Here is a 57,671-nt window from a genome sequence, read left to right on the forward strand (position 1 = left end):
TCGCTGGTGTTTCGTAACCAGATCGTTATGAACGAAAGTTACTTTATTGTGTCCTTTCGTATGTTTCAACCAATATTGCGGGAATATAACGACAAGTGAACGCTGTGGCTGGTGTGATTAACGGGTGCATGGCGGGAGAGCGGGGTGAAAGTGCAGCTCAGAGCTTCTTTTCTGCAGGTTAATGTGGGGTGTTTCGTCCCCGTGTCTGCGTGATACACCCAAAAGGGGTGGGTAAAGTCACATTCCGCCCGTCCGCGTTTCCATGCCTTCGCCCCCTCGCCAGCTTCGACCAGCGCAGCAGCCATGCGAGGCTCGCCCCGTCTTCGCCCGGAAACGCCGGAAGGTGCAGTGAATGTCACAGTGCGGTCAGGGGCAGGCACAATAGACACTGTGAGTAGACAAGCCGACAACCCCCGTTCCAGACCGCGCCGCAGTGCCGCCCGCCAGGCGGGACGCCGCCCGGCCGGCCCCCACCGGCGCCCACCGGCACGCCCGTCGTCTATTCAGGCCACCCCGGCCGGGCGCTCCCCGGCAGGTCATAGCTCCCAGGACCGCTTCCACCGCTCGGAACGCGGCGAGCGTACCGTCCCGCGCACTGGCCAGCGGCAGCAGCCGGGCAGGGGAGCGGGGCTGAAGCACCGTTGGGAGTTGTGGCGGCCCCACATCAAACGCTTCCTGCCCACCCTGCTGGCTAACCACGGGGTCACGATCGCGATCGCCCTGACCTTCGCGGTGATCGTGGGCATCGGCGCGAAATTCTCGATGGTGCCCAGCGTCCTCGCCAGCGTCTGGATGGTGGCCAACGCCGCCCCGCTGAAAATGCAGGGCGTGGAGCTGGGCTTCGTCCCACTGCTTCCCGCGATCGCCGTGATCCTCGGGCATTCCCGCCGCATCACGAAGGCGCTGGGGGACAAGGTCAGCGTCCGGGGTTTAAGGGTCTTCGCCACCCTCGGCATCGGCCTGCCTATGGTACTGACCTTCATCGCTTGGCTCATGCTCCTGGACGCCGGTCGCGTCTTCGACGTCCAGGCGCCCCACCTGGGGCGGGCCCTGCTAAACACCTTCCTTGTTAACGGTCTTGCCGTGGCCATCGGCATGCGGGGGCGCATCTGGCGGGCCCTGCTGCTGCGCCGCCATTGGCCGACCTGGCCCGTGGAATCCGTCCGCCTGGGTCGGAACTTCCTGGGCTGGATGTGCGTCGCCGGCCTGCTGGGCGTGGTGATCGCCCTGATCGGCAACTGGTCCGCCTTCCGCGCGGCCTACGAGATCGCGCCGGGCTTCTGGCCTGGCGTGGGCCTGACCCTCCTGGCCCTGCTCTACCTGCCGAATGTTGTGATCGGCGCGGCAGCCGTCCTGCTGGGTGGGGAGTACAACCTCGGCTTTGGCCTGTTCAGCCTCTTCAACATCACCAACGTCGAGCTGCCTCCGCTGCCGATCCTGGCGGCTGCGCCGAACGCGCCCATCCCGGGCGGGCCATTCCTGCTGGCGATTCCCGCGATCGTCGCCGTGGCCACCGTCTACCGCTTCGTGCGCCAGCGAAGCTACGTGGAGTCCCCGGTCTTCACGGGCCTGGGAGCAGGGGTCGCTGCCCTGGTGCTCGCCTTCATTGGCGCGTGGCTGGCGCGCGGCGTGCTGGGCACCGTCGGGACTACCGGGCCGCTGCCGTGGTTGGCCGCTGTCGAGGCGGGTGCCTGGTTGCTGCTGCCCGCCACCGTGTTGATGTGGTTCTTCGCCCGCGCCGGTGCCGCGGTGACCGAGGCGGTTCCGGCCGACGAGGTCGCTCCTGCCGAGGACAGTGAGCACGAAGACACCGAGCACGAGGAAGACGTTGCGGACTACGACGGCGAGGACGAGGACATCAACGATGACGGGGATGCTGTCGAAGACGACGTCGCCGAAGGCGAAGATGTAGAGGGCGACGACGGGGACGAGACCCTCGGCGAAGACGACGCCGCCGACGCCGCAGCAGAAGACGAAGAAGGTGAAGAGGCCGAGAACGCGGACGCCGACGTCGATGGCGAGACCGCCGCCGAAGAAGACGAAGAAAACGACGAGCCCGACAACGCAGACCTCGATGACGAGGGCGAGGCCGACGGTGAAGTCGAGGAGAACGAGGAGAACTAATGAGCCAGAACTTCCACACCACACTGCCCGCGCCCCAGGGCCGGCCGCTGCGCATCGTCGCGCTGGCCTCCGGCTCCGGCACACTCGTCCAGGCCCTCATCGACAACCTGGACCCGGCAAAAGTCGAGCTGCTCGCCATTGGCGCGGACCGCGACTGCACCGCACTCGAGCGCGCCGAGAAGGCAGGCCTGCCGAGCTTCAAGGTGGAGTACGTCCCCAAGGTCACCGACCGGGAGCAGTGGAACCGCGACCTCATCGCCGCACTCGAAAGCTGGGACGCCGACCTCATCGTCTCCGCCGGGTTTATGCGCATCATCGGCGCCGACGTCGTGAATCGCTTCCCGGGCCGCATCATCAACACCCACCCCGCGCTGCTGCCCTCCTTCCCGGGCGCGCAGGCGGTCGTGGATGCCATCGAATACGGCGTGAAAGTCACCGGCTCGACCGTGCACGTGGTGGACGCCGGGGTTGATTCCGGCCCGATCGTGGCACAGGAAGCGGTAAACGTGCACCCAAGCGATAAAGTGGAGACGTTGCACGAAAAAATTAAGCACGTGGAGCGGCGTTTGATCGTGCAGGTCCTGCACGAGATCGCAGGAAACGGACTCACCATCGAGGGACGAAAGGCCCAGATCAGCAGCAATGACTGAACTTTCGAATTCTAAGAACCCAGCGCAGGCAACCGGCGAGCGCAAGCCCATCCGCCGCGCCCTGGTCAGCGTGTACGACAAGACCGGCCTGGAGGAGCTCGCGCAGGGCTTGCACGCCGCCGGGGTGGAGATCGTCTCCACCGGCTCGACTGCCAAGAAGATCGCTGATGCCGGCGTGCCCGTCATCGAGGTCGAGCAGCTCACCGGCTTCCCCGAGGTCCTCGAGGGCCGCGTGAAGACCCTGCACCCGCGCGTGCACTCCGGCATCCTCGCCGACACCCGCAAGCAGGACCACCTTGACCAGCTCAAGGAGTTGGAGATCGAGCCCTTCGAGCTGGTGGTCGTGAACCTCTACCCGTTCACCCAGACCGTCGCCTCCGGGGCCTCCTACGACGAGGTCATCGAGCAGATCGACATTGGTGGTCCGTCGATGGTGCGCGCCGCCGCGAAGAACCACGCCTCCGTCGGCGTGGTCGTGGACCCGAACAGCTACGACCAGGTCGTCGCTGCCGCGAAGGAGGGTGGCTTCACCCTCGCGCAGCGCACCGAGCTGGCCATGAAGGCCTTCCAGCACACCGCCTCCTACGACGTCGCGGTGGCCAGCTGGCTGACCGCCCAGGTCGGCAAGGATGACGAGCAGTTCCCGGCGTGGTCCGGCGCCTCCTACGAGAAGGCCCACGACCTGCGCTACGGCGAGAACCCGCACCAGAAGGCCGCGGTCTACACCGCGCCGGGCGAGGAGCCGGGCCTGGCACAGGCCGAGCAGTTCCACGGCAAGGAGATGTCCTACAACAACTACACGGACGCCGACGCCGCGTGGCGCGCCGCCTGGGACCACGAGCGCCCGGCCGTGGCGATCATCAAGCACGCCAACCCGTGTGGCATCGCCGTGTCCGAGGAGTCCATCGCCGCCGCCCACCGCGCCGCGCACGCCTGTGACCCGATGTCAGCCTTCGGCGGCGTCATCGCCGTCAACCGCCCAGTCAGCGTTGAGATGGCCAAGCAGGTCGCGGAGATCTTCACCGAGGTCATCGTCGCCCCGGACTACGAGGACGGCGCGATCGAGATCCTGAGCCAGAAGAAGAACATCCGCATCCTCAAGGCCGCCGCCCCGACCCGCGCCGCCATCGAGTCCCGCCCGATCTCCGGTGGGCTTCTGCTGCAGGAGCGCGACGTCATCGACGCCAACGGCGACGCCCCAGCCAACTGGACCCTGGCTGCCGGCGAGCCGGCCGACGAGGCCACCCTCGCCGAGCTGGAATTCGCATGGCGCTCCGTGCGCGCGGTGAAGTCCAACGCCATCCTGCTCGCCGCCGACGGTGCGACCGTGGGCGTGGGCATGGGCCAGGTCAACCGCGTGGACGCTGCGAAGCTTGCCGTCGAGCGAGCAAACACCCTGTCCGACGGTGCCGAGCGCGCTAAGGGCGCGGTCGCCGCGTCCGACGCCTTCTTCCCATTCGCTGATGGCTTCGAGGTGCTCGCCAACGCTGGCGTGCGCGCTGTCGTCCAGCCGGGTGGTTCCGTCCGCGACGCCGAGGTCATCGAGGCCGCCACGAAGGCCGGCGTGACGATGTACCTCACCGGGGAGCGCCACTTCTCGCACTAACAGCAAGAGTGTGAACGCTTAGTGAGGGGCCGAGCAGCAGAAACGCTGCCCGGCCTTTTTCTATCTCTCAGGACCCAGACGCGGTGGGGCCAACTATGAGATGATGATCACATCATAAATAGCTCGCCCAGCCGACAACGGGAGGTTTTCACCCCATGCCACTGAACCCGCAGCCACAGGACGTCGTCATCGTCGGCGCCGCCCGCACCCCGCAAGGCCGCCTGCTTGGCGCGCTGTCCCGCAAGACCGCCGTCGACCTCGGCGCCGCCACTATCTCCGCAGTACTCGAGAGGTCCGGCGTCGGTACCGAGCCGGTGGACTACGTCCTCATGGGCCAGGTCGTGCAGGCCGCCGCCGGGCAGAACCCCGCCAAACAGGCAGCCGTCGCCGCGGGCCTGGGGATGCACGTCCCGGCCATGACCATTAACAAGGTCTGCCTTTCCGGCCTGGACGCCGTCATCAGCGGCGCACGCATGATCAAGGCCGGGGACGCCACCGTCGTCGTCGCCGGTGGTCAGGAGTCCATGTCCAACGCCCCGCACCTCGCCGCAGGTGTGCGCGCCGGCAAGGGCTTCGGGGGTCTGAAGCTGGACGATGCCCTCGAGCGCGACGGCCTGACCGACCCAGTCCAGGGCACCGCCATGGGCGTGGAGACCGACGCGAACGCCGAGGCCGCCGGCCTGAACCGCGAGGAGCAGGACCACATCGCCGCGCTGTCCCACCAGCGTGCCGAGCGCGCGATCGCCGAGGGCACCTTCGACGATGAGATCGTCCCCATCGAGGTCACCACCCGCAAGGAGATCATCACCGTCTCCCAGGACGAGGGGGTGCGCCCGGGCACCACCGAGGAGGGCCTGGCCAAGCTGCGCCCGGCGTTCCGCAAGGAGGGCACCATCACCGCCGGTTCCTCCTCCCAGATCTCCGACGGCGCGGCAGCCGTGGTGCTAACCACCCGCGAGAATGCCGATGCCAAGGGGTGGAACATCCTCGCTACCGTCGGCGCTGCCGGGCAGACCGCAGGGCCGGATACCTCGCTGCTTTCTCAGCCCTCCCAGGCAGTGACGGCCGCCCTGGCCAAGGCCGGTTGGAAGACCGGGGACCTGGACTTCCTGGAGATCAACGAGGCCTTCGGTGCGGTCGTCGCCCAGTCCCTCAAGGACCTGGACTACCCGCTGGAGCAGACCAACGTCCACGGTGGCGGCATCTCCCTGGGCCACCCGATCGGCTGCTCCGGGGCTCGTGTCCTCGTCACCGCGGCCCACGAGCTCAACCGCCGCGGCAGCGGCAAGGCAGCCGTCTCCCTGTGCGGTGGTGGCGGCCAGGGCGATGCGCTGCTGATCTGGAAGTAACGCCTTAGGGGGCTGGGCCGGCTTCGGCCAGCCCAGGGGAGGGGCTAGCCCAGGAAAAGCACGATTCCTGCCATGATGGGCAGGGACATAGCCGTGGACACCACGCCCGTGTCCCGGGCCAGCACCTGCTGAGTCTGGAAGCGCTGCGCATAGGTGAACACGTTCTGCCCCGTCGGCAGCGCCCCCATCAGCACCATCGCCAGCAGCAGCTCCCCGCTCGCACCGAAGACCAGCGTGCCGACCAAGAAGGCGAGCGTGGGGTGCAGCACCGTCTTCAACAGGGAGGCCACCAGCACCGACTTTCGCGGGCTGATCCCCGGCTGCAGCACCTTAACCTCGGCCATGGACATGCCGAAGACCACCAGCGCCACGGCAACCATGGACTGGGCGATCAGGTCGATTGGGTCGGCGATCAGCGCCGGCAGTTCGAAACCGAAGCGGGTATTCATCCAGGCCAGGATCATGCCGGCAAAAGCCGAGATCAGCAGGGGAGACTTGAACAACGCCGAGGCCACCGCCGGCGCCAGCCGGGCACGCGATGCGTCCGACTGCGCACCCGAGCCGCGTTCCTCGGCGATATCCAGCAACAGCACCGCGGTGGGGGCGTAGAGACCCACCTGGAAGAGGATCACCGGCAGCGTGAGCGTCGGGTCGTCTAGCAGATAGGTGGCCAGCGGGATGCCCAGGTTGGAGCCATTGCAGTAGCTGGCTGCGAGCATCCCGATGAGGGATTCCTTGGCGGTGCGGCGGGCGATCCAGTAAAAGAGCGCGAAGCTGGTGAACCCGGTCAGCAGACTGCTGATCGCCACCACCGCGAGGTTGGGGCCGAAGATCTGCCCGAGATCCGCATGGCTCATGAAACGCAGCAAGGTGGCGGGCAGTGCGATCCAGAACACGTACATGTTCAGCGGATAGAGAGCCTTGGGGCCCAGGAGCTGCTTGCGGCCAATGACGTAGCCGAGCCCGATGATGAGGACGACGACGCCGAAGCCGGTGAGCACATTGAGCATGGCTCCTATTGAACCACCCGCCTGCCTCGGGTCGGCCTCGAGGGGTGTGATCAACCAAGGGGAGCTGGGTGAGCGGGCGGTGAGTGGGCACAAGAAATCCCGCCGGGCTGCGGCCACGGCGGGGAGTTCGGAGGGGAGTGGGGCTTAGAGGGCCTTCACCACGTAGGCCTTGGCCCACTTATCCGTGTGGGACTGGTTGTACGGGTCACGGGAGATTCCCACGGCGTAGACAATCAGGTAGATGATCGAGAGCAAGAAACCAAGGATGGGGATGATGTTCAGTGCACCCTGGATAGCGTAGAAGCTATTGCGCTTCAGGGACTGGCCGAAAGTAAGCTGCCCTCCCTCGAAGTTCACCACTCGCTGGCCGGTGATTAGTTTGCCGAGGGATCCCTTCATGCCGCTGGACTCCATTGCCGCGCGATAAACGAACCACAACACGAAGGTCAACAGCGAGGCGATCCCAATGCCCATCGGCATGTCGGCATCGATGCCATTAGCGGTATTAAGGAACCAGTCGATGACCTCATTGGCGGGAGTAAAGCCGAAGTACAGCGGGGTACTAGCGATGCTCACCACGATTCCGTCAATGATGAGGCTCAGCAGCCGGATCCACGGCCCCGGACGAGACGGTGCCAGGGGAGCGGCACCCGCAGCGGTCTCGTAGTTCGGCATGTTGGGAAAACCGCCAGCAGTCGCGGAGCGCTCATCGCCCATCGGCACGCCGTAGCTATCGGCCCCATAGCCCTGGCTGGCAGGGGAGTCGTTAAACGCGTCCCCCGCGTCGGGCTGGGTGTACCCGCTACCATAAGACCCGTCACCAGAAGCAGCCCCGTTGTATCCACTATTCGGCGTCGATCCGCCGTAGCCACCGTTGTCCGGGGTTCCTCCGTCATAGGGATTGTTGTCATAGGGGTTCGTCATCACAGGGCCTTTCGCTCATCGTTTAGCCCCCGCGTCGGTGTGTGCGTGAAGGGCATTGTCCACGAATATAGTTACCCACTATCCGGGCTGCACGGCTGCACCCCTCGGAAGTGCACGGGGGAGCCCCTAAGGAAACGCGAGAAGTTTACGCCCGCGTTCGCCCGGGTCTAGAGTGAAAAGGCGTAAAACAGCCACGCAACGGTGCTCCGCGGGCCGGTGCGCCCAGCGCTGCTAAGGCTTTGAAAGGAACAAGCTACGCCCATGACCCACCGAATCGGTTTCGACCGCGAGAAGTACATCCAGCTCCAGTCCGAGCACATCAACGAGCGGCGCGAGCAGATCGGTGGGAAGCTCTACCTCGAAATGGGCGGCAAGCTCTTCGACGATTATCACGCCTCCCGCGTCTTGCCCGGCTTCACGCCAGATAACAAGATCGCGATGCTGGAGAACATCAAGGAAGACGTCGAGATCGTCGTCTGCCTCAACGCCCGCGATCTGGAGCGTGGCAAGGTCCGCGCCGACCTCTCCATCCCCTACGAGGAGGACGCCCTCCGCCTCGTTGACGTCTTCCGCGACCGCGGTTTCCTGGTCAACAACGTGGTGCTGACCCAGCTGGAAGACAGCAACCACATGGCCGTCGCCTTCGCCGAGCGCCTGGAACGCCTCGGCCTGAACGTCGCCCGCCACCGGGTAATCCCCGGCTACCCGACGAACACGGAGCTCGTGGTCTCCGACGGCGGCTTCGGCCTTAACGACTACGTGGAAACCTCCCGCGACCTCGTCGTCGTCACCGCACCCGGGCCAGGGTCCGGCAAGCTTGCCACCTGCCTCTCGCAGGTCTACCACGAGTTCCGCCGCGGGGTCCCCGCCGGCTACGCGAAGTTCGAGACCTTCCCGATCTGGAACCTCCCGCTGGAGCACCCGGTCAACCTCGCCTACGAGGCCGCGACCGCGGACCTGGACGACATCAACGTCATCGACCCCTTCCACCTGCAGGCCTATGGCACGCAGGCGACCAGCTACAACCGCGACGTCGAGGTCTTCCCACTGCTGAAAACCTTGCTGGAGAAGCTCTACGGGCACTCGCCGTACCAGTCGCCGACGGACATGGGCGTGAACATGGTGGGCAAGTGCATCTCTGACGACGAGCTGTGCCGCGAGGCCGCGAAGCAGGAGATCGTTCGCCGCTACTACAAGGCGCTCGTTGAGGAGCGCCGGGAGGATACGGACGATACCGTCTCCTCGCGCGTGGCGATCGTCATGAGCAAGGTCGGTGCGAGCATCAAAGACCGCCGCGTCGTGGCCGCCGCCAATGAGGTGGAGGAGCGCACCGGGCAGCCGGGCAGCGCCCTGGAGCTAGCGGATGGCACGATTATCACCGGAAAGACCAGCGAGCTGCTGGGCTGCTCCGCGGCGATGCTGCTCAATGCGCTGAAGCACCTCGCGAGCCTGGACGACGAGATCCACCTGCTCTCGCCGAAGTCCATCGAGCCGATCCAGACACTCAAGGTCGACCACCTGGGCTCCCAGAACCCGCGCCTGCACACCGACGAGGTGCTCATCGCCCTCTCCGTGTCCGCCGCCGAATCCGAGGACGCCCGGGCCGCGCTGAAGCAGCTGAAGAACCTCGCGGGCTGCGACGTCCACACCACCACGATCCTGGGCTCGGTGGACGAGGGCATCTTCCGCAACCTCGGAGTGCTGGTGACCTCCGAGCCGAAGTACTGGCGCAAGGCCCTCTACCGCAAGCGCTAAGCACTAGCTGATGTTGATGCCGGAAGTGCCCTCCGGGCCCTTCCTTTGCGTTCCTGACCCAATAGCATAGTCAGCGAAAAGAAGACCCGCCCTGGCATAAAGCCTGGGCGGGTCTTCTTTGTCTACGTAACGTCTACCTGCCGGTTCTTAACGGCTGTTGAAAGGCAGGAGAGCCATCTCGCGGGCATTCTTGATCGCGGTAGCAACCTCACGCTGCTGCTGCGGGGTCAGGCCCGTGACGCGGCGAGAGCGGATCTTGCCACGGTCGGAGATGAACTTACGCAGGAGAGCGTAGTTCTTGTAGTCAACCTGCTCGATGCCTTCGGCCTTGAGCGGGTTCTTCTTGGGGCGGCGGGACTGCTCCATCCGCGCCCGCTTCATGTTGTTGCGCTTCATTTAAAGAGCCTCCCTAATTACCAGCTGGACTTACGAACGCCCGGCAGCTCACCGCGGTGAGCCATCTCGCGGACGCGGACACGGGACAGGCCGAACTTGCGGAGGTAGCCACGTGGACGACCGTCGGCGGCGTCACGGTTGCGGACGCGAACAGGGGAGGCGTCGCGCGGCTGACGGTTCAGCTCGAACTGCGCCTCAATGCGATCCTCGTCGCTGGTGTTCGGGTTCTTGATGATCTTCTTGAGCTCAGCGCGACGCTCCGCATAGCGGGCGACGATTTCCTTGCGCTGCTCGTTCTTCGCGATCATGGACTTCTTAGCCATAAATTATCGCTCCTCGCGGAATTCGACGTGCTTGCGGGCAACCGGGTCGTACTTCTTCAGAGTGATGCGATCCGGGTTGTTGCGCTTGTTCTTACGGGTGACATAGGTGTAACCGGTGCCAGCCGTGGACTTGAGCTTGATGATTGGACGAATATCGTTACGAGCCATTTTTAGATCTTCTCCCCACGAGCGCGAATCTTGGCAACGACGGACTCGATGCCATCACGGTCAATGGTCTTCAGGCCCTTCGGAGAGACCGTCAACGTGATCGTGCGGCCCTCAGAAGGCAGGTAGAACTTGCGACGCTGAACATTCGGGTTCCAGCGGCGGCTCGTGTGTCGGTGAGAGTGGGAAACCTGCTTGCCGAAACCCGGCTTGCGGCCCGTCACCTGGCAATATGCCGACATGGGTTTTCTCCTTCCACCATGCACAACACAACGAAAAATGCAGGCTCCCCGGTGGGTAGACAGTCCGCTAGGAAGCGCGAAATACGCTGTATGCACGGTGATGACGTTTACATAGACAACAGCAGAGGACGATTATACAGCTCAGGTGGAAAAGCGCCTAATCTTGTCCAGTCGGGACTGGTGCTTGTGTGGCGCCCGGTCAATTATGTCCACCGGTCGAAATGCGATAGACTTTTGCGGTCGTACGTGCTGCCATCGTGGCATCTCGAACGTGAAGACAATGTTTCGCCCCGACTCGGGCACGACCCGCGCTGTCATGTGTGGGACCGACCCGATGTGATCAACCTAAGGGAAGAAGTATGAAGAAGGATATCCACCCGGATTACCACCCAGTGGTATTCAAGGATTCTGCTACCGGTAAGCAGTTCCTGACCCGCTCCACCGCCACCTCTGACCGCACGGTCGAGTGGGAGGATGGCAACGAGTACCCGCTGATCGTCGTCGACATCACCAGCGAGTCCCACCCGTTCTGGACCGGCGCACAGCGCGTCATGGACACCGCAGGTCGCGTCGAGAAGTTCCAGCGCCGCTACGGTGGCATGGCTCGCCGCAAGAAGAAGACCCAGTAAGGCTCGAGGAGGGTAGAAGAAAATGGCAGTACCAAAGTTTAAGAAGTCCCGCGCCAACACCCGCGCCCGCCGTTCCCAGTGGAAGGCGGATAACGTCGATCTTCAGACTCAGAAGATCAACGGCCAGGAGGTGCAGATCCCTCGCCGCCTGGTGAAGGCTGCTCAGCTCGGCCTGATCGACCTGGACTAGTTCCGGTCAGCCGGTTTTACCGGCCCAACGCCCGCACCTGGATCGCAGGTCGCGGGCATTTTTTCTGCCGGCGCACAACCGGGGAAGTACCTAAAACTTGCGTTCGAGATGTAGAAGAATCCTAACCAGCGGGTGCAAGCAACCTAAACAGGTGCTGAGCTTTAACACAAAGCCGCGCCGAGAGGGCACAATAGCTATATGAAGATTCTCGTTGTGGACGATGACCCGGCTGTACGCGAGTCGCTGCGCCGTTCCCTGATTTTCAATGGGTACGCCGTCGTGCTCGCCGCGGACGGGGAGGAAGCGCTGGATAAAGTTCAGTCCGAGCGTCCCGACATGGCGATCCTCGACGTCATGATGCCGAAGCTCGACGGGCTCGAAGTGTGCCGCGAGCTGCGTTCCCAGGGCGATGACATCCCAATCCTCCTGCTCACCGCCCGCGACTCCGTCTCGGAGCGCGTCGCCGGGCTGGATGCTGGCGCGGACGACTACCTCACCAAGCCCTTTGCGCTCGAGGAGCTTCTGGCTCGCACCCGCTCCCTCGTCCGTCGCGCCGCACGCCCGGCGGCGGTGGACACCCAGCAGACCGAGATCCTGAAGTTCGAGGACCTCGAACTTGATCCCGCGACCCGCGACGTCACGCGCGGCAGCCGCCAGATCAGCCTGACCCGCACCGAGTTCGCGCTGCTGGAGCTGCTGCTGCGAAACCCCCGCAAGGTGCTCTCTCGCACGACGATCCTCGAGGACGTGTGGGGCTATGACTTCCCGACCTCCGGCAATGCCCTGGAGGTCTACATCGGCTACCTGCGTCGCAAGACCGAGGCCGACGGCGAGCCACGCCTGATCCAGACGGTTCGCGGCGTGGGCTACGTCCTGCGCGAGACTGCCCCATGAGTTTGAGGCGGCTCTCCCCGGAACCCCGGGGTCGTGCCTCCCGCTCGGCGACGGGGGAGCGCACCGCGGGCGAGAATGTCGACCACGGCATGCTCCTCGAACCGGAACGTGCCGCCGAGCTGACCAAACGCCCCCGGTGGCGCCGCTTTTTGGACGGCACGCTGGGCAGCATCAAACAGCGGTTGACCATCCTGGCCTCCCTGGTCATCATCTTCTCGATCGCCACCGTTACCTTCGCGGCCTACGCCACGGTGTCCCAGATTTTGTGGCGCACCAGCGATAGCCTGCTGCGCTCCCAGGCGCAGAGCATCATCGAGATGCCACCCGAGAAGACCCCAGGTGGTGTTCAGGAGGAGAATTACGAGCCGGCCTTCGAGCGCATCTCGAACACCCTAAGTTTTATCGTCGTGCCCGAGACCTATACCGGAATCGCCGCGCCCGTCGCGAAGTTCGAACCCGTCCTGGAGGACGCCGAGATCTCGGTCATCCGGGGCGAGCACCCACATTCTTACCGCTCCGATGGCGACGACCGTTACTTTGCAGTCGCCGCACCCGACGGCCGCGTCGTCGTCCTCGTTTCTGACGCCTCGTCGACGCAGCGGGCCTTGGATTCGCTGGCGCTCATCCTGACCATGATCGGTATCTGCGGGGCGCTCGGCGCGATCGTGCTGGTCACCGCCGTGGTGAGCACGGGACTGCGACCCATCGACCGCCTCCGGCGGGCCACGGACCGAGTGACGGAGACGGATGAGCTTCGTCAGCTCGTTGTTTTCTCCAATGACGAGGTCGGCACCCTCACCCAGTCCTTCAACAACATGATGCTGGCCCTGCAGACCTCCCGAGAAAAGCAGAAGGAGCTCGTGGCAGATGCCTCCCACGAGTTGAAGACGCCGCTGACCTCCCTGCGGACCAATATCGAGCTGTTGCTGCTCGCGACGCGCGAGGACTCCCCGGGTATTTCGGAGGCGGACCGCCGGGAGATCGAACGTGATGTGCTCAGCCAGTTGGACGAGATGAGTGCCCTGATTAAGGACCTGGTGGACCTCGCCCGTGAGGATGGTCCCGTCCTCAGCGACCAGGAGGTTGACCTCAACGACTGCATTCGCGTTGGTGTGGCGAAGGTGCAGCGGCGCCGCCCGGACGTCATTTTTGAGATCCACGCCGAACCCTGGGTCGCCCAGGGTGATCCGCTCAGCCTGAAACGCGCGCTGCTAAACCTGCTGGACAACGCAGCTAAGTGGTCTCCGCAGGGCGGCACCGTGCGAGTGTGGATGCAACCCATCCCGCCGGCGGCCTCGGGTCTTCCTGCCGGGGCGCAGGGCGGTGAGGGATACGAGGAGGCTGTGGAAATTCGAGTCGCGGACTCGGGGCCGGGTATCCCAACCAATGACCGGGCAAAGGTCTTCGATCGCTTCTACCGCTCGATCAGTTCTCGCTCGATGCAGGGCTCTGGCCTGGGGCTCTCCATCGTGAAGCAGGCCGTTGTGAATCACGGCGGGGCGATCATCGCCGATGAATCTGACGACGGTGGCGCGCTGATGCGGGTTGTGTTGCCCGCCCGCCGTGGAACTCCCAGCGAAAAATAGGGCTGCGTCCCAGTATTTTTTAGAAGGGAAGTGGAGGATGGTTCCTATGGATAAAAATGGTGAGAATCTGAATGGCGGTAACGGTGTCGGCGGCAATGGCGCCAGCGGTGGCGGGGGAGAGCACTACCCACTGGCGTCGGACTTTGGGCCATTCGGGCACAACGGCCACACCCGCCGCGGCGAGGCCGGGGCGCAGTACGGCCCCGGGGGCTGGGCGGGCGAGGCACAGGACAGTCAGCGTGCCCAGTGGGGCCAGTCGCACACCGGCTATACCCAGACCCACCAGACCCAGCCGCACCAGGCCCAGGTCCACCAGGGCGCGCAGGTTCCACAGCACCCGCAGGCGCTGCCGCACGAACCGGGCTACCCGCCCCAGGCAGGGCCAGGCGAGCCGGGCGAGGGCCCGCTGAACGCGCCGCCGAAGGAGAAGAAGCGCTGGTCCACCGGTGCGGTCGCGGCCCTCATGGTGGGTGCGGTGGTTCTCGCCTCCGGCACGACCTTCGCCCTGACCTCCATGCAGGGAACCAACAGCACCCGCTCCGTGAACACCCTCGACTCTGCGCCTACCGGCAACGAAGACACCAGCAGTAGCCGACTGGAGGAGTCCGGGACCATCGCCCAGGTCGCGGATAAGGTCACCCGCTCGGTGGTGCAGATCCAAGTGCAGACCGCCCGTGGCGGGGAGGAGGGGTCCGGATCCATCTTCACCAACGACGGGATGATCCTCACCAATAACCACGTCGTCGGTGCCGCCGCCAAGGGTGGTGCGAAGATGCAGGTGATCACCGCCGATGGTCGCGTGCTGCCAGCTAAGTTCATCGCCGCTGACCCGCAGACCGATATCGCCGTCATCAAGGCGGAAGGCGCCGATAACCTGCAGCCCATGGCGATGGGGGATTCCAACGCCATCAATGTTGGCGAGACGGTCGCCGCGATCGGCTCCCCGCTGGGCCTGAACTCCACCGTGACCTCCGGCATCGTCTCCGCCAAAGACCGTCCCGTCCAGGCAGCCGGCGAGGACGGCGGCGAGGGCTCCCTCATCGACGCCATCCAGACCGACGCCGCCATCAACCCCGGAAACTCCGGCGGCGCGCTCGTGAACCTCAAGGGCGAGCTCGTGGGCATCCCCACCGTCATCGCGACCCTGGGTGGAGGGGGTACCTCCGGCTCCATCGGCCTGGGTTTTGCCATCCCGTCCAACCAGGCGGTGCGCATCGCCAAGCAGCTGATCGATAACGGCAAGGCCACCCACCCGATGATCGGCGCGCAGATCAACACCGCCAGCCGCTACGTGGGAGCCGAGGTCATGGAAGTTAGCCCCGGCAGCCCCGCAGAAAAGGCTGGTTTGAAGAAGGGGGACGTGGTGCGCAAGGTCGACGACCGACTCATCGACACCGGCGTGGGGCTCATCGCCGCCATCCGTTCCCACGAAGTCGGGGACACCGTGAAGCTCACCGTCCTGCCTGGGGGACGTGGACCGGAAAAGCAGCTCGACGTCACCCTCGGCACCGAGGCCGAAACCCAGGAGTAGACACACACGGGGGAGGGCCGAAAATAAATCCCCATTAGGGGTTTTAAAAATCCTCTCCCGCGTTAAAGTTAAAGCGACCCACCTGCCGTGAAGGAGTAAAAGCGTTGACGCTAAACCGGAATGAAGCCCACGAGCTCGGTGTCCGAAACCCGATCGTGGACGACATCGACCACAGTCAGCTAGATCGGCTGGACGCCGCCATTCCGGAGCCAGACGATAGCTTCCTCCACAGCCTTGACCAGAGCCTCGATGCGCAGGCCGCCGCCAAGCGCGCAGCCGCCGAGGCCGTGCCCACCCGCCACGCGCTTGTCGTGCTGATCGGGGAGGACCGCGCTGGCCAGGGCGGCAGTGGCGAGCTCGTTGCCGAACTGCTCGCAGAGGACCGCTTCATCGTCGATGCGGTTGTCAACGTCGCCGAGCGCAAGAGCGAGATCCGCCACGCCATCGAAACCGGCGTGGTGGGCGGCGCAGACCTCGTCATCACCATCGGCGGTACCGGCTTCGGTCCCCGTGACCGCGCCCCCGAGGCCACCCGCAAGCTGCTGGATCGCCGCATCCCGGGCATCGCGGAGGCGATCCGCAGCTCCGGGCTGGCCGCCAATAACAAGGATGCCGCTCTCTCCCGTGGCCTCGCCGGCATCTCCGGGTCCACCGTGGTCGTGAACATCGCCGGCAGCCGAGGCGCAATTCGCGACGGCATGGCCACGCTCGGCCCGCTGGTCAACCACGTGCTCGACGAGCTCGGCGTCTAAATGGCCCGCCGCGCACCACGCGGGCTCGCCAGCCTCGGTAAGGCCCGCAGCGCCCGGAACGCCGCCGGGCGGGTGAAGGACCCCAAGGCCGCGGGCCGGGGCGTCGAAAAAGAAAAGAACCCGGCCGAGCACGGCGGGTTCGATGCAGACTTTTGGATAGAACAACGCCCGCCCCACTGGGGGCGGGCGAAGAACTAGTTCGACGGGCGTCGAGCTGGAATGCGGCTGAGCGGATTGTTCAGCGGGAATTACTCAGCGTGACGGCCGGTCGGGTCGTCGTCGTTAGCGACGGACGGGTCGACCTTCTTGGTGGAGACACCGTTCTGCTGCTGCAGCAGGTCGCGGATCTCGGCGAGCAGCTCGGTCTCGGTCGCAGCTGCCTCCTCGGTGGAGATGCCCTTGCGGCGAGCGTTCATCTCGGCCAGCTTGTTCATCGGCATGATGAGGATGAAGTAGACCACGGCCGCGATGATCAGGAAGTTGATCGCAGCGGTGATGACGGCGCCGAAGTCAATGAAGGTGGCCGGGTTGCCCTCGCGGATGTGGAAGCCCAGGCCGAACTCTGGGGAACCGCCCAGCGCGGCGATCAGAGGGTTGACGATCTTGTCAGTGAAAGCGGTGACGATTGCGGTGAACGCGGAACCGACAACGACGGCTACTGCAAGCTCGACCACGTTGCCGCGCATCAGGAATTCCTTGAAACCGGACAGCATAAAATTCCCCTTCTTAAAGGTAAAAAGACTGAGCTTATTATACCGATGAGCTGGGAAAATCATAGACCCCCCTTGGGGTGATCCCGGTGGCAACCGCGAGGTCGTGCGGGGCTGCGGGAACGCAAACACGCAGCTCCGGGTCGTCCACCACGGCCCAGATCGCTTGCAACCGGGGTGCAGGGAACGGTGTGCCGACCCCCGGGATCGTGACCGGATTCACAGCCGGAGCCACGGTGGGGGCGGCGTTGGCGTTTGATACCTCCACATTCTCGGGCGGATGCGAGGCATCGCCCGCCACGAAGTCGGCGAGCGTGCGGTCGTAGAATCCGCCACCCTGGCCCAGCCGGGTGCCGTCAGAGCCCAGGGCGAGGGCGGGAAGGACGGCGACGTCCGCGTTATCGACCAGTTCTCCTAGGTTTTCGCCCGTGGGCTCCAGGATCCCCATCGAGTTCGCCACCAGGCCCGCCGCGCCAGTGAATGTCCGCCATTCCAACCGGCGTGGGTGGTGCTTAACGACCGGCAGGATCACCTCATAGCCCGCATCCCGCAGGGCTTGCGGCAGGTCTGCGCCTCCGGGCTCGCCCGGCAGCGCGCTGAACGCGGCCACTACCGGCCGGGAGCCGGGGAACCGCTGTTCCAGAGCTGCCACCAGATGGTGTTGGATGGCACGGTCGCGCTGGGCGCGCTCCGCTGCCGGAACCTGCTTGCGGGTGTATCGGATTTCGGCGCGCAGATCAGCCTTCGCAGCGCGGGTTTCTTCGGGGTTGTGGGGCATGGTCTCCTTCGCTGCTTTTTTGCTCTCTATTCGGGTGGGGTGGCGGTGGCGGAATTCTCAACGGATCTTTTCCGGCCCGCACCGGGTGTAAGTCCAGCATTTTGGCCTAGCTGGGCGGTACGATGCACCTCATGACTTCCAATGAGCTTCGCACAGTTGTGGTCCCCGCCGCAGGACTGGGGACGCGCTTCCTGCCTGCGACGAAGACGGTGCCCAAGGAATTGCTCCCCGTGGTCGACACTCCCGGGATCGAGCTTATCGCCAAGGAGGCCGCCCAGGCTGGTGCTGAGCGCCTGGCGATCATCACCGCCCCGAAGAAGCAGGGCATCATGGCCCACTTCCGCACTGATGCTGAACTCGAGGCCACCCTCGAAGCTCGCGGTAAGGAGGACCAGCTCGCGAAGGTTCGCGCCACCGACGGCCTGATCGACGTGGCCGCCATCGAGCAGCCGGAGCCGCTCGGCCTTGGTCATGCCATCGGCCTGGCCGAATCTCACCTCGCTGAGGACGAGGAGTGCTTCGCCGTCATGCTGCCGGATGACCTCGTCCTGCCCTACGGGATCATGGAGACCATGCTGGAGGTGCGCCAGCGCTATGGTGGCTCCGTCCTGTGCGCAGTCGAGGTGCCGGAGGAGGACGTCTCCAAGTACGGTGTCTTCGATATCGCCGCCGACTCCGATGACCCGCAGGTCAAGAAGGTCAACGGCATGGTCGAGAAGCCGGACCTCGAAGACGCCCCGTCGAACTTCGCGGCCACCGGCCGCTACCTGCTGGACCGGCAGGTCTTCGAGGCGCTGACCCGCACCAAGCCGGGCAAGGGTGGCGAGATCCAGATCACCGATGCCATCGAGTTGATGATTTCCGAGGGGCACCCGGTGCACATCGTCGTCCACCAGGGCAAGCGTCACGACCTCGGCAACCCGGGCGGCTACATCCGCGCCTGCGTGGACATGGCCCTCGAGGATGAGACCTACGGAGAGTCCCTGAAGCAGTGGCTCGAGCAGCGACTCGGGGAGTAGCCCCATGCGCAGCGTTGAGGAACAGCTAGCGATCATCTCCGCGGCGGCGGTCACGCCCGAGCCGGTGCGCATCTCCATTTCTGAGGCGCTCGGCCTGCGCTGCGCGGAGCAGATCGAGGGGGACCGGGCGGTACCCGGCTTCAACCAGGCCGCCATCGACGGCTACGCGGTGCGCGCCGTGGACGTCCGCGAGCCCGCCGACGGCGAGCTGCCCACCCTCCCGGTCGTCGGTGAGGTCACCGCAGGTTCGAGCCGTCCCGTTCGGCTGCAGCCGCGCCAGACCGTGCGCGTCCACGCCGGGGCGCCGATCCCGACTCTCGCCGATGCTGTTCTTCCGCTTGACTGGGTGGAGGTCGACGGCCGCCACGTGGAGCCGCTACGCACCGTGAACTCGGGGGAGTTCGTCCACCGCCTCGGTTCCGACGTCCAGCCGGGCGACGTCGTCGTCGAGCAGGGCGCAGTGCTCGGCGCGGCCCAGGTGGGCTTGCTCGCAGCCATCGGCCGCTCCAAGGTGCTGGTCTACCCACGCCCGCGACTGAGCGTGCTCGCCTTCGGCCCCGAGCTCGTCGACATCGACCGCGACCCGGGCCTGGGGCAGGTCCACGACGCCAACTCCTACGCCCTAGCTGCCGCCGCCAAGGAGGCAGGCGCTGAAGCGCACCGCATGGGAATCCTCGCGGGCGAGCCCCGCCGCATCAAGGAGGTTCTCGAAGCCCAGTTGATGCGCAGCGAGGTGCTCGTCATCACCGGCGCGATCGGTGGGGAAGGCAGCGACCAGCTGCGCGAGATCCTGGGCGAGCTTGGGCCGATGGAAACCACCCGCATTGCGATGCACCCGGGCTCCATCCTTGGCTTCGGCACCCTCGGCGCCGACCAGGTGCCGACCTTCCTGCTGCCCGCCAATCCCTCCGCCGCACTCGTGGCCTTCGAAGTGCTGGTCCGCCCGCTGATTCAGATCATCCGCGGCCAGCGTCAGGCCACCCGCAGGGTGGTTCGGGCCCGCACCATCGCCGCGATTGACTCGGCGCCGCGCCGCCGCGGCTTCATCCGCGGCCAGCTGATGCGCGACCGGGAGACCCGCGAGTTTCTCGTGGACCCGCTCGGCGCGGTCGGCGGCGGGGAACCGACCCACCTGCTGGGCAGCTATGGCCAGGCCAACTGCCTGATCACCGTGCCTGCGGAAGAGACGAACGTCGCGCCGGGGCAGTTCGTCGACGTCCTCTTCCTGACCAACCGCTCCTAGCCGCGGGGAACTCACCGGGGAGCGGCGGACGTGGAGCTCGATAGGCGCCTGGCCAGGGGCAACGGGGCGCGGTGGCGGGTGCCTACCGTGTGGTTGCCGCAGGCGCGCCAGCGGCCGGGCGCTGTTGCTGACTCCGCCGCGGAGTTGCCGGTGCGCCTGCGGGAGCTCCGCCGCTCCGACGGCGCGGCCTGGCGCGCCTTCCGCATCGCCGATGAACACCTCCTGCGCCCCGTCGAGCCAACCGTGGCCACCTCCTGGGAGGAGGCGCACTCGCCGAAAATGTGGCGCCAGACCTACCGGGGGCTCAAGTTCGCGGAGCGTCAAGGGGTAGCGATGTCGCTGGCGGTCGAGGTAGCCGGCGAGTTCGCGGGCCAGCTCACGCTTGGCAACATGCAATACGGCACGATCGGTAATTGCTGGATCGGCTACTGGGTGTATTCCCGCTGGCAGGGCCGTGGGGTGGCCACCGCCGCCGTCGCCTTGGGCACCGACCTGGCGATGCTGGGGCTCGGCCTGCACCGGATCGAGGCCACCGTCATGGAGGACAACCCCGCCTCCCGCCGCGTGCTGGAGAACACCGGCTACCGGGTGGAGGGGCGGCTACAGCGCAACCTGCACATCGACGGGCAGTGGACGGACCACCTGCTGGTCGCTCAGACAGTCGAGGAGCTCGGCCCCGGGATCGCCCATCGGCTCGCCTCCCAGGGGCGTTTTCGGGTCGACTAGGCTCGGGGCGAAACTTCCGCGTTTTGGCTCGCCACGCGGCGTGGCAGGAAGCGAAGCGCCCAGGTTGCCGATACCTTGGAAGGTATTGCTGCTGGCCTTGCCGCCATCCTCCGGCAGGGCTAGTTCATCCGCTGGGTACACCCCAGAGGTCCAAACCGCTGTCTAGCTTTTAGGAGCATAAGTGTCCGGCTCCCTTCTGTTGATCCTCGCAGTATGGCTGCTGCTGATGGCGCCGTTGTTGCTGCGCAAGCAGTCTCCGGTGCGCCGCACGTCGCGGGGCATGTCCGAGACCCGAATTCTGCACGAAGGCGGTGCCAAGCGTTCCCGCCGTCCGCGCCGTCTGCTTCCCGCTGAGGGGCACTACATGTCCTCGGATGAGGACGTGGACGCGGACATCGATTTCGTCGAGGCGGAACCGGAGTACGTCCTTTTCGATGAGGACGTCGACGCCCGCGACGAGGAGCGTTCCAGCGAACATGCCGACATCGCCGATGGCGTGGAGACAGTGGACGCAGAGGTCGACGAGGACCACACCGACGTCGCCGAGGACGCCGCGGACGAGACCACCAACCTGGAGACCCTGGAGGGCGAGATCGTCGACGCCGACGCCGAGGACCTGGACGGCGAGGAGCACGTGGCGGACGCCCAGCGTCGCACCGTCCCGGCCGAGGTGCCGGCCATGAGCACCGAGTCCGTCACGGTCGACGCGGAGCTGGCCGACGACGCAGCAGACACGATGGCTCACGAGGACGCGAAGCACGAGGACGCCGGTGCGGACACGCCGGCGACCCTGCGCGTGGCCGAGGCGGAGCAGGCAGACACTGCGGACGCGGACACCGAGGACGCATTGGAGGAGCAGCCAGCGCTGCGTAACATCCCGACCGCCTACTTCCGCGGCGGGGACCTGCACGTGGACGCAGGGGTCTGTGAGGAGGACGAGGCTGCCGAGGCCGAGTCGCCGCTGGCCGAGGCCGAGGAGGAGAGCTTCGAGCTGTCCGAGGAGGACATGGAATTCATCGCCTCCCGCCGGGGCCGTGGAGTCTACGACCCGGTCGCATCCCAGCAGCTCTACAACCGCCGCCTGCAGCGCCGCAAGCAGGTGCTCGGCGTGCTCGCCGGGCTGACCGCGATCGCCCTGATCGCCAGCCTCATCGTCGGTGGCAAGCTGTGGATCGCTTTCCTCGTGACGGCTGCGCTCACCGGCGTGTACCTGTTCAACCTGCGCCGCCAGGCGATCGAGGAGGCCAAGCTGCGCCGTCGCCGTCTCGCACGGATGCGCCGCGCTCGCCTGGGTGTGCGCAACCTGGAGGACGCCGAGCTCGGCGTTCCGGACCGTCTGCTGCGGCCGGGCGCGATCGTCGTCGAAACGGACGAAGCGGACCCGGAGCTGGAGAACCTGGCCTACGCCAACGGCGGGGACTTCTTCGACGACGGCTTCGACGACTACCCGGGCGAGGACGCGGACCTGGACTACTGGGACGGTCCGCACGACCGCACCCACATCCGCGCGGTCTAAGGCGTACGCGCAGAACACGGCGGATAGTCAACGATGCTGGAACACCAGGTCGCCCGCGACGGCGCCTTGCTGCTGATCCGCGCCGTGTTGGGCACCATCTTCATCGCCCACGGCTGGCAGAAACTCTTCATCCAGAAGCTTGGGGGAGACTCCGGAGTGATCGCGGAGTTTTCCCACCAGGGGATCCCGCAGCCCGAGCTCTCCGCTTGGCTGGCCACCGGGCTGGAGCTCATTGGGGGAGCCCTCCTGGTCGTGGGCCTACTGGCGCCGCTGATGGCTGGCCTGCTGATCTTGCACATGATCGCCGCGATGTACCTGGTGCACTGGTCCCAGGGGCTCTTCGCCGCCGATAACGGCATCGAGCTGCCGCTGGTGCTGTGCGCGGGGCTGCTGGCGATCGTGGTCTTCGGTTCCGGGCGGGCCAGCCTGGACCGGGCATTCTCCCGCTTCGGGTGAGCCGTCGGGTGAGCGGGGTGGAAGGGGCTAGCGCCGCCTCTGCTTGGCAGCACGAGGCTTTTAGGGGAGCATAAGGTCTGTGGAATGCGCAGAAGTTCGGGCAGCGCTCTCGGCGCGGCTAGACGGCGAGGACGCCGCGGTGCCGGGAGAGATCGTGGACGCCCACGTGGCTCAGTGTGAGGAGTGCCAGGCGTGGTACGCGCAGGTGACCGCGATCGGGCGCGACCTGCGGCTGCGGGCCAACCCGCCCGCGCCGACCCAGGGGGCTGGTGCGGATCTCGCGGCCAAGGTGCTGCAGGTGGCCGAGGAAACCCCCGAGGTTGGTGGCGACATTCGTCGGCGGCAGCTGCCGTTGCTGGGGGCCCGCATCGCGCTGGCGGTGCTTGCGGTCGTCTATTTCCTCTGGGCGATCCTCCTGTTTGCTGGCTCGACCGCGGGTACCGCGGATCCCGCGCAGCTCTACGAAGCCATCCGGCCGGGGGAGGGGCCGCAGGCGGGGGCCGCGGACCCGGAGCTCGCGAAATACATGATTGATGCGGCCATCAGCCGCTTCGCCTTGGGCGCGGGCCTAGCCTGGGCATCCTGGGCGCCTCGCGCTGCCGGCGGGCTGCTGCCCGTCTACCTGGGGATGTGGGCCTTCGGCGGGGGCTTCGCCACCCGAGACATCATCATGGGGCTGGCGGGTGGCACCGGGGTCGATCCGGCACTCATCGGCAACCTCGCCATTCACCTCGCTGCGGTGATCGCGCTGGTGACCTGCTGGCTCTCCCGGCACCATACGATCCGGCCGCTGCGCGATTCCTGGCACGTGCTCTCAGCCAAGCCGATGAACTTTTCCGCGGTGGATGCCGAGGAGCATTCTCGCTACTATCCCGGCGATCATCGCCGCCACTAGCCGACCGATTGCCCTAGTTCCAGGAAGCCCTAGTGCCAGGAAGCCCTAGTGTTAGGAAGCCCTAGTGCCAGGAAGGCAGCCACATGCGGGCTGCCCACTCGGCGGGGCTCAGCGGCATGGCCGTGTACAGCGGCAGGAAGAAGAGGAAATTCCACACCGCAAAGCCCATGTAGGCCACGACCAGTACCAGGCCGGCGTGGGACTGCAACCATGCCACCGGGCGGTGCGTGCTGCCGGGCGCCATGCGCCACCCCAAGACACGGCCGCAGATCAGCGCCAGGCCGATGATGAGGAAGGGCGCGAGGTTCAGCGCATAGAAGAGGTACATCTGGCGGTCGGTGTTCAGCAGCCACGGCAGGAATCCTGCGGCGAAACCCACGACCGGCACGACCCACACCAGATCCCGGAACCGGGCCAGGCGGTAGCAACCATAGACCAGCACCAGCACGGTGGGGAACCAGATCGCCGGCGTCCCAACCAGTAGCTCCACGGTGCGGGTGCCGTCCTCGTGGCTGGGGTTGTAGTACATCAGGCCGCGGGTGGAGGCCAGCCAGGACCAGGGCTTCGACTCCCACGGGTGGTTGTGGCCGTTCGAGTTGGTCAGCTCCGAGTGAAAGCGAAGCACCGACACGTGGTAGTAGAGGAAGTTCAGGACAGAATCCGGCAGGAATCCCAGCGGGGATTCGGCCAGCGCGGTGGCGTCCTCGACGAGGCCAGATTCCACCGCGTGCCGGTACACGGAGGTCTCGCTGCCGAACCACGCCCGCCAGGACAGCAGGTAGCAGCACACCGGGATGATGACGACCGCGAAGAAGTGCGGCGGGGCGTCCCGAAGCAGCGCACCCAGCAGCGGGCGGCGCACGCCATAACGCCAGCGACGGTGCGCATCCAGGGCCACGAGGACCACGCCGAAGAAGGCCATGTAGTAGAGCCCGGACCACTTGATCGCCAGCGTGCCACCGAGCGCGATGCCGGCGGCGAAGCGCCACCAGCGGAAGCCCGGCCGCGGCCCAGCCGGGAAGTCCCCGATTCGGCCCTCACGAAACACGGCCCGGTAGCGGCGCTCCATCTCCTCGTGGTCGCGGACCAGGAAGTACACGGTGGCCAAAAGGAAGAGAGTTTGGAAGTGATCCAGCATCCCGGAACGGCTGGTCAGCAGCAGAATGCCATCGGAGAGGGCGAGTACGCCGGCCAGCAAGCCGACCAAGTCCGAGCGGGATATCCGCCGGGCGATGCCCGCGATCAGGCAGACCACCGCCACGCCCGCTAGCGCGGAGCACACCCGCCAGCCGAAGGGGGTGTAGCCAAAGACCCCCATTCCGGCGGCCATGATCTCCTTGGCCAGCGGCGGGTGCACGACCAGCCCATAGCCGGGGTTATCCTCGATGCCTCCCAGCACCAGGTGGTCCCAGCCGCGCAGGATCTGCCAGGCCTGGGGGACGTAGTGCTTTTCGTCGAAGACCGGGGTACCGCCGTCAGTGGGGGAGCCCAGATTGACCATCCGAAGGAGGGCAGCGAAGGCGGCCAGCAGAAGCTGAATGAGAGCCCAACGGCGTTGGTTCATCCGCTGCTTCGGCTGGCCCACGCGGGGCTCGGCTGGCCCGATGGCCGGCGCCGGGGTGGTCTTCGTTGTCACAGGGAAAGCTTATCCGATGTGGATTTTGCTTTAAGCGGTGCCATGCTGGTGGCATGAGCTCCGCACCGACGCACTCCCGCACCATTGACGCCCCAGCCCCGGACTTCGGCCACCTGTGGGAACAGGCCTGCGCCAATCCGCCGCTGCCGGACGGTGGCATCATCCTCGCGGCCACGCCCCTGGGCAACCCGCAGGATGCGTCGATCCGGTTGCTCCACGCCCTGGCCACCGCAGACGTGATCGCGGCGGAGGATACCCGCCGCAGCCGGGCGCTCGCCGACGCGCTGGGGGTCAGCATCCGTGGCAAGGTGCTCTCCAATTTCGACCACAACGAGGATCACCGCGCCGAGGAGCTCGTCGAAGCCGCGGCCACCGGCCAGCGGGTGCTGGTCATCACGGACGCGGGCATGCCCTCCGTGTCGGACCCGGGTTTTCCTGCCGTCGTCGCAGCCCACCAACGCGGCGTCCCGGTGACCTGCCTGCCGGGTCCGTCCGCTGTGCCGACGGCACTGGCGCTCTCCGGGATCGGGGTCGGTCACTTCCGCTTCCTGGGTTTTGCGCCGAGGAAGGACGGCCAGCGCCGCCAGTTCTTCGACGCCGCCCGCAGCGGGGACGAGGCCGTCTGTTTCTTCGAGTCACCCCACCGGCTGGCCTCGACGCTCGGGATTGCCGCCGAGGTGCTGGGGCCGGAGCGTTCGGCGGCTGTGTGCCGGGAGCTCACCAAGACCTTCGAGGAGGTCAAGGCGGGCACGCTCGGCCAGCTCGCCGAGTGGGCGGAGGCCGGGGTCAAGGGGGAGATCACTGTTGTGATCGAGGCGACCGCCGCCACGGCGGAGGTCGCGCCCGAAGACGTCGTGGGCGAGGTCGAGGAATTGGTATCCCAGGGGCAGCGGCTGAAGGCCGCCGCCGGGGAGGTGGCTGCCTCCCACGGTCTCGGAAAGCGGGATGTTTACGAGGCGGTACTGGCCGCCCGGGCGGAAAAATAGGCCACAACCTGCGCATCAAAGCGAATTTGTTATCAGATTGTTATCTCTTGGTAGGGAAGAGCGCCCTGAACAGCGCTATAACAATTCTGGCAGCCACCTAGAAAACCGCTGTGAGCCCGTTGCGAGCTCGATAACGGCGCCGAAAACTAGCAAAACGCAAAAATCCCACGCACAGTGGGGCAATGAGCAATTCTGAGAACACCCTTGACCAGCTGAAGGAAGGCAGTATCTCGCCGCAAGAGGCCCAAGACGCCGCGCGGCTGAGTGAACCCGCGGATAGTGCCGCGGCCAAGGACGAGCGCGCAGGCATCGACTGGGTCGTCACCGGCCCCGCCGCCGCGCTCGTCCTCGCCGTGGTGGCCTGGGGGCTCGTGGGTTCCGAGTCCTTCGCCAACTTCGCCAGCCAGGCGCTGGACTACGTCGTCGTCGACTGGGGTTGGCTGTTCGTCCTCGCCTCGACCGTGTTCGTCTTCTTCGTGCTCTTCGTGGCCTTCTCGAAGTTCGGCCACATCAAGCTCGGCAAGGATGATGAACAGCCGGAGTTCTCAACATTCTCCTGGGTTGCGATGATGTTCGCCGCCGGCATGGGCATCGGCCTGATGTTCTACGGCACCACCGAGCCGCTGACCCACTTCCGCACCGGCGTACCGGGCCGCCCGGAGGGCAACGTGGGCGAGGCCTTCGCCTCCACGCTCTTCCACTGGGGTCTGCACCCATGGTCGCTGTACGCCATCGTCGGCCTGGCCATCGCCTACGGCACGTTCCGTCTGGGCCGCAAGCAGCTGCTGAGCTCCGCGTTCATCCCGCTGATCGGCCACCGCCTGGCCGAGGGCTGGCTCGGTAAGCTCATCGACATCCTGGCTATTTTCGCCACCGTCTTCGGCACCGCCGCCTCCCTGGGCATTGGTGCTCGCCAGATCGCCTCGGGCATGGAAATCGTCGACTGGGTCGATAACCCCGGCAACACCCTGATCGTTGGCATCATCGTCGTGCTCGGCATCGCCTTCCTGATCTCCGCCGCATCCGGCGTAGGCAAGGGCATTCAGTGGATCTCGAATACGAACATGGTGCTGGCATCGATCATCGCCCTGTTCGTCCTCGTTGTTGGCCCGACCGTCGTCATCATGAACATGGTCCCGACGACGCTGGGCAACTACCTGCAGGACTTCTTCGCCATGGCCTCCCGCACCGCCCAGTCCTCCGAGGACGCCGGTGACTGGCTGTCTAGCTGGACCATTTTCTACTGGGCATGGTGGGTCTCCTGGTCCCCGTTCGTGGGCATGTTCCTGGCTCGTATTTCCCGCGGCCGTACCGTCCGCGAGTTCATCATGGTGATCCTGCTCGTCCCGACCTCCGTGACGATCCTGTGGTTCTCCATCTTCGGCGGCACCGCGATCCACCTCGAGGAGACCGGCAAGTCCATCTGGGGCGACGGTGATGCCACCAAGATGCTGTTCAACCTGCTGTACGAGTACCCATTCGGCGCGGGTGTGTCCATCATTGCGATGCTGCTGCTTGGCACCTTCTTCATCACCTCGGCGGACTCCGCCTCCACGGTGATGGGCAGCATGTCTCAGCGCGGCCGCCTCGTCGCATCCCCGATCGTCACCGTCCTGTGGGGTGTTCTCACCTGCGCCATCGCGGTGATCATGCTGACCACGGGTGATGCGGACTCGCTGGATAACCTGCAGAACATCACGATTATCGCGGCCTCCCCATTCGTGTTCATCATCATCGCCCTGATGTTCGCCGTGGTGAAGGCCCTGGGCGACGACCCGCTCTACCTGGATCAGAAGAATCAGCGGAGGATGGTGCTGCGCGTCGCCCGCGAATACCGGGAACGCGAAAACCGCGAGATCGTGAAGCGGGCACGCCGCATGAAGAGCCGCCGCGAGGACGTCACCGCCACGACGGCGGACACTGCGCCCCACGCCGCCGCCACGGCAGACGCCGAAGCTGCGGTCGAGGACTCCGCAGGTGCGCAGAGCTACGCCTCCGAGGACCTCGACGGTCTGGAGACGATGAGCGTCTACGACGGCGAGAAGGTCGTTGAGGTTGTCGACGCCGAAGACGTCGCCGACTACATCAACAATCGCAACGACGAGGACGCCGACGGGCGCAGCTAAGCCCCACGCGGTCCTTCGCGGAACCCAGCCCCACCTACCCGGTCGGAACTTGCCCCGGGAGGTGGGGCTTTGTTCGCGCAGCAGGCACGGATCTAATAGGGTTTAAGGCATGTCAAAGCGCGTACTCACCTCTGTTGCCTGGCCCTATGCCAACGGCCCCCGTCACATCGGCCATGTCGCCGGCTTCGGCGTCCCGTCCGACGTTTTTGCCCGTTATCAGCGAATGATCGGCAACGACGTGCTGATGGTCTCCGGCACGGATGAGCACGGCACCCCGCTGCTGGTGCAGGCGGATAAGGAAAACACCACGGTCCGCGAGCTCGCGGACCGCTACAACCGCATCATCGTCGAGGACCTCGTGGGACTGGGACTGTCCTACGACCTCTTCACCCGCACCACCACCCGCAACCACTACGCGATTGTCCAGGAGCTGTTCCGCGGGCTCAACGACAACGGCTACATGCTCAAGCAGACCACCCGTGGTGCCGTGAGCCCGTCCACCGGCCGCACCCTGCCGGACCGCTACATCGAGGGCACCTGCCCGCTGTGTGGCGCCACCGACGCTCGCGGTGACCAGTGCGATAACTGCGGCAACCAGCTGGACCCGGCCGACCTGATCGACCCGCGCTCCAAGATCAACGGCGAGACCCCGGAGTTCGTCGACACCGAGCACTTCATGCTCGACCTGCCCGCCCTGGCCGAGGCGCTGGAGGAGTGGCTGAAGGGACGCGATGACTGGCGTCCGAACGTCCTGAAGTTCTCCCTGAACCTGCTGAAGGACATCCGGCCCCGCGCGATGAGCCGCGACATCGACTGGGGCGTGCCCGTCCCGATCGAGGGCTGGCAGGATAACAACGCCAAGAAGCTCTACGTCTGGTTCGACGCGGTCGTCGGCTACCTCTCCGCATCCATCGAGTGGGCCTGGCGCACCGGTGACCCGGAGGCCTGGCGTAAGTGGTGGAACGACCCGGAGGCCGTGTCCTACTACTTCATGGGTAAGGACAACATCACCTTCCACTCCCAGATCTGGCCAGGCGAGATGCTCGGCTACGCCGGCAAGGGAAGCAAGGGCGGAGAGCAGGGCGAGCTGGGTGAGCTGAACCTGCCGACCGAGGTTGTCTCCTCCGAGTTTCTGACCATGTCCGGCTCCAAGTTCTCCTCCTCCAAGGGGGTTGTGATCTACGTCCGCGACTTCCTCAAGGAATTCGGTCCCGACGCGCTGCGCTACTTCATCGCCGTCGCAGGCCCCGAGAACACGGACACGGACTTCACCTGGGATGAGTTCGTCCGCCGCATCAACTCGGAGCTGGCCAACGAGTGGGGCAACCTGGTCAACCGCACAGTGTCCATGGCGCACAAGAACTTCGGCGAGATCCCGACCCCGGGCGAGTACACCGCCGAGGATCAGGAGCTGCTCGACGAGGCCAAGAAGGCCTTCGACATCGTCGGCGACGCCCTGCAGCTCTCCAAGTTCAAGGCAGGCATGACCGAGGCCATGCGCATCGCAGCGCGGGCCAACCAGTACATCGCCGCCCAGGAGCCGTGGAAGCTGGCGAAGGACGAGACCCAGCGCGAGCGCCTGGCTACCGTCCTGTACGTTGCCCTGCAGGTGGTCGCGGACGTCAACACCCTGATGACCCCGTACCTGCCGTTCTCCGCTCAGAAGGTCTTCGAGACCCTCGGTGGCGAGGGGATCTGGGCAGCCCAGCCGGAGATTGTTGAGGTTAAGGACGAATCCCCGCGCACCCCGGTCGGTGTGGGCCTGCCGGAGGAGGGGAGCACCTACCCGGTCATCATGGGTAACTACACCGAGCAGCAGGCCATCTGGCAGCGCATCGAGCTGACCCCGGGCACCCCGCTGAGCAAGCCGAAGCCGCTGTTCCAGAAGCTGGACCCGGAGCTGGCGGAGACCGGCCCGGAGTGGGCGCCGGTCGCCAAGGACTAGCTGACCGGTAGCGTGGGGGATATGTCTAGAAAGAAGCGCCCCACGCCTGTCCTGCCGGAGAGCATCGGAGCTCTCTTCGACTCCCACACCCACCTGGCCTCCACCATCGCCAAGGGGGCGCGGGAGGGGCAGGATCGCCGTGCCGCTACCGCGGAGCTCGTCGCCCGCGCCGGGCAGGCCGGGGTGGAGCGGATCTGCACCGTCGGTGATGGGCTGGCCGAGACCGAGCTGGCGCTGGAAGCAGCGGAAAGCTTCGATAACGTCTGGGCCGCGTGCGCGATCCACCCGACCCGCGCCGACGAGCTGGATGAGGCGGCCAAGACCCGGCTCACCGAGATGGCTGCCAACGAGCGGTGTGTGGCGATCGGGGAGACCGGCCTGGACGCGTATTGGATCAAGCACGACGACACCACGCCCTCCCTCGAGGTGCAGGAAGTCGCGCTGCGCTGGCACATCGACCTCGCGGTCAGCGCGCGCAAGCCGCTGATGATCCACAACCGCGAGGCGGACGAGGATCTGATGCGCATCCTCGCGGATGCCCCGCAGCCCACCGACGTGATCCTGCACTGCTTCTCCTCCCCGCTGGACGTGGCCCGCGAGGCTATCGACCGCGGCTACGTGCTCTCCTTCGCGGGCAACGCGACCTTCAAGCGCAACGAGGAGCTCCGGGAGGCTGCGCGTCTTGCCCCCGCCGAGCAGATCCTCGTGGAGACGGATGCTCCATATATGACGCCCGAGCCCTTCCGTGGTGCGCGCAACGAGCCTGGGTTTGTGGGATATACGGCCCGGGTGCTCGCGGAGGTGCGTGGCCAGTCGCCGGCCGAGTTCGCGGAACTGGCGTGGGCGAATGCCAACCGCGTCTTCGGTCTCCCTGGCTAAGGGCGAGCCAAACCCCGTTATCTTCCTAGGCGACCCGGGAAGCCGCAGGCGCGTCCGGCGCCTTCCGGCCCTGGTGCGCAAGCGGTCTGCCGTTGCGCATGTGACGGCCTGTTATTGCTGTTACAGCGCGTATTCCCCGACCTGGGGTGATTTTGCCCACGTCTGTGGGTTCTTCTGGCTTTAACTTCATTGTTATCGTATTGTGATAAAGGTTCAGCCCCGCTGGGGGCGAAGCGATCACAAGAAAATCGAGAGGTTTCGAGTGTCTCCTAAGAAGAAGTCCAGCCTGCACCGCATCAACAACACCAACTCCACGCCACTGCGCCTGGCCACCGGCGGCATGCTGGCGACCCTGGTTGTTGGCGGTGGCGTCGCCGCGGCGGCGCACAAGAACATCACGCTGGACGTCAACGGCGAAATCATCGAGGCCAGCTCCGTCACCGGCAACGTCGGCGACATTCTGGAGAAGAACGGCGTCGAGGTCAACCCCAAGGACCTCGTCAGCCCGGCACCGTCCGAGTCTGTCTCCAACAACGACACCATCAAGGTGCGCTCCGCCAAGCAGGTCGCCCTGATCATCGACGGCAAGCGCGAGAACGTCGACACCACCTCCGTCACCGTCGAGGAGATGCTTCGCCAGGTCGGCAAGTATGACGAGATCGCCACCGGCTCCCTCTCGGCCGGTATGAGCACCAAGATCCCGGCTGAGGGCATGGATCTGGACGTCACCACGTCCAAGTACTTCACCCTCAACGACGGCGGCAAGCAGGGCCGCATGAAGCTGCCGGCCCGCACCGTCGGCGACATCTTCGAGCTGCGCGGCACCCCGCTGGGCAAGGACGACATCGTCACCCCGTCCGCAGACACCCCGCTGCGCGAGGGCATGCACATCGACGTCGTCCGCGTCTCCAAGAAGGACCACACCTTTGAGCGCGCCGTGAGCGCTCCGGAGCGCGAGATCGAGGATGCCAACCTGCCAGAGGGTGAGCGCAAGGTCGTCAAGGAGGGCAAGGACGGCAAGGAGCGCGTCAAGCTGCTGGTCACCCGCCACAACGGCAAGGTCACCGACCGCAAGGTTCTGGAGCGCGAGGAGCTCGAGGCCCCGGTGGAGGCCGTGGTCAAGGTCGGCACCAAGCCGAAGAAGCCAGCTGGTCCGGATGCCCCGGCTGTCGCGAACGGCTCCGTCTGGGACGAGCTCGCGCAGTGCGAGTCCACCGGTAACTGGTCCATTAACACCGGCAACGGCTTCTCCGGTGGCCTGCAGTTCACCCCATCCACCTGGGCTGGCTTCGGTGGCACCGAGTACGCTCCGGCAGCACACATGGCCACCCGCGAACAGCAGATCGCCGTGGCCGAGCGCGTCCAGGCCGCGCAGGGCTGGGGCGCATGGCCTGCCTGCACCGCGAAGATGGGCCTGCGCTAAAGCCCAGCGTTCGCAGAACACAAGCACTCACCGGCAGCCGTAGCGGGGAAGCATTTTCGCCCGCTACGCTGCCGGTCGTTTATATTCGAAGGCGTGAATGATGACGTGCGTGCCCAGGACGCCCCGGCGCTAGACGGGGGAGTATCGCTGCTCGGGCCGGTGGAGATCCGCCAGCTCGCCGAGGAGCTGGGGGTCAACCCCACCAAGAAGCTCGGCCAGAACTTCGTCCACGACCCCAACACGGTCCGCAAGATCCTGCACGCCGCGGATGTCGGCCCGCAGGACCACGTGATCGAGGTTGGCCCTGGGTTGGGCTCCCTGACGTTGGCGCTGCTGGGCGCGGTGGGGGAGGTCACCGCCGTCGAGATCGACCCGCTGCTGGCAGGACGTCTGCCGCGCACCGTCGCCGAGCAGGCCGCTCCGGTCGCCGATAAGCTCCACCTCATCCTCCGCGACGCCCTCCAGGTGACCGCCGCGGACTGGGCGGAGCAGGGGCTGGCGGAGCCCACCGCGCTGGTGGCGAACCTGCCCTATAACGTCTCCGTCCCGGTACTGCTGCACCTGCTGGAGCAGTTCCCCACGATCAGTAGGGTGCTCGTGATGGTTCAGCTGGAGGTCGCGGACCGGCTGGCCGCCAAGCCGGGCAGCAAGATTTACGGAGTGCCCAGCGTGAAGGCCCGCTACTACGGCGACACCTTCCGCGCCGCGACGATCGGCAAGAACGTCTTTTGGCCCGCCCCAAAGGTGGACTCCGGGTTGGTGCGAATCGACCGCTGGGGTGTGGGGGACAAGTCGGCCGCCCCATGGGCCGAGGCGGTCGCCGCCTCCGGATTCGCAGAGGAAGCCGTGCGCCGGGAGACCTTCGCCCTGGCCGACGCGGCCTTCCTACAGCGGCGCAAGACCCTTCGCGCCGCCCTCTCCGGACACTTCGGCGGCGGCCAGCAGGCCGAGGAGGTCCTGCGTGCAGCGGGCATCGACCCGAAGCAGCGCGGGGAGAAGCTTGGCGCCGAGGAATTCGTGGCGCTTGCCCTGGCCAGCCTCGTGAGCAAGGAGGGGCAGTGAGCACTCAGCGAACCGGTGACGAGCGCGGGGACACCCCGCGCATCAGCGTGGCCGCCACCGCGCACGGCAAGATCAACCTCCACCTGGGGGTCGGCGACGTCCGGCCGGATGGCTACCACGAGCTGGAAACCATCTTCCAGTCCGTGAGCCTCACAGAGACCGTGACCCTCACCGCGGTTCCGCGAGGAGAGGAACCCGAGCTCACGGTCGCGGGACCGGATGCCCACCTCGTGCCGTGCGACCCCAGCAACCTCGCCTGGCGGGCCGTCGAGCTCGTCCGCGACCTGTGGTGCGAGCGCGCCGGCCTGCTGGAGGACCCAGCTGCGGACCCGGCGACCCGCGCGCCGTCGGTGAGCATCCACATCGATAAGAACGTGCCCGTGGCTGGCGGGATGGCCGGTGGCTCCGCGGACGCCGCAGCCGCCCTCGTCGCCGCCGTGGAGTTCTATTTCGGCCGCCAGCCCCTGCCACATCCCACCCCGCGCAAGGCCGTGCCGCCCAGCCAATCGGAGCTGTTGGCACTCGCCGCGACCTTGGGCGCCGACGTGCCCTTCTGCGTGCTCGGCGGCACCGCTCTCGGCACGGCTCGCGGGGACGAGCTGATCAGCATTATGTCCCAGGGGCCGTATCACTGGGCGATCGCCACCGATAAGCGCGGGCTGTCCACCCCGGAGGTCTTCGCGCAGCTGGACCGCCAGCGGGAGGTCGCGCGCACCGGCAACCGGCCGGACGTCCGCGCCCAGGGGACCGAGGAGCTGATGCGCGCGCTGGTCACCGGCGACCCCCATCAGCTCGCCCCGCTGCTGGTCAACGACCTGCAGGCGCCCGCGATTAGCCTGCTGCCCAGCCTGCGGCAAACGCTGGCGGTGGCCAAGGAGGCGGGCGCGCTCGCTGCCATCGTTTCCGGCTCCGGACCATCCATCGCCATGCTGTGCGAGGACGAGGCCAGCGCCGTGGAGGTCGCCACCGCCGTGTCCGTGGCGGGCAAGGCCAGCGCCACCGTCGTGACTAGTTCGCCCGCGCCGGGGGCGCGCGTGGTCCGCAGCTAGCCTGGAAAACACAAGAAAAACAGCACCGAAGAAATTAAAGGAGAGCGAAAACCCACCGTGGTGAACCTCATCAACCTGGAAAACGTCGAGAAGTCCTATGGCCTGAAAACCCTGCTGGACAAGGTCAGCCTCGGAGTTAACGAGGGCGACCGCATCGGCGTCGTGGGCCTCAACGGTGGCGGCAAGTCCACCCTCCTGAAGGTGATTTCCAAGCAGGTCCCCGCCGACGCGGGGCGGGTATCCCACAACAACGACCTGCGCCTGGCGATGGTCACCCAGGACGTCCTCCGGGAGTGCCTCACCGACCCGGAGAAGAAGGGCCTGACGGTGGGGCAGGCCGTCCTCGACCCGCTGGGAATGGAGACCTACGAGTGGGCCTCCCAGCCGAAGGTACGCCGCGTGCTGCATGGCCTGGGCATCGTGGAGCTCGGGCTCGACACCCCGGTTTCCCAGCTCTCCGGTGGCGAGCGCCGCCGCACCGGCTTGGCCGCCGCACTCGTCCAGGACCTCGACCTGCTCATCCTCGACGAGCCTACTAACCACCTCGACGTCGAGGGCGTGCAGTGGCTGGCCGAGCATATTCTGTCCCGCAACACCGCGCTGCTCGTCGTTACCCACGACCGTTGGTTCCTCGACACCGTTGCCACCTACACCTGGGAGGTCCACGACGGGAAGGTGGACGTCTACGAGGGCGGCTACAACGACTGGACATTCGCCCGCGCCGAGCGCACCCGCCAGGCCAACGCCGCCGAGCAGCGCCGCCAGAACCTCGCCCGCCGTGAGCTCGCCTGGCTGCGCCGCGGGGCACCCGCCCGCACCTCCAAGCCGCGCTACCGCATCGAGGCCGCCGAGGCCATCATCGCGGACGTCCCGCCGCTGCGCGACAGCGTGGAGCTGATGAGCTTCGCCGTCCGCCGCCAGGGCAAAAAGGTCATCGACCTGGAGGACGCCAGCATCAGCACGCCGGACGGCCGGCGCCTCATCGAACACCTCACCTGGCGTCTGGGACCCGGCGAGCGCATCGGTCTGGTGGGCGTCAACGGCTCCGGCAAGACCACCCTGCTGCGCACCCTGGCAGGCGACTACCCGCTGGACTCAGGCAAGCGCATCGAGGGCAAGACCGTGCGCATCGGTTGGCTCCGCCAGGAGCTCGACGACCTGGACCCGGAGCGCCGACTGCTGGACACCGTCACGGACGTGGCCAGCTACGTGACGATCGGGGACAAGGAGATCTCCGCCTCCCAGCTGGCCGAGCGGCTGGGCTTCAGCCCGAAGCGGCAGCGCACCCCGGTCAAGGACCTCTCGGGTGGCGAGCGCCGCCGCCTGCAGCTGACCCGCGTGCTCATGAGCGAACCCAACGTGCTGCTGCTCGACGAGCCCACCAACGACCTGGACATCGACACCCTCCAGGAACTGGAGACGCTGCTGGACAACTGGGCCGGCACCCTCGTGGTCATCTCCCACGACCGCTACCTCATCGAAAGGCTCTGCGACTCCACCTGGGCGCTCTTCGGCGACGGGGAGCTGACAAACCTCCCCGGCGGGATCGAGCAGTACCTCACGCTGCGCGCCGAGCAGGCCAAGGCTTTAGGCACGGATGAAAACTCCATGAACCTGGGAGTCCAGGGCGGCGACGTCGAGAAGACAGAAAAGAAGGAAACCAGCGGCCTGAGCGCGCAGGAGGACCGCGAGCTGCGCAAGCAGATGAACGCCGCGGAGCGGAAGATGGCGAAGCTGGCCGAGAAGATCGCGGGGCTCGAGGAGGAGATGGCCGCGGCCGCCGAGGCCATGGACCACGAGAAACTCGCCGAGCTCAACGAGACGCTGCAAGCGGCCAAGGATGAGCACGAGGAGCTCGAGATGGAGTGGCTGGAGGCCGCGGAGCGCCGCGAAAACGCCTAGCCGGGTGCGGAAAATAAAAACCTGGCGAGGGTCGCGGCTGCATGGCTAGCATGGGAGCATGATTCTCATTAACGTTCGATTCAAGCCCCTGGACGAGCACGTCGAGAACTTCCGCGAGCACGTCGCGGAGTTCACCGAGGCCACCCGCAAGGAGCCGGGTTGCCTGTGGTTCGACTGGTTCCGCAACACGGACGACCCGAGCGAGTACATCCTCATCGAGGCCTTCGAGGACGACGCTGCGGAGGCACACGTGAACTCCGAGCACTTTAAGAAGGCCACGGAGCTCTTCCCGACGATCCTCAAGGAGACCCCGCAGATCATCAACACGCTGATCCCGGGGAAGACCGAGTGGGACCGCATGGCGGAGTTCCAGGTCGACTAACAATTTCTGTGGCGGCGCGCCGGGCACCCCGGCCCGTCGCCACAGGTATATCTAGCGAAGAAACGATCAATAAAGGGTGGGTATCGTGACGCAGTTTATTTCCACAGTGGTTGAAGGCCGGACGGGAATCATCGAACTCGACCGTCCGAAGGCGCTGAACTCCCTCAATCAGGAGATGATCACGGGGATCCGCGAGGCGGTGGACGGTTGGTTGGACGACGCCGCCGTCGAGCAGATCCTCATCCGTTCCAGCAGCGAGCGGGCGTTCTGTGCCGGGGGCGACGTCCGGTCCGTGGCTGAAGACGACGCCGCCGGTTTCCACCAGTCCGGTGACGAGTTCTTCGAGGAGGAGTACGGGCTGAATCGTCGCCTGGCCACTTACCCGAAGCCTATCGTCGCTGTCTGGCAGGGCGTGGTGATGGGCGGTGGCTTCGGGATCTCTGCTCACGGCTCCCACCGCGTCGCCGGGCCCAAGGTGCTGGCTGCGATGCCGGAGGCGGCCATCGCTTTCGTTCCGGACGTCGGCATGACCCACCGCCTGAACAACCTCACGCCCCCGGAGGGGTACGCGGAGCAGCTCCCGGAGGCCGGGGCGCTGGTCGTGTTCCTCGGAACCACCGGGTGGCGGATGAATAGCGCCGACCTGCTGGCCACTGGGCTGGCAACGCACTTCGCGCCCGATCCGCAGGCCTTTGGCGATGCGGTGGGGGCGAAGGGGCTGGCCCGCGCGCTGCGGGAGGATGCTCAGGAACCGGCCACGGCGCTCGCCGACAGCGTGGCGGGTGAGCCATCTACGCTCATCGCGAATGCGCAGCTGATCAGCGAAATCTTCGGTGGGGAGTCCTGGCTGGAGATCGAACAGGCGCTCGCTGCAGCCAGCGCCCCGGACGAGGCGGGGGAGAAGTTCCTCGCAGATGTTCGCGCGGCGGTGAAGAACGCCAACCCGACCAGCCTGGTGGCGATCACCGAGATCATGCGGCACGCTCGCCACACGGATCTGGCCACCGCGCTGCGCAACGAGTTTGCGGTGGGAGCTGCCCTGCGGCGCGAGCCCAATTTCCCGGAGGGTATCCGGGCAGTGCTGGTGGATAAGGATCAGTCTCCCCACTTCGAGCCCGCGGCTGCCGCCGACGTGGACCCAGCCGTGTGGCGGGAGATGCTGGAGTCTTAACCCGGCTTAGTTGGCGCCGAAACCACGCTCCAGGCGGTCGAAGCCGGTGTCGAGGATGTCCTCGAGCACCTCTTCACCGGCGTAGCCAGGGTTATTGGCGATCTCGGTGGCCGCGTTGACCATCGCCGTCACCGAGTTGATCAGCAGGTGGATCTCCACGAGGCTGAGCGCGCCATCGCAGTAGCGGTGTACCGCGTGGGTGAGGCTGCCGAAGATCTCGAGCAGCACGCCCGTGCCCTCGCGGTCCATCTGCACCGTCATGTGCTCACCGAGGGAGGACGCGAGGTTGATCGCGGGCAGCGGGTTCTCGCCCGAGGTCATGATCTCGTGGGTGATCTGGCGCAGCAGCTGCACCGGGGTCAGCCCCGGTTGGGTCCGGTCGATCCACTCAGCGATCTGGCGGACGTAGGTCTCGATGAAGTACAGGAACGCCGCGTCGCGGTTGGGGAAGTAGTTATGGAAGGTGCGGGAGGAGACCCGGGCGCGCCGGGTGATCGCCCGGATGCTGGCGCCGTCGGACCCCTCCTCGAGCATGAGCTCGGCCGCCGCGCGGGCGAGCGCATCACGGGTATCGGCCTTCTTCCGGTCCCGCAGGGTACGTAGCTTCTTCGCAGCTCCCTCGATGACCAACGGGTGCTGGTCCTCCGAGCCTCCGCCGAGGGGAGTGCGTGAGTTGTTCTGGGTTTTGCTCAACTCGAACCACCTAAATGACTATCTTTTTGCCCTCACGTGCGGGGCAAACTTAATGGGGATTATTCCCAATTTGGCACAAAACTACGTGAAATTCTGTTCATCAATTATAGCTGAATATGTAGCTGTGCTATGGAATAGGCAAATATTCATCGGCTGCCCCTCTGTGATGGGGGGGTCGAGGGGTGGCGGGGCGGTGAGTGCGACGGTCGGCTATCCGGTCGGCAGGCGTCGCAAAAAAGGGTGTTCAAAATCACGGCCCGCAGGCTCCTGCGGATGCGCGTTGTCAGCGTGTTCCCAGTATTCTATTAACTATGAATAACGCCATCGCCTTTCAGGGCCCGCACAATCCTCACCCGAAGAAGCTGAAGAAGAAGGCTTATGAAAAGGAGCTCAAGCGCCTGCAGGCTGAGCTCGTCGAGATGCAGCAGTGGGTCGTCGAGACCGGCGCCCGCGTCGTCATCGTCATGGAAGGCCGTGACGCCGCCGGTAAGGGCTCGGCTATCAAGCGCATTACCCAGTACCTCAACCCGCGCTCCTGCCGCGTCGAGGCGTTGCCAGCGCCGACTGAACGCGAGAAGGGCCAGTGGTACTTCCAGCGCTACGTCGAAAAGCTGCCCACCGCTGGCGAGATCGTGATCTTCGACCGTTCCTGGTACAACCGCGCCGGTGTGGAGCGCGTCATGGGCTTCTGCACCACCGATGAGTACCGCCGTTTCCTGCACCAGGCCCCGATCTTCGAGCGCCTGCTCGTGGAGGACGGCATCATCCTGCGCAAGTACTGGTTCTCCGTCTCCGATGAGGAGCAGTACGCACGCTTCACCTCCCGCCTCGAGGATCCGCTGCGCCGCTGGAAGCTCTCCCCGATGGACCTGCAGTCGATCACCCGCTGGGAGGACTACTCCCGCGCCAAGGACGCCATGTTCGTCCACACGGACATCCCATCGGCCCCGTGGTACACGGTGGAGAGCGAGGACAAGAAGCGCTCCCGCGTGAACGTCATTGCTCACCTGCTGGATTCCATCCCTTACCACCACATTGAGCGCGAGCTGCCGGAGATCCCGGAGCGTCCGGTCTCCGAATCCAACTACCAGCGCCCGCCGCGCGAAGAGTTCCGCTACGTGCCGGATTACGCCGCCAAGCTCGAGGTCGATGAGGAGCCCAAGGGCAAGGACTCCAAGAAGTCCTAAAACCCGCCGATGGGGTAGTGGGGGCGAAGTGCGAGTAGCCTAGGGCGTCATGCTGCATGCCGTTTCCTTCGCGCTGGTTGATTCGCTCAACGCGCTGCTCATCGGAGTCATCGTTGCCCTCGGCGTGATGCTGCCACCCGCCGCGCCCTATCGGCGTATCGCCACGCTCGTGGTGGGCGGAGACTGGCTCGGCGTGCTTGTTCTCTCCGTGGTGACCATGCTGGCCTTCGACGGGCTCGGCGACGCGGTGACCCGTGCGCTTGACTCCCCGGTCTTCGCGATCGTCCTCATCGCTATCGGTGTGCTCACCCTCGTGCTCACGCTGCGCAGCAAGCCGGGTGCTGAGCAGTCCCAGCTGCTCAACCGGATGGTGGGGCCGTTGACCACCCCATCCGCCGCGACTTTCGGCCTGGGCTTCCTGCTCGGCGTGATCCAATCCGCGACCTCGGCGCCTTTCTTCACCGGCCTGGCCTACCTTTCGGCCGGGGACTATTCCGCGATCTTGCGCTACGTTGGGCTGTTTTTCTACGCCAGCCTGGCGCTCAGTCTGCCCGCTGCGAGCGCCGTGTTTGTGGGCCTCGTGCGTGCTTATCCGAACGGTGTCTTCGGCTCGGCGATGGCAGCCATGCGGGAGCGCAAAGCCGCGATGGCCAAGGCCGCCGGCTACCTGGTCGCGGCGGTTCTCATCCTCTTCGGCGCCTCGCTGCTGCTCTAGATTTTTTCTTTGAGGACGTCAACGGCCCCGCTGCAAAAAGCAGCGGGGCCGTTGGTGGTTCCGGCTGGGCGGCGGGATTGCTGTCGCGCCCACGCCCACCAGGGCGGGGCTAGTCGGCGACCAGCGTCTCCAGCGTCAGATCCGGGAACTCCTTCTCGATGAAGGCCAGCTTCCACTTATCGCCGAACAGGGCGATCAGTTCGCCGTCGCCGCGGGTGAAGATCTCCACGCCACGCTGGCGCCCCAGCTGCGGGGCGGAGGCCTCGTCGGTGCGGCGGGCCACCGAATACGGCACCGGTTCGGTGACGGTCTCCACGTTGTACTCCGCGGCCATGCGCCCCTGCATCACCTCGAATTGCATCGGGCCCACCGCGGCCATCACCGGGGCGGCGTCGCCGCGCAGGTCGTTGCGCAAAATCTGAACAACGCCCTCGGACTCCAGCTGCTCCAGCGCCTTGCGGAACTGCTTGTACTTGCCCAGGGACTTCGCGCGCAGCGTCTGGAAGTGCTCCGGGGCGAACTGCGGCATCGGTGGGAACTGCACCTTCTTGCCGGTGTAGATCGTGTCGCCCGGCGCCAGCGCGCCCGCGTTGACCAGGCCGATGATGTCGCCCGGATAGGCGGTCTCCACCGTCTCGCGGGTCCGGCCAAACATCGTCAGCGCGTGCTTGGAGGAGAAGCTGCGGCCCGACTGGGCGTGGGTGACCTGCATGCCGCGCTCAAACTCGCCGGAAATGATCCGCATGAACGCCAGGCGGTCGCGGTGGTGGGCGTCCATGCCGGCCTGCACCTTGAACACCACGCCGGAGAAGTCATCTCCGGTATCGCGGAACTCCTGTACCGCGGCGGAGGCGCCGGACTGAGCGGCCAGCGCCTTCTCGTCGGATGCCCGGCCGGCGGGGGATGGGGCGAGCGCGCACAGGGTGTCCAGGATCTGGTGCACGCCGAAGTTCAGCATCGCGGAGGCGAAGATCACCGGCGAGGTCATGCACTGCAGGAAGAGCTCCTGATCGTGCAGCGCTCCGTCGGCGGCCAGCAGCTCGGCCTCCTCGACGGCCGTCTCCCACACATCCCCCTCGCGGTCGGCGGCTTCATCCGGGGTGTAGTGCTCCTCCGGGGCGATCGTGGAACCACCGGCGGTGCGGGTGAAGTGGATGTACTCCTCCGCGTTGCCGTCTTCGTCGATGCGGGCGAGTCCCCGGAAGTCCCCGGCCTCACCGACAGGCCAGAACAGTGGAGTGGGCTGCAGATCGATCTCGCTGACGATCTCCTCCACCAGGTCCAAGGCGTCCCGGCCTACCCGGTCCCACTTGTTAATCACCGTGACGATGGGCAGCCCACGGGCCTTACACACCCGGAACAGCTTCAGGGTCTGCGGCTCCAGGCCCTTACCGCCGTCGACGAGCATCACCGCGGCATCCACGGCGGAGAGCACGCGGTAGGTGTCCTCCGAGAAGTCCGCGTGGCCCGGAGTATCCACCAGGTTGATGACGTAGGGCTCGCCCTCGTGCCCCTCCGGTGCGTAGTCGAACTGCAGTGCCGAGGAACCGATCGAGATGCCGCGGTCCTTCTCCATCTCCATCCAGTCGGAGACGGTGGACTTGCGTCCAGCCTTGCCGTGCACCGCGCCGGCCTCCTGAATGACGTGGGCGTGCAGCGCCAGCGCCTCGGTGAGGGTGGACTTACCGGCGTCCGGGTGGGCGATGACGGCGAAGGTACGGCGTCGGGTGGCTTCAGCAGCAGCGTGGGCGTTCATGAGTACCCAGGGTAGCGCCCCACAAGCCCCAGCCCGAATCCCTCCAGCCGCTGGGCAGGGGGCGGGGCCGGTCGGCTAAACTTTCACACCATGTCCAGCACTGACCCCCAGTACGTCACGATCGATACGGTCGTGCCCGCTGTGCTTGGAATCGTGCTGATGATCCTGATCTGGGCGACCCTGCGCTCCATGCTGGTGCTTTCCTCGGAGGACAGGATGCTGGGGGTGCGCATCCCCCGAATCAAGCGCCTCAATCCCGTTGTCTTGGCCGCGAAGTCTGACTTCAAGAAGGCCAACACGCGAGTGCTGCTGCTGTTTACCATCGCGGTGCTGGTGGCGCTGGGGCAGGAGACCCACCGCCTGGTGCTGTGGGGCTGCGCGGTGCTGCCCGTGGTTCAGATCTGCGCAGGATTGTGGTTCTGGGCCAAGGGCCGCCGCGCTATCCGGCAGGAGCGCCGGCTGTCTCGGTGGTGGGAGATCGGCGACGAGAACGCGGACTTCACGGACACGGCGTCGGCCTCCGAATCCGCCCGCAAGCAATACGCCCACTATCAGCAGCAACCCGGCACCGTGCCCCGCTCCTTCGACCAGCTGGTGTACCCGAAGTCCGCGGGCTGGTTGTTTATCCTCGCTTACGGCGTGGTCGTCGCCACCGGAGTGGTGCTCTGGTGGAACACCGACGTGCACAGTGGGCGGGAACTCTGGCAGGTCTACCGCACCCCGTTCTGCGCGGCGCTGCTGGCGCTGGTGGCCTTCGTTGCCTCCTACTGGCTGAGCTTCTACAACCCCTCGGCACCAGGTCAGCGACGTGGCCCGGAGCTCATTGTGCGCATGGCGAGGCTGCAGCGGGGGATCGCACTGCTGATGCTCATCGCCCTCATCGTGGTGAACGTGGGCGTGATCACACCGGCGGTCCCTGGGCTCGCGGACTACGCGGGAAAGCTGGGCTCCCTGCGGGCCGCGGGCTGGGTGTGCGCCGCCATTGTTTTCGCCGTAGATATCCTCTGGCCTGCGCTAACGCTGCTGAAGCTGCGCCAGAAGGCGGCGGAAAAGCCACGCTCCTAACGCGCCGAAGGGCGGGGCTGCCCAGTCCGGACTGAGGGCGGTAGTGGGAGAAAAAAGGGGCAACACTAGGGGTGGAATCCCACTTTCAACCCCAAGACAATTAGGGTTTAGGGTGGTTAATCTTTACCCCTTTAATTTTTGGAGGTCTCATGTCCGCTTCTGCGTCCATCGACAAGCAGCAAGCTGATTGGAACGAGCGCGTCGCCCTGGCGGAAAAGATGATCCCGCTGCTCGGGCAGCTCCGCCGCGAAAAGAACGTCGTGACGTCCATCTTCGGTCGCCAGCTCATCAACGTTGCGGAGACCGACATTCTGAAGCAGCACCGCTTCGCACGTCGCATCACCAACAACGACCTGCCGATCGCGCACACCATGCCGATCCTCGAGCGCATCGCAGAGCTCGACCTGAACACCGTCGCCGCAGACCTCGGCGCCCTGGCCACCGCTTTTGAGGACAAGGGGGGCGACTTCGGGGACGCCGCCGCCATCGACGAGTTCCTCAAGGAGCAGTTCGCTGACGTCATCGGCATCCGCGGCGACACCCCGACCACCGACGTCGTCCTCTACGGCTTCGGCCGCATCGGCCGCCTCCTGGCCCGCATCCTGCTCGCCCAGGGCTCCGAGAAGGCCGGCCCGCGCCTGCGCGCCATCGTCGTCCGCAAGAACTCCGAGGACGACCTGCAGAAGCGTGCCTCCCTGCTGCGCCGCGACTCCGTCCACGGCAGCTTCGACGGCACCATCTGGGTCGACGAGGAGAACAACGTCATCTGGGCCAACGGCACCCCGATCCAGGTCATCTACGCCAACAAGCCGTCCGAGATCGACTACACCCAGTACGGTATCGATAACGCCATCGTCGTCGACAACACTGGCGTGTGGCGCGACCGCGAGGGTCTGGGCCAGCACCTGCAGGCCAAGGGCGTTGCACGCGCGCTGCTCACCGCGCCGGGCAAGGGGGACATCAAGAACCTCGTCTTCGGCATCAACCACAACGACGTCGACTTGAACTCCGAGGACGACCGCATCCTCTCCGCCGCGTCCTGCACCACCAACGGCATCACCCCGGTGCTGAAGGTCGTCAACGACAAGTGGGGTGTGGACCACGGCCACGTCGAGACCGTCCACGCCTTCACCAACGACCAGAACCTCATCGACAACTTCCACAAGGGCGAGCGCCGCGGCCGTGCCGCCACCCTGAACATGGTGCTCACCGAAACCGGCGCCGCTAAGGCCGTCTCCAAGGCCCTGCCGGAGTTCGAGGGCAAGCTGACCGGTAACGCCATCCGCGTCCCGACCCCGGACGTCTCCATGGCCGTGCTGAACCTCAGCATGTCCCGCGAGGTCACCAAGGACGAGGTCAACAACTACCTGCGCGATGTCTCGCTCGTCTCCGAGCTGCGTCAGCAGGTGGACTACATCGACTCCCCGGAGGTCGTCTCCACCGACTTCGTCGGCTCCACCCACGCTGGTGTCGTCGACGGCCGTGCGACGATCGCTGCCGGCAAGAACCTCGTGCTCTATGTCTGGTACGACAACGAGTTCGGTTACTCCTGCCAGGTGGTCCGCATTATCGAGCAGCTGGCCAGCGCCCAGCACGCCGTGGTGCCCACCCGCGCCGCACTGGATACCCTGAACTAAGGGAGTTCCCGGGGCCGGGCAGCGCGGCCCCACAAGCGAGCTAAAGGGCCCGCGACCGATACTGGTCGCGGGCCCTTTCACGTTGCCTGTTAGCGGCTGCGCCCGTGAATCTCATTCTGGGCGATGGCCACCCCGCGGCTCACGATGAGACGCACCGCGTCTGCCGCATCCCCCAGGGATAGCGGCAGCCATTCGAGCTCCTGCTTGCTGAAGGGCTTGAGAACGAAGCTCGCCGGGTCCATGCGCCCCGGGGGCCGGCCGATGCCCATCCGGATGCGTACGTAGTCCCGGGTGCCCAGCGCCTGGGTGGTGGACTTCAGGCCGTTGTGGCCGTTCTCGCCGCCACCGACCTTGATGCGCACCGCTGCCGGGTCGAGGTCCAACTCGTCGTGGATCACGATCACGTGATCGGCCGGGACCTTGAAGAACTTCGCCAAAGCCCCGATCGCCCCGCCCGAGAGGTTCATGTAACTGCGGGCCCGGGCGATGATCACCGACTGCCCGTCAATCTTCGTCTGGCAGATCAGCGAGTTGGTGCGCTTGTGGGCACTCAACGTGCCTGGCATGGGAGTGAGGTCGTCCAGCAGCTCGTCGACCGCCAGGTAGCCGATGTTGTGGCGCGTGGTCTCGTACTGGGCGCCCGGGTTACCGAGCCCAACGACGAGCCACGGGGCATCCGCGCTGCCAGCAGCCTTCGGGGACTTCTTGGGGGAGGAGTTCTTCAGCTTTCCACACACAGTTGGAATCCTTCCATAGAAAGACCCGCCGCGCTGGGGAGCAAGGTATGGTTCATACCTCGTGCCCGGCGCAGCGGGTGAAAGTTGCGACCCCGGCCATGAACTTGCGTTCAGCGGCCGGCGTGCAGGGGAGGGGATTAGTCCTCGGACTCTGCCGGTGCCTCGGCCTCTTCGCCGGCAGCAGCGTCCTCGCCCTCGGCAGCAGCCTCGTCGTCCTCAGGCAGCTCTTCCTCCTCCGGCTCGACGATGTTGATGACGAGCTCCTCGGCGTCGGAAACCAGGACAGCGTTGGACGGCATCTTGACGTCCTTCGCCAGGATCTGCTCGCCGATCTCCAGGCCGTTGATGTCCAGGACGATCTCTTCCGGAATGTCGAGGACGTCGACCTCGAGCAGCAGGACGTCGACGTCCTGAACAACCATTGCGCCCGGTGCCGGGAGGCCCTCGTGGATGACCGGAACCTCGACCTCGACGCGCTCGCCGCGCTTGACGTTCAGCAGGTCAGCGTGGTCGATGTCCAGGGTCAGGACGTTCTGGTCGATGGCCTTGACCATCACCAGGTTGTCCTCGCCGTCGATGTTCAGCTCAAACACGGCGTTGACGCCCTCGTTACGGACCAGTGCGTGCAGGTCCAGGGTGTCGACGTGGACGTGGACCGGGTCCAGCTCGTTGCCGTAGACAACCAGTGGGATCCGGCCGTCGCGACGCAGGCGACGGGATGCGCCCTTACCGAACTCGGTGCGCAGAACGCCTTCGATACGAGTCAATTCAGCCATGAGTGCTCCTTAGAGTTAAGAAGTTGAAGTGTAAATATTGCGGTTGCCACTGCTTTTCTCTTCGCCCGGGATCGTTAACCGGAAAAGAAAAAAGCCGCGGTTTCTCGCGGCGGGTGTCCACCCCGCCCACGTGAAGCCCCTCGAATACAAGGAAGCCGCATGGCCGGGTAGTTCATCGCGCCGATAACGGCCAGCTTGTTTAAGAGCCAGCCCTCGCCGAGATCAACCGACATCTTACAAGGTGGCAGCCCACGTGGGCAAACCCCTGTTTGGGGCGCAGCGCTGCAGTGTGGCGCCTGATGCGGGTGGGGCGGTGGCGCGACGTGGGGACGGGCAGGGCGGGAAGATTGGCAACGCGGACGTCGCAGACGCAAATTAAACGAACTCGATGGTGAAGGACGAGTACTGCCCGCGGTTCTTCTCAGTGCAGGAGCCGTCTCCCTTCTGGCCTTCCGCGGTGGCTCCGAGCATGCAGCGATAACCGGTGCTCACCTCGCCGGGGCCGTGGTTGCTATACCCGCCATCCGCATATTCCTGCAGGGTGGCGCGCATCGTCTTGCAGTCGTTGTCGCCACGGGTCAACCGAGCAACCAGCTTCTTGCCATCCTTGGCCTTCACCGGTGCGCACGTCCCGCCGAGTGGTACCTCGCTGTCATCGACGTAGATCTCTTTATCCGTCACACGTATGCGGTGGGGTTTGGTGCTCCTGAAATCCGGACCAGTTTTGGACTCGCACTCCAGGTCCTTTCGGCCTGCCGTGCAGGTGACCTCGCCAAGGGTAACCCGCTGTCCGGGCTTCAACTCCTTCGGAGGCTGCATGCTTCCACCGCCCGGGCTGGTGAGCGAAGTACGAGACGTCCACGCGGGACCCGTGGGGCCAGTGGCGAGCCCAAACTCGTTTTGCGGTTGTGGTCCCAAGCCGCTGGCGGGTTCCGAGTACAGCCCCGGCAGGCGCTCCTGCATGTTCGAACACAGCAGTTGGTAGCCCTCCGTGCCGCGCTTCTTGCGGCTGTAGTCCGCGCAGACGGTGCCCAGGCTCTTGACTAAGAACATGCGCGCGCCGATGTCCCCGCTGTCGAATGTGGAGGCCGGAACGTCCGTCACGCCGCGTCCGCTCGGCTCCGCGTTGCCGTCTTCGTCGCCTTCGCTGCTGCCTTTCGAGCTCTTTCCCTCTGAGCCCTTGCCTCCCGTCGGCTTCGGGGCCTTGCCCGGCTTCGTGGTGGTCACCGTCACCGTCGGCGGGCCGGAGGCGTTGTCATCGGACTGGAGGCTGGAGCAACTGCTCAGGGCGAGCAGACCGGCGACCAGGACGGCGGGGATGGCGGAGCGGCGCATAGAAACCTCCACTGCATGCCGGGAGGGGCAGGGGCCGCCCGGCATAAGGAACGTGATCGAAGCTAAAGATTAGCTGAGAGGTCGCTCGGGGTCCTGCTAAACCCGCCCTGCAACAGCAAAACACCCCCGGTTCCGCCCACAGGCGGGCGGAAACGGGGGTGGAGCGCGCAGGCAGGCGCAGGGGACTACTCGAAGAGAGTGGTCACCGAGCCGTTCTCGAAGATCTCGTGGATCGTCTTTGCCACCAGCGGGGCCACGGAGAGAACCGTGAGGTTATCCCAGCCTTCGGTGCTCTGCGGCAGGGTGTCGGTGGTGATGATCTCACGGGCACCGCACTCGCTGAGGCGCTCGCGGGCCGGGCCGGAGAAGACACCGTGGGTCGTGGCGATGATGACGTCGCCCGCGCCGGCGTTCTTCAGCACCTGCACAGCACCTGCGATGGTGCCACCGGTGTCGATCATGTCGTCCAGCAGCACGCAGGTGCGGCCCTCGACGTCGCCGACCACGCGGTTGGAGGTGACCTTATTGGCCACGTCGATGTCGCGGGTCTTGTGGATGAAGGCCAGCGGGGCGCCGCCCAGCTGGTTGGCCCACTTCTCGGACTCCTTCACGCGGCCAGCATCCGGGGAGACGACCACGATGTTGTCCAGGTTGTAGTTCTCCTGGATGTGCTTGGTCAGGATCGGCAGCGCGTGCATGTGGTCGACCGGACCATCGAAGAAGCCCTGGATCTGGTCGGTGTGCAGATCCACAGAGACCAGGCGGTCCGCGCCAGCGGCCTTGAACAGGTCAGCGACCAGGCGAGCAGAGATTGGCTCGCGGCCGCGGTGCTTCTTGTCCTGGCGGGCGTAAGGGTAGAACGGGAGGATCGCCGTGATCCGCTTCGCCGAGCCACGCTTCAGGGCGTCGATCATCAGCAGCTGCTCCATCAGCCAGTCATTCAGCGGCTGCGGGTGGGACTGCAGGACGAAAGCGTCGGAGCCACGGACGGACTCCTCGAAGCGCACGAAGATCTCGCCGTTGGCGAAGTTGCGCGCCGTGGTCGGAGTCAGCTCGACACCAAGCTCGCGGGCTACTGCCTCACCCAGCTCCGGGTGCGCACGACCCGAAAACAGCATGAGGTTCTTTTGGTTGTCGATCCAGTGAGTGGTGGACACAGATCAGCCTTCCCGAGGATTTGTTTTCTTGTGTTCGCTGGTACGTTGCCGCCCGTCGACCCTTGCGCAGGATCTTTGAGGACGCCACCCGCTCGCCGCAGTGACCAGCTTTACATGAACTGATGATAATTGCCCTGGGTTTAAAGAACCAACGAGGGCTAGGTCTACTGCCCCTGCTCCGGGGTCTCACCTTCGGGCTGCGGGGTAGCAGCGTCGCTAGCGGCGCGTTGCGCGGCCTCCGCCGCCGGGGTGCCGGGGCGGCGCTTGACCACCCAGCCCTCAATGTTTCGCTGCTGACCACCGGAGACGGCCAGAGCGCCGGCGGGGACGTCCTCCTTGATGACCGTGCCAGCCCCGGAATAGGCGCCATCGCCGACGGTGACCGGCGCGATGAACATCGTGTCCGAGCCGGTGCGCACGTGCGAGCCGATTGTGGTGTGGTGCTTGTTCACCCCGTCGTAGTTGACGAAGACGCTGGAGGCCCCGATGTTGCTGTACTCGCCGATGGTGGCATCACCCACGTAGGTCAGGTGCGGCACCTTCGAACCACGCCCGATGGTGGCGTTCTTCGTCTCGACGAAGCCACCCAGCTTGCCCTCCTCGCCGAGCTCAGTGCCGGGGCGCAGGTAGGTGAACGGGCCGACGGTGGCGCGGGCACCGATGGTGGAGCTGAGGGCGTGGGTGCGCACCACGGATGCGCCCTCGCCAACGGTCGTGTCCTGCAGGGTCGTATCCGGGCCCACGGTGGCGTTATCCGCGATCCGGGTGCGGCCCAGCAGCTGGGTGCCCGGCAGGATCGTGACGTCCTGGCCGACCTGAACATCTACGTCGATGCGGGTGCTGTGCGGGTCCACGATTGTCGCCCCGCCGCGCATCGTGCGCTCCAGCACGCGGCGGTTGAGCTCCTCACCGGCGCGGGCCAGCTGAACTCGGTCGTTCACGCCCGCGAGTTCCGCGGCATCGTTGGCGGTGTGGGCGCGCACCGGGTGGCCATCGGCCCGGGCGATGGACAGCACGTCGGTGAGGTAGAGCTCGCCCTGCGCGTTATCCGTGTTCAGGCGGCTCAGCGCGTCCCGCAGGATCTCGGCGTCGAAGGCGAAGACACCGGAGTTGACCTCGGTGATCGCCCGCTGTTCCTCGGTGGCGTCCTTTTCCTCGACGATCTGCATGACGTCGCCGTATTCGGATCGTACGATGCGGCCGTAACCGGTCGGGTTGTCCTGCTCGACGGAGAGCACCGTCACCGCGGTCGGTACCTCGGTGTGGGAGCGGTACAGCGCGGTGATCGTCTCACCCGTCAGCAGTGGGACGTCGGCGTTGGTGACGATGACGGTGCCCTGGAAGTCCGCCAGCTCCTCCATCGCGCACTGGACGGCGTGCCCGGTGCCGTTCTGCTCCTCCTGGACGGCCAGGTGGATCTTCCGGCCCAGGTCTTGGGCCACCTGCTCGCAGGCCGGGCCGACCTGCTCGCGGCCGTGCCCGATCACGGCCACCATGTTGCTTGGCTGCGCGCCCGCCGCGGCGTGGAGACTGTGGGCCAGCAGAGTGCGTCCTCCGATGGCGTGCAGGGTCTTCGGCGTGGCCGACTTCATGCGTGTCCCGGCGCCCGCAGCGAGGATGACGACGGCCAGGTCCACCCCCGCAGACGTCCCACCAGCTCCCGTGGTCTGGGTGTGCGTTGGCTGGTCGGTGGCTTGGTTCCTGTTCGGAGTGCGCGACACGGCGGCAGCCCCTCCTTGAAAATCGGGTGTGGACGGTCTTGGTAGTACACCAGCATAACCGCCGCGCCGGACAAAGCTTCGCGGGCTGCGGGGCTGTGTCGCGCGCCTGATCAGGTGGGGCCTAATTCTGCCGGGCGGAAACCTCGGGCAGCTTCGCCGCGAGCAGGGAGCCCAGCGCGCCGAACGCAGCTAGAGCGCCGAGCGCCCAGAGGGTCCCCATGAGGCTCAACAGCGCGGTCAGCGCACCGATGAGCAGCAGGATGATGCCCATGAGCGTGTTGGAGACCGAGACATAGCGGGTGCGTTGATCGCCCTCAGCCATGTCCACCACATAGGTCGACCGGGACACCCGGATGGCCGCGTGTGCCACCGAGATACCGAAGAAGGCTACGGGTAGCCACCAGTACAGGGCGTCCTCCCAGGCCAGGGCCAGGCCGATGGTGATCAGCAGCAGAACGACGGCAAACAGCGCGCCGCCCGAAAGGGTGTTCTTCGAGGATTTATCCGACAATGCGCCAGAGACCCGGCCGGCGGCCAGCGAGGCCAGGCCCGCGGCCACGACGAACAGGCCCAGGCCGGTCACGCTCGAACCAGCCCGGCCCTGCAGCGTGACCAGGAAGGTGGGGGAGAGGGCGGAGGCGAGCATGAGGGAACGGACCAGCACGAAGTTGCGGAAGGGCTTGTCGTCCCGCACCAGGCCCCACATGTCGTCCCAGATGGCGCGATTCATCTCGACGAAGGAATGGGGCGGCTCAGCGAGATCTTCCTCGTCCACCAGCGGCTCCTGAATCCCCTTGAAGAGCAGGAAACTCACCAGCCAGGCACCGGCACCGGCCGCAAAAAGCACGCCGAAGGTTCCGGGGCTCAGGCTGTCACGCAGGGCGGCGATGATCAGGCCCACCACGATGGTCACCGCACCCGCGAGCGTCGTCGCGAAACCAGTGACCCGGCCGCGGTAGCCCTTCGGCATCGTGCGGCCCTGGATGTCCTTACTCGTCAGCGACACCAGCGAACGGGAGGCGGCGAGCAGCGCGAGGCCGAAGAGGATCAGCAGGCCAGCTGCCGTGCCGGAGGTGAACAGGGCAGCGCACATCGCGATGATGCAGCCCAGCGCCTGGCCCAGCGTGCCCAGCAGCAGGATCGGCAGCCGGCGGGAGCGGGCCTGGATCCACGGGCGGAGCCCCGCCTGCGGCAGCATCGACCCGGACTCCCGGATCGGCACCAACAGTGGCGCGATCCACGCGGGCGCGGCCAGCATCTGCAGCAGCCACGGCAGCGTCGTCTTCGCGCTCATGATCTGGTCGCCGATGTTTTGAAAACCAAAGGCCGTGGAGAAGCGCAGCCCGTTCTGCTCCACATTCGGCAGATCGGACTGCGGTGGCTTACCGATCAGTTTGTGGGACAGGCGCGTCGAAAAAGGCCCCTGCTCGGAGTGAGTAGGGGCCTGAGCTTGTTGGTCTTCGCTCGTCATGCTCCCCCACCAGGACTCGAACCTAGAATGACGGTACCAAAAACCGCAGTGTTGCCAATTACACCATGGGGGAAAACGCTAGCCGTCGAAGATCCCGCAGGACGACGCTAACGGCTTAACACCCTACCCCATGCCGCGCGACGGGTGGCAAACCGCCGAAGCGCCAGGGCACCGGGGCTCCGCAGGCCACGGGGTAGGGGTGTCTGCCCCCACGGCTACACTGGGGCGCTATGAGTACCACGGTCCGCCCATCGGCAAGCCAAAATACGTCCGCACCAGGGAATAGGGGGCACGCGGCTCCCGCGCTGTCGGGTGTGCTGCGGGCCGCCGCGCGCGACTCGAAGCTCAAGGGCCTGGTCACCCACATCGGTGCTGCGCAGTTGGCGATCCAAGGCCCGGACGCGGTGTGGCCCTTCGCCGTCGGCACGGTCGCCCAGCACGCCCCGGTGCTGGTCATCACCGCGACCGCCCGGCAGGCCGAGGACCTCACCGAGCAGCTCAAGGCCATGCTGGGCGACGAGGTGGAGCTCATGCCCGCCTGGGAGACCCTGCCGCACGAGCGCATCTCCCCGAACGTGGAGACCGTCTCCCAACGCATGAAGGTGCTCCGCCGCCTGCACCGGCAGACCGCCGGCGAGCTGGGGGAGACCGAGACCCGGATCCGGGTGGTTGTCGCGCCGGTGCGCACGCTGGTGCAGCCCATCCAGGACAGCCTCGGTGCCGTGACCCCCGTCCACCTCGCCGTCGACCAGGAGGTGGACTTCGAACAGATCCAGCACGAGCTGGTGGAGCGCGGCTACTCCGCGGTGGACGTGGTCGCCAAGCGCGGTCACTTCGCGGTGCGCGGCGGCATTCTCGACGTCTTCCCGGCAACGGGGGAGCTGCCCGTGCGCGTGGAATTCTGGGGCGACGAGGTCTCCGACATCCGGCCCTTCAGCGTCGGCGATCAGCGCACCATCCCAGGTGTTGAGCTCGACGAGGTCACCGTCTATCCAGCCCGCGAGCTGCTCATCACCGACTCCGTGGCCACCCGCGCCGCGGAACTGGCTAAGGAAAACGCCAGCTATGCCGAGCTGGCGGATGTGTACCACAAGATCAGTGAGAAGATCGCGGTGCCCGGCATGGAAGCACTGATCCCGAGCCTCCACGACGGTGAGCTGAAGCTCCTGCCGGAATTCCTGCCCGATGGCACGCACACCATCGTGCTGGCCCCGGCCGCTGTCGAGCGCCGCGCCGCAGACCTGAAGGAGACCGGCGAGCAGTTCCTCGAGGCCGGTTGGGAGGCCGCGGCCATGGGAGCGGACGCTCCTGCCGACGGCGTGGCCTACGTGTCCGTCGCCGCGGCCCGGCATGCCCAGGCAGCACTGGAGAGGCCGTGGTGGACGCTATCCCCGCTCGGCATGTTGGATTCCGACGAAGGCTTCGACGGCGACGCCCTCCTGCTGGATTACGACGCCGCGCCCCAGCCCCGCGGTGAGATGGAGGCCATCGAGCAGATGATGGCCGATATCCGCACCCGCGTGGAGGCCGGTGGCAGGGTCGCCTTCGCCGCCCCAACGCCCACCGTCGCTGCCCGCATGCTGCGTCGCTTCCACGAGGCAGGCATCGCCGCCGAAGCTGTGGGGGTGGACCTGCGCGGCCAGCGCGGCATCGGCCGCCAGGCCACATCCAAGGCGACCCCGGACCAGGAGCCGGCACCGAAGAAGGTCAGCATCTACCACGCGGTCGCCCACGATGGCCTCGTCTTCCCAATGGCTGGGGGAGACCAGCCTAGCCTGCTGTTCCTCACCGAAACAGACGTCACTGGCAACCGCGTGGAGGCGGCGGCGACCGGTAAGCGCAAGCCAGCCAAGCGCCGCAACCGTGTCGATCCGCTGGCCCTGGAGCCCGGCGACCTGGTGGTCCATGACTCCCACGGCATCGGCAAGTTTGTGAAGATGACCGAGCGCACCGTCGGCAAGGGGGCGGACGCCTCCCGCCGCGAGTACCTCGTCCTCGAATACGCACCCAGCAAGCGGGGAGGACCGGGCGACCAGCTCTACGTCCCCATGGACCAGCTCGACCTGCTGTCCCGCTACGTCGGCGGCGAGAAACCCGCCCTGTCCAAGATGGGTGGGGCGGATTGGAAGAACACCAAACGCAAGGCCCGCAAGGCCGTCCGGGAAATCGCCGGGGAGCTCGTGCAGCTCTACGCCCAGCGTCAAGCCGCGCCGGGCTACGCCTTCGCCCCGGATAGCCCGTGGCAGCGGGAGATGGAGGAGGCCTTCCCCTTCACGGAGACCGAGGACCAGTTCAACGCCATCGAAGCCGTGAAGTCCGACATGGAAAAGCCGGTGCCGATGGACCGCGTCATCGTGGGCGACGTGGGCTACGGCAAGACGGAGGTCGCGGTGCGTGCCGCCTTCAAGGCCGTTCAGTCGGGCAAGCAGGTCGCCGTCCTCGTCCCGACGACGCTGCTCGCGCAGCAGCACATGAAGACCTTCCGGGAGCGGATGCAGGACTTCCCGACCCGTATCGCGGAGCTGAGCCGGTTCACCACTCCTGCGCAGTCCAAGGAGATCCTCAAGGGGCTGGCCGAGGGGACCATCGACATCGTCGTGGGCACCCACCGCCTGCTGCAGACCGGCGTGACCTGGAAGAACCTGGGCCTCATCATCGTCGACGAGGAACAGCGCTTCGGCGTGGAGCACAAGGAGCACATCAAGTCCCTGCGTACCCACGTGGACGTCCTGACCATGTCCGCCACCCCGATCCCACGCACGCTGGAGATGTCCATGGCTGGCATCCGCGAAATGTCGACCATCCTCACACCGCCGCAGGACCGCCACCCCGTGCTGACCTACGTCGGAGCCCAGGAGGATAAGCACGTCGCTGCCGCAATCCGCCGCGAGCTGCTGCGCGACGGTCAGGTGTTCTACATCCACAACCGGGTGAAATCCATCGAGAAGGCGGCGGAGCACATCCGCAACCTCGTGCCCGAAGCCCGGGTCGTGGTCGCCCACGGCCAGATGAGCGAGGAGCAGCTGGAAACCACCGTGGAGGGCTTCTGGAACCGGGAGTTCGACATCCTGGTGTGCACCACCATCGTGGAGACCGGCCTGGACATCTCGAACGCCAACACCCTGATCGTGGAGAACGCCCACCACATGGGCCTATCCCAGCTGCACCAGCTGCGCGGGCGCGTGGGCCGGTCCCGGGAGCGTGCCTATGCCTACTTCCTCTATCCGAAGGGTGAGGTGCTCACCGAGACCTCCTACGACCGGCTGTCCACCATCGCGCAGAACAACGAGCTCGGCGCGGGCATGGCCGTCGCGATGAAGGACCTGGAGATGCGCGGCGCCGGCAACGTCCTTGGGGCCGAGCAGTCGGGGCACATCGCGGGAGTGGGCTTCGACCTCTATGTCCGCCTCGTTGGTGAGGCGGTGGAGGCCTTCCGTGCGATGGCCGACGGCAAGCCGGTGGACGGACGCGAGGAGGAGAAGAAGGAGATCCGCATTGACTTGCCGGTGGACGCGCACATCCCGGTGACCTACGTGGCCTCCGAGCGGCTCCGCCTGGAGGCTTACCGCAAGCTCGCGGAGGCGCAGGATGAGGACCAGATTGAGGAGGTGCTCACCGAGTTCCGGGATCGCTACGGCGAGCCGCCGGCCCAGGTGACCAACCTCGCGGTGCTGTCCCGGCTGCGGTTGATCTGCCGTGACCTGGGGGTCTCGGAGGTTGTGGCGACGGGATCTCGCATCAGCTTCAGCCCCATTGATCTGCAGGACTCCGGCCAGGTGCGGTTGAAGCGCCTATTCCCGGGGGCGACGTACCGGGCCACCACCAAGGTCGTGGTTATTCCGGCGCCGAAGGAGGGTGCGGGGATGCGGGCGGTCGCGTTGCGGGATGTGCCGCTGGCGCAGTGGTGTGCGAATGCACTCACCCAGCTGGCTGGGATCCCGGAACGGGACATCAGGGGAGGTAGTGCCCCGACGCGTTAGCCCCTCGGTGCGAAAACTTCCGAGTCACTAGCGTAAACTTTAGCCCCATGACAGTCGTACTCCTCGATCCTCGATTCCCCTCGATGATTCCCGTCGACGCCGTGACCCTGCTCAGTGGCAAGGTTTCCTATACGGAGGAGGTGCCGATCCGCATCCGCTGGGTCATCGGCGACCTCGGCGGACACACGGTCTACGAGTCCGACGTCCTCGTCACCACCGATCTGCGAAACGACCTGGTCATTGAGCGGATCGAGGAGGGCGACGAGCTGCTGGCAGCCCCGAGCCTGCTGGTGCACCTCGCCCCAGATCGGGAGATCGGGCCGCGGGATTCCGGTGAGCTCGCCCCGGCGCACACGCCCGCGCTGCCCTCCGCGGAGGCCATCGGCCAGGCGATGTCCGGGATGGGGGAGCAGGACCCGGCGGAGGCGCTGGAGTCTTATCAGCAGTACGTCGATGCCGTGGACGATGCCTATCAGCAGTCCGCGCACCTGTACCACCAGCCGAGCTCCCAGCAGGCGGATGCGGACTACGCCGCCGACGCCGCAGCCTCGGCTGCCTATAGTGGCGAGGGTTTCGTCGAGGGCGAGGTTCTTTCCGCTGATGAGCACACCGCCGCCGTGGCGGGTAGCCGCCGCACCGCGCGCACCGAGGTGCCCGAGTCCGTCATGGATGAGATCGAGGATGCCGTGGCGCTGATGGCCCGCGCACTGCGCCAGGGCAAGTGGGAGCAGTCCATGACCCACGCCGACCTGGTGCCCTTCCTGCGGGAGGAGACCGAGGAGTTGGCGAGCACCATCGAGCTGCGGGACGTCCTCGCCGCCGTGGGCTCCGAAGACCAGGCCGATGGTGATGGCGAGGTCCCCGAGTGGGCCGAGCAGGACCTCTGCGAGGAGCTTTCGGACGTGCTGCTGCAGGTGCTCTTCCACGCGGAGATCGCGAACCGCCGGGGCGCTTTCGACATCGGGCACGTGGCCGGCGCGTTCGTCGCGAAGCTGCGTGACCGCGCACCGTACCTTTTCGAGGATGTCGAGCGCGCGGTGGGTATTCAGGAGCAAAACGACCTGTGGCGTGCCGGTAAGCAGGCTCAGGAGCAGCGCAAGCGTGAGGCACACGGCCCAGCCTTCCGCGATTACCTGGACCGGAAGGCTGAGCTGAAGCAGCAGGCCGCTGAGCAGCAAGCTGATCAGTCGCAGCGTGGCCCGCTGGGTGCGCAGGCCACCGCCAAGGACGATAACGCTGGCCAGGGGGCGTCGGCGAAGTCGGCCAGCCCCGTCTCTCAGCCCGCCCAGACTGCACACGCGACCCAGGCACAGCCGCAGCAGGCAGCGCAGCCAGCCCCAGTCGCTCAGCCAGTTCAGGCAACCCAGCCGCGCCACACCTCCGCGCTGTCCGCAGCCGATGAGATCATCCG

50 protein-coding genes and 1 tRNA gene (1 of these 51 only partly in view) are annotated in these 57,671 nt (G+C 66.1%); 33 read left to right on the plus strand and 18 right to left on the minus strand.

What is annotated here, in order from left to right:
• The first annotated feature begins 390 nt into the window (after positions 1-390).
• From QP997_RS02145 to QP997_RS02160, 4 genes are all read left to right on the plus strand, one after another.
• The gene (locus tag QP997_RS02145) at positions 391-2,124 is read left to right on the plus strand and encodes a cell division protein PerM (RefSeq protein ID WP_284846068.1); all 1,734 of its coding nucleotides are present in this window, start codon (positions 391-393) and stop codon (positions 2,122-2,124) included.
• The gene (purN, locus tag QP997_RS02150) at positions 2,124-2,774 is read left to right on the plus strand and encodes a phosphoribosylglycinamide formyltransferase (RefSeq protein WP_284846069.1); all 651 of its coding nucleotides are present in this window, start codon (positions 2,124-2,126) and stop codon (positions 2,772-2,774) included. Before QP997_RS02145 ends, purN begins: the two co-directional genes overlap by 1 nt.
• Positions 2,767-4,380, plus strand: coding sequence for a bifunctional phosphoribosylaminoimidazolecarboxamide formyltransferase/IMP cyclohydrolase (gene purH / locus QP997_RS02155; protein WP_284846070.1), 1,614 nt, complete (start codon positions 2,767-2,769; stop codon positions 4,378-4,380). Before purN ends, purH begins: the two co-directional genes overlap by 8 nt.
• A gap of 155 nt (positions 4,381-4,535) precedes the next feature.
• A complete protein-coding gene (locus tag QP997_RS02160; RefSeq protein WP_284846071.1) occupies positions 4,536-5,729 on the plus strand; it encodes an acetyl-CoA C-acetyltransferase in 1,194 nt (397 codons plus the stop codon).
• A gap of 44 nt (positions 5,730-5,773) precedes the next feature.
• On the opposite strand, the gene QP997_RS02165 is transcribed toward QP997_RS02160, so the two are convergent.
• Positions 5,774-6,748: an AEC family transporter gene (locus QP997_RS02165; RefSeq protein WP_284846201.1), complete on the minus strand. Its 975-nt coding sequence runs from the start codon at positions 6,746-6,748 to the stop codon at positions 5,774-5,776.
• A gap of 135 nt (positions 6,749-6,883) precedes the next feature.
• Entirely contained in the window at positions 6,884-7,663 is a 780-nt protein-coding gene (locus tag QP997_RS02170) for an RDD family protein (RefSeq protein WP_148812331.1), read from the minus strand.
• 261 nt (positions 7,664-7,924) lie between these two features.
• Here QP997_RS02170 and QP997_RS02175 point away from each other — a divergent pair, with 261 nt between their 5' ends.
• Positions 7,925-9,418 (plus strand): DUF1846 domain-containing protein, encoded by a 1,494-nt coding sequence (locus QP997_RS02175; protein ID WP_284846072.1) that lies wholly within the window; start codon positions 7,925-7,927, stop codon positions 9,416-9,418.
• 147 nt (positions 9,419-9,565) lie between these two features.
• On the opposite strand, the gene rpsR is transcribed toward QP997_RS02175, so the two are convergent.
• From rpsR to rpmB, 4 genes are read right to left on the minus strand one after another with little or no spacing between them, the layout of a single operon-like run.
• Positions 9,566-9,814, minus strand: a complete 249-nt coding sequence (gene rpsR, locus QP997_RS02180; protein ID WP_012359791.1) for a 30S ribosomal protein S18 — start codon at positions 9,812-9,814, stop codon at positions 9,566-9,568.
• A gap of 17 nt (positions 9,815-9,831) precedes the next feature.
• A complete protein-coding gene (rpsN, locus tag QP997_RS02185) occupies positions 9,832-10,137 on the minus strand; it encodes a 30S ribosomal protein S14 (protein WP_012359792.1) in 306 nt (101 codons plus the stop codon).
• A 3-nt stretch (positions 10,138-10,140) separates the two neighbouring features.
• The gene (gene rpmG, locus QP997_RS02190; RefSeq protein WP_012359793.1) at positions 10,141-10,305 is read right to left on the minus strand and encodes a 50S ribosomal protein L33; all 165 of its coding nucleotides are present in this window, start codon (positions 10,303-10,305) and stop codon (positions 10,141-10,143) included.
• Between the two features lie 2 nt (positions 10,306-10,307).
• Positions 10,308-10,544, minus strand: a complete 237-nt coding sequence (gene rpmB / locus QP997_RS02195; protein ID WP_012359794.1) for a 50S ribosomal protein L28 — start codon at positions 10,542-10,544, stop codon at positions 10,308-10,310.
• A gap of 359 nt (positions 10,545-10,903) precedes the next feature.
• On the opposite strand from rpmB, the gene QP997_RS02200 reads away from it, so the two are divergent.
• The 6 genes from QP997_RS02200 to QP997_RS02225 all read left to right on the plus strand — a co-directional run bounded on the left by QP997_RS02200 (position 10,904) and on the right by QP997_RS02225 (position 16,126).
• On the plus strand, positions 10,904-11,173 hold the full coding sequence (locus QP997_RS02200; protein WP_012359795.1) for a type B 50S ribosomal protein L31: 270 nt from the start codon (positions 10,904-10,906) through the stop codon (positions 11,171-11,173).
• 22 nt (positions 11,174-11,195) lie between these two features.
• Positions 11,196-11,363, plus strand: coding sequence for a 50S ribosomal protein L32 (gene rpmF, locus QP997_RS02205; RefSeq protein WP_015381369.1), 168 nt, complete (start codon positions 11,196-11,198; stop codon positions 11,361-11,363).
• Positions 11,364-11,561: 198 nt separating this feature from the next.
• Positions 11,562-12,257, plus strand: a complete 696-nt coding sequence (locus tag QP997_RS02210) for a response regulator transcription factor (RefSeq protein ID WP_015381370.1) — start codon at positions 11,562-11,564, stop codon at positions 12,255-12,257.
• Positions 12,254-13,843: a sensor histidine kinase gene (locus QP997_RS02215; protein ID WP_284846073.1), complete on the plus strand. Its 1,590-nt coding sequence runs from the start codon at positions 12,254-12,256 to the stop codon at positions 13,841-13,843. Before QP997_RS02210 ends, QP997_RS02215 begins: the two co-directional genes overlap by 4 nt.
• 37 nt (positions 13,844-13,880) lie before the next feature.
• Positions 13,881-15,374, plus strand: coding sequence for a S1C family serine protease (locus QP997_RS02220; RefSeq protein ID WP_502870422.1), 1,494 nt, complete (start codon positions 13,881-13,883; stop codon positions 15,372-15,374).
• Positions 15,375-15,478: 104 nt separating this feature from the next.
• Positions 15,479-16,126 carry a MogA/MoaB family molybdenum cofactor biosynthesis protein gene (locus QP997_RS02225; protein ID WP_070758653.1) on the plus strand — a complete coding sequence of 216 codons (648 nt, stop codon included), beginning with the start codon at positions 15,479-15,481 and terminating at the stop codon, positions 16,124-16,126.
• Between the two features lie 248 nt (positions 16,127-16,374).
• On the opposite strand, the gene mscL is transcribed toward QP997_RS02225, so the two are convergent.
• Together mscL and QP997_RS02235 are read right to left on the minus strand one after the other, a co-directional pair.
• Positions 16,375-16,839, minus strand: a complete 465-nt coding sequence (mscL, locus tag QP997_RS02230) for a large conductance mechanosensitive channel protein MscL (RefSeq protein ID WP_070758652.1) — start codon at positions 16,837-16,839, stop codon at positions 16,375-16,377.
• Positions 16,840-16,876: 37 nt separating this feature from the next.
• The gene (locus QP997_RS02235; RefSeq protein ID WP_284846075.1) at positions 16,877-17,614 is read right to left on the minus strand and encodes a 5-formyltetrahydrofolate cyclo-ligase; all 738 of its coding nucleotides are present in this window, start codon (positions 17,612-17,614) and stop codon (positions 16,877-16,879) included.
• 131 nt (positions 17,615-17,745) lie between these two features.
• Here QP997_RS02235 and QP997_RS02240 point away from each other — a divergent pair, with 131 nt between their 5' ends.
• The 6 genes from QP997_RS02240 to QP997_RS02265 all read left to right on the plus strand — a co-directional run bounded on the left by QP997_RS02240 (position 17,746) and on the right by QP997_RS02265 (position 23,469).
• On the plus strand, positions 17,746-18,633 hold the full coding sequence (locus QP997_RS02240; RefSeq protein ID WP_187441053.1) for a UTP--glucose-1-phosphate uridylyltransferase: 888 nt from the start codon (positions 17,746-17,748) through the stop codon (positions 18,631-18,633).
• A 4-nt stretch (positions 18,634-18,637) separates the two neighbouring features.
• Positions 18,638-19,876 (plus strand): molybdotransferase-like divisome protein Glp, encoded by a 1,239-nt coding sequence (gene glp, locus QP997_RS02245; RefSeq protein WP_284846076.1) that lies wholly within the window; start codon positions 18,638-18,640, stop codon positions 19,874-19,876.
• Positions 19,877-19,906: 30 nt separating this feature from the next.
• Positions 19,907-20,602, plus strand: a complete 696-nt coding sequence (locus QP997_RS02250; protein WP_284846077.1) for a GNAT family N-acetyltransferase — start codon at positions 19,907-19,909, stop codon at positions 20,600-20,602.
• A gap of 181 nt (positions 20,603-20,783) precedes the next feature.
• On the plus strand, positions 20,784-22,118 hold the full coding sequence (sepX, locus tag QP997_RS02255) for a divisome protein SepX/GlpR (RefSeq protein WP_070758647.1): 1,335 nt from the start codon (positions 20,784-20,786) through the stop codon (positions 22,116-22,118).
• 33 nt (positions 22,119-22,151) lie between these two features.
• The gene (locus QP997_RS02260; RefSeq protein WP_070758646.1) at positions 22,152-22,574 is read left to right on the plus strand and encodes a DoxX family protein; all 423 of its coding nucleotides are present in this window, start codon (positions 22,152-22,154) and stop codon (positions 22,572-22,574) included.
• A gap of 79 nt (positions 22,575-22,653) precedes the next feature.
• On the plus strand, positions 22,654-23,469 hold the full coding sequence (locus QP997_RS02265) for a zf-HC2 domain-containing protein (RefSeq protein WP_070758645.1): 816 nt from the start codon (positions 22,654-22,656) through the stop codon (positions 23,467-23,469).
• A 61-nt stretch (positions 23,470-23,530) separates the two neighbouring features.
• Here the strand turns inward: QP997_RS02265 and QP997_RS02270 are convergent, their stop codons facing one another.
• A complete protein-coding gene (locus QP997_RS02270; protein ID WP_284846202.1) occupies positions 23,531-25,033 on the minus strand; it encodes a dolichyl-phosphate-mannose--protein mannosyltransferase in 1,503 nt (500 codons plus the stop codon).
• Between the two features lie 125 nt (positions 25,034-25,158).
• Here QP997_RS02270 and rsmI point away from each other — a divergent pair, with 125 nt between their 5' ends.
• The 10 genes from rsmI to QP997_RS02320 all read left to right on the plus strand — a co-directional run bounded on the left by rsmI (position 25,159) and on the right by QP997_RS02320 (position 38,030).
• Positions 25,159-26,091: a 16S rRNA (cytidine(1402)-2'-O)-methyltransferase gene (gene rsmI / locus QP997_RS02275; protein WP_502870423.1), complete on the plus strand. Its 933-nt coding sequence runs from the start codon at positions 25,159-25,161 to the stop codon at positions 26,089-26,091.
• Between the two features lie 182 nt (positions 26,092-26,273).
• Positions 26,274-28,217 carry a BCCT family transporter gene (locus tag QP997_RS02280; RefSeq protein WP_284846079.1) on the plus strand — a complete coding sequence of 648 codons (1,944 nt, stop codon included), beginning with the start codon at positions 26,274-26,276 and terminating at the stop codon, positions 28,215-28,217.
• 109 nt (positions 28,218-28,326) lie between these two features.
• A complete protein-coding gene (gene metG, locus QP997_RS02285) occupies positions 28,327-30,162 on the plus strand; it encodes a methionine--tRNA ligase (protein WP_284846080.1) in 1,836 nt (611 codons plus the stop codon).
• 21 nt (positions 30,163-30,183) lie between these two features.
• Positions 30,184-31,041 (plus strand): TatD family hydrolase, encoded by an 858-nt coding sequence (locus QP997_RS02290; protein WP_284846081.1) that lies wholly within the window; start codon positions 30,184-30,186, stop codon positions 31,039-31,041.
• Positions 31,042-31,303: 262 nt separating this feature from the next.
• Entirely contained in the window at positions 31,304-32,464 is a 1,161-nt protein-coding gene (locus tag QP997_RS02295; protein ID WP_284846082.1) for a resuscitation-promoting factor, read from the plus strand.
• Between the two features lie 93 nt (positions 32,465-32,557).
• Positions 32,558-33,526, plus strand: a complete 969-nt coding sequence (gene rsmA, locus QP997_RS02300) for a 16S rRNA (adenine(1518)-N(6)/adenine(1519)-N(6))-dimethyltransferase RsmA (RefSeq protein WP_284846083.1) — start codon at positions 32,558-32,560, stop codon at positions 33,524-33,526.
• On the plus strand, positions 33,523-34,575 hold the full coding sequence (locus QP997_RS02305; protein WP_284846084.1) for a 4-(cytidine 5'-diphospho)-2-C-methyl-D-erythritol kinase: 1,053 nt from the start codon (positions 33,523-33,525) through the stop codon (positions 34,573-34,575). The genes rsmA and QP997_RS02305 overlap by 4 nt, the downstream gene beginning before the upstream one ends.
• A 57-nt stretch (positions 34,576-34,632) precedes the next feature.
• Complete coding sequence (locus tag QP997_RS02310) at positions 34,633-36,477, plus strand: ABC-F family ATP-binding cassette domain-containing protein (RefSeq protein WP_284846085.1); 1,845 nt, start codon at positions 34,633-34,635, stop codon at positions 36,475-36,477.
• Positions 36,478-36,535: 58 nt separating this feature from the next.
• A complete protein-coding gene (locus QP997_RS02315) occupies positions 36,536-36,859 on the plus strand; it encodes a putative quinol monooxygenase (protein ID WP_070761819.1) in 324 nt (107 codons plus the stop codon).
• A gap of 85 nt (positions 36,860-36,944) precedes the next feature.
• Positions 36,945-38,030, plus strand: coding sequence for a 3-hydroxyisobutyryl-CoA hydrolase (locus tag QP997_RS02320; RefSeq protein WP_284846086.1), 1,086 nt, complete (start codon positions 36,945-36,947; stop codon positions 38,028-38,030).
• 6 nt (positions 38,031-38,036) lie between these two features.
• Here QP997_RS02320 and QP997_RS02325 read toward each other — a convergent pair whose 3' ends face one another.
• Positions 38,037-38,723 (minus strand): TetR/AcrR family transcriptional regulator, encoded by a 687-nt coding sequence (locus QP997_RS02325; RefSeq protein ID WP_070761820.1) that lies wholly within the window; start codon positions 38,721-38,723, stop codon positions 38,037-38,039.
• A gap of 311 nt (positions 38,724-39,034) precedes the next feature.
• Between QP997_RS02325 and ppk2 the strand changes: the two genes are divergently transcribed.
• Complete coding sequence (ppk2, locus tag QP997_RS02330; RefSeq protein WP_070758634.1) at positions 39,035-39,910, plus strand: polyphosphate kinase 2; 876 nt, start codon at positions 39,035-39,037, stop codon at positions 39,908-39,910.
• Positions 39,911-39,959: 49 nt separating this feature from the next.
• A complete protein-coding gene (locus QP997_RS02335; protein WP_284846087.1) occupies positions 39,960-40,625 on the plus strand; it encodes a hypothetical protein in 666 nt (221 codons plus the stop codon).
• Between the two features lie 109 nt (positions 40,626-40,734).
• Here the strand turns inward: QP997_RS02335 and QP997_RS02340 are convergent, their stop codons facing one another.
• Positions 40,735-42,381, minus strand: a complete 1,647-nt coding sequence (locus QP997_RS02340; protein ID WP_284846088.1) for a peptide chain release factor 3 — start codon at positions 42,379-42,381, stop codon at positions 40,735-40,737.
• Positions 42,382-42,471: 90 nt separating this feature from the next.
• On the opposite strand from QP997_RS02340, the gene QP997_RS02345 reads away from it, so the two are divergent.
• Positions 42,472-43,446, plus strand: coding sequence for a hypothetical protein (locus QP997_RS02345; RefSeq protein WP_284846089.1), 975 nt, complete (start codon positions 42,472-42,474; stop codon positions 43,444-43,446).
• 149 nt (positions 43,447-43,595) lie between these two features.
• Positions 43,596-45,083, plus strand: a complete 1,488-nt coding sequence (locus QP997_RS02350) for a glyceraldehyde-3-phosphate dehydrogenase (RefSeq protein ID WP_284846090.1) — start codon at positions 43,596-43,598, stop codon at positions 45,081-45,083.
• Positions 45,084-45,172: 89 nt separating this feature from the next.
• Here the strand turns inward: QP997_RS02350 and pth are convergent, their stop codons facing one another.
• The 7 genes from pth to QP997_RS02385 all read right to left on the minus strand — a co-directional run bounded on the left by pth (position 45,173) and on the right by QP997_RS02385 (position 52,353).
• Positions 45,173-45,820 carry an aminoacyl-tRNA hydrolase gene (gene pth / locus QP997_RS02355; RefSeq protein WP_284846091.1) on the minus strand — a complete coding sequence of 216 codons (648 nt, stop codon included), beginning with the start codon at positions 45,818-45,820 and terminating at the stop codon, positions 45,173-45,175.
• A 137-nt stretch (positions 45,821-45,957) separates the two neighbouring features.
• Positions 45,958-46,596, minus strand: a complete 639-nt coding sequence (locus QP997_RS02360; protein ID WP_012359831.1) for a 50S ribosomal protein L25/general stress protein Ctc — start codon at positions 46,594-46,596, stop codon at positions 45,958-45,960.
• Positions 46,597-46,971: 375 nt separating this feature from the next.
• Positions 46,972-47,931, minus strand: coding sequence for a hypothetical protein (locus QP997_RS02365; protein WP_284846092.1), 960 nt, complete (start codon positions 47,929-47,931; stop codon positions 46,972-46,974).
• 185 nt (positions 47,932-48,116) lie between these two features.
• Complete coding sequence (locus QP997_RS02370; RefSeq protein WP_012359833.1) at positions 48,117-49,088, minus strand: ribose-phosphate diphosphokinase; 972 nt, start codon at positions 49,086-49,088, stop codon at positions 48,117-48,119.
• A 164-nt stretch (positions 49,089-49,252) separates the two neighbouring features.
• Positions 49,253-50,725, minus strand: a complete 1,473-nt coding sequence (gene glmU / locus QP997_RS02375) for a bifunctional UDP-N-acetylglucosamine diphosphorylase/glucosamine-1-phosphate N-acetyltransferase GlmU (protein WP_284846203.1) — start codon at positions 50,723-50,725, stop codon at positions 49,253-49,255.
• Between the two features lie 205 nt (positions 50,726-50,930).
• Positions 50,931-52,280 (minus strand): MFS transporter, encoded by a 1,350-nt coding sequence (locus tag QP997_RS02380; protein WP_284846093.1) that lies wholly within the window; start codon positions 52,278-52,280, stop codon positions 50,931-50,933.
• A gap of 1 nt (position 52,281) precedes the next feature.
• Positions 52,282-52,353: transfer RNA gene (locus QP997_RS02385), tRNA-Gln, on the minus strand.
• A 157-nt stretch (positions 52,354-52,510) separates the two neighbouring features.
• Between QP997_RS02385 and mfd the strand changes: the two genes are divergently transcribed.
• The gene (gene mfd, locus QP997_RS02390; RefSeq protein WP_284846094.1) at positions 52,511-56,260 is read left to right on the plus strand and encodes a transcription-repair coupling factor; all 3,750 of its coding nucleotides are present in this window, start codon (positions 52,511-52,513) and stop codon (positions 56,258-56,260) included.
• Between the two features lie 47 nt (positions 56,261-56,307).
• Positions 56,308-57,671: the 5' portion of a MazG nucleotide pyrophosphohydrolase domain-containing protein gene (locus tag QP997_RS02395; RefSeq protein ID WP_284846095.1), read on the plus strand. 157 nt of this gene lie beyond the right edge of the window; the window shows 1,364 of its 1,521 coding nt (coding positions 1-1,364); the start codon lies at positions 56,308-56,310; its stop codon lies beyond the right edge, outside the window.

The sequence above is a fragment of the Corynebacterium sp. MSK039 genome, from assembly GCF_030232315.1.
Taxonomy (GTDB): domain Bacteria; phylum Actinomycetota; class Actinomycetes; order Mycobacteriales; family Mycobacteriaceae; genus Corynebacterium.

What these genes read in the sequence shown, in the direction of transcription:
- purN (WP_284846069.1), top strand. Translation starts at nt 2,124, where the DNA reads ATGAGCCAGAACTTCCACACCACACTGCCCGCGCCCCAGGGCCGGCCG.
- purH (WP_284846070.1), top strand. Translation starts at nt 2,767, where the DNA reads ATGACTGAACTTTCGAATTCTAAGAACCCAGCGCAGGCAACCGGCGAG.
- QP997_RS02160 (WP_284846071.1), top strand. Translation starts at nt 4,536, where the DNA reads ATGCCACTGAACCCGCAGCCACAGGACGTCGTCATCGTCGGCGCCGCC.
- QP997_RS02170 (WP_148812331.1), bottom strand. Translation starts at nt 7,663, where the DNA reads ATGACGAACCCCTATGACAACAATCCCTATGACGGAGGAACCCCGGAC.
- QP997_RS02175 (WP_284846072.1), top strand. Translation starts at nt 7,925, where the DNA reads ATGACCCACCGAATCGGTTTCGACCGCGAGAAGTACATCCAGCTCCAG.
- rpsR (WP_012359791.1), bottom strand. Translation starts at nt 9,814, where the DNA reads ATGAAGCGCAACAACATGAAGCGGGCGCGGATGGAGCAGTCCCGCCGC.
- rpsN (WP_012359792.1), bottom strand. Translation starts at nt 10,137, where the DNA reads ATGGCTAAGAAGTCCATGATCGCGAAGAACGAGCAGCGCAAGGAAATC.
- rpmG (WP_012359793.1), bottom strand. Translation starts at nt 10,305, where the DNA reads ATGGCTCGTAACGATATTCGTCCAATCATCAAGCTCAAGTCCACGGCT.
- rpmB (WP_012359794.1), bottom strand. Translation starts at nt 10,544, where the DNA reads ATGTCGGCATATTGCCAGGTGACGGGCCGCAAGCCGGGTTTCGGCAAG.
- QP997_RS02200 (WP_012359795.1), top strand. Translation starts at nt 10,904, where the DNA reads ATGAAGAAGGATATCCACCCGGATTACCACCCAGTGGTATTCAAGGAT.
- rpmF (WP_015381369.1), top strand. Translation starts at nt 11,196, where the DNA reads ATGGCAGTACCAAAGTTTAAGAAGTCCCGCGCCAACACCCGCGCCCGC.
- QP997_RS02210 (WP_015381370.1), top strand. Translation starts at nt 11,562, where the DNA reads ATGAAGATTCTCGTTGTGGACGATGACCCGGCTGTACGCGAGTCGCTG.
- QP997_RS02215 (WP_284846073.1), top strand. Translation starts at nt 12,254, where the DNA reads ATGAGTTTGAGGCGGCTCTCCCCGGAACCCCGGGGTCGTGCCTCCCGC.
- QP997_RS02220 (WP_502870422.1), top strand. Translation starts at nt 13,881, where the DNA reads ATGGTTCCTATGGATAAAAATGGTGAGAATCTGAATGGCGGTAACGGT.
- mscL (WP_070758652.1), bottom strand. Translation starts at nt 16,839, where the DNA reads ATGCTGTCCGGTTTCAAGGAATTCCTGATGCGCGGCAACGTGGTCGAG.
- QP997_RS02235 (WP_284846075.1), bottom strand. Translation starts at nt 17,614, where the DNA reads ATGCCCCACAACCCCGAAGAAACCCGCGCTGCGAAGGCTGATCTGCGC.
- QP997_RS02240 (WP_187441053.1), top strand. Translation starts at nt 17,746, where the DNA reads ATGACTTCCAATGAGCTTCGCACAGTTGTGGTCCCCGCCGCAGGACTG.
- glp (WP_284846076.1), top strand. Translation starts at nt 18,638, where the DNA reads ATGCGCAGCGTTGAGGAACAGCTAGCGATCATCTCCGCGGCGGCGGTC.
- QP997_RS02260 (WP_070758646.1), top strand. Translation starts at nt 22,152, where the DNA reads ATGCTGGAACACCAGGTCGCCCGCGACGGCGCCTTGCTGCTGATCCGC.
- QP997_RS02270 (WP_284846202.1), bottom strand. Translation starts at nt 25,033, where the DNA reads ATGAACCAACGCCGTTGGGCTCTCATTCAGCTTCTGCTGGCCGCCTTC.
- rsmI (WP_502870423.1), top strand. Translation starts at nt 25,159, where the DNA reads ATGAGCTCCGCACCGACGCACTCCCGCACCATTGACGCCCCAGCCCCG.
- QP997_RS02280 (WP_284846079.1), top strand. Translation starts at nt 26,274, where the DNA reads ATGAGCAATTCTGAGAACACCCTTGACCAGCTGAAGGAAGGCAGTATC.
- metG (WP_284846080.1), top strand. Translation starts at nt 28,327, where the DNA reads ATGTCAAAGCGCGTACTCACCTCTGTTGCCTGGCCCTATGCCAACGGC.
- QP997_RS02290 (WP_284846081.1), top strand. Translation starts at nt 30,184, where the DNA reads ATGTCTAGAAAGAAGCGCCCCACGCCTGTCCTGCCGGAGAGCATCGGA.
- QP997_RS02315 (WP_070761819.1), top strand. Translation starts at nt 36,536, where the DNA reads ATGATTCTCATTAACGTTCGATTCAAGCCCCTGGACGAGCACGTCGAG.
- ppk2 (WP_070758634.1), top strand. Translation starts at nt 39,035, where the DNA reads ATGAATAACGCCATCGCCTTTCAGGGCCCGCACAATCCTCACCCGAAG.
- QP997_RS02335 (WP_284846087.1), top strand. Translation starts at nt 39,960, where the DNA reads ATGCTGCATGCCGTTTCCTTCGCGCTGGTTGATTCGCTCAACGCGCTG.
- QP997_RS02340 (WP_284846088.1), bottom strand. Translation starts at nt 42,381, where the DNA reads ATGAACGCCCACGCTGCTGCTGAAGCCACCCGACGCCGTACCTTCGCC.
- QP997_RS02345 (WP_284846089.1), top strand. Translation starts at nt 42,472, where the DNA reads ATGTCCAGCACTGACCCCCAGTACGTCACGATCGATACGGTCGTGCCC.
- QP997_RS02350 (WP_284846090.1), top strand. Translation starts at nt 43,596, where the DNA reads ATGTCCGCTTCTGCGTCCATCGACAAGCAGCAAGCTGATTGGAACGAG.
- QP997_RS02360 (WP_012359831.1), bottom strand. Translation starts at nt 46,596, where the DNA reads ATGGCTGAATTGACTCGTATCGAAGGCGTTCTGCGCACCGAGTTCGGT.
- QP997_RS02365 (WP_284846092.1), bottom strand. Translation starts at nt 47,931, where the DNA reads ATGCGCCGCTCCGCCATCCCCGCCGTCCTGGTCGCCGGTCTGCTCGCC.
- QP997_RS02380 (WP_284846093.1), bottom strand. Translation starts at nt 52,280, where the DNA reads ATGACGAGCGAAGACCAACAAGCTCAGGCCCCTACTCACTCCGAGCAG.
- mfd (WP_284846094.1), top strand. Translation starts at nt 52,511, where the DNA reads ATGAGTACCACGGTCCGCCCATCGGCAAGCCAAAATACGTCCGCACCA.